46 protein-coding genes and 1 tRNA gene (2 of these 47 running past the window's edge) are annotated in these 57,671 nt (G+C 49.6%); 26 read left to right on the top strand and 21 right to left on the bottom strand.

Going from position 1 to position 57,671, the window contains the following annotated elements; genetic code table 11:
* Together BMX82_RS08280 and BMX82_RS08275 are read right to left on the bottom strand one after the other, a co-directional pair.
* Window positions 1–943, bottom strand: partial view of an ROK family protein gene (locus BMX82_RS08280; protein ID WP_036910429.1) — the 5' portion only. The gene continues 38 nt to the left of window position 1, outside the view; only the first 943 of its 981 coding nucleotides appear in the window; the start codon lies at window positions 941–943; the stop codon falls past the left edge of the window.
* Window positions 944–964: 21 nt separating this feature from the next.
* Window positions 965–1,969: an ROK family protein gene (locus BMX82_RS08275; protein WP_051949680.1), complete on the bottom strand. Its 1,005-nt coding sequence runs from the start codon at window positions 1,967–1,969 to the stop codon at window positions 965–967.
* Window positions 1,970–2,161: 192 nt separating this feature from the next.
* Here BMX82_RS08275 and lysS point away from each other — a divergent pair, with 192 nt between their 5' ends.
* The 4 genes from lysS (at window position 2,162) to BMX82_RS08255 (ending at window position 7,109) form a co-directional block, all read left to right on the top strand.
* Window positions 2,162–3,949 carry a lysine--tRNA ligase gene (gene lysS / locus BMX82_RS08270; protein ID WP_091767784.1) on the top strand — a complete coding sequence of 596 codons (1,788 nt, stop codon included), beginning with the start codon at window positions 2,162–2,164 and terminating at the stop codon, window positions 3,947–3,949.
* A 63-nt stretch (window positions 3,950–4,012) separates the two neighbouring features.
* The gene (locus BMX82_RS08265) at window positions 4,013–5,008 is read left to right on the top strand and encodes an NAD(P)H-dependent glycerol-3-phosphate dehydrogenase (protein ID WP_036910425.1); all 996 of its coding nucleotides are present in this window, start codon (window positions 4,013–4,015) and stop codon (window positions 5,006–5,008) included.
* Window positions 5,009–5,028: 20 nt separating this feature from the next.
* Window positions 5,029–6,384 (top strand): glucose-6-phosphate isomerase, encoded by a 1,356-nt coding sequence (locus BMX82_RS08260; RefSeq protein ID WP_091767781.1) that lies wholly within the window; start codon window positions 5,029–5,031, stop codon window positions 6,382–6,384.
* Window positions 6,385–6,386: 2 nt separating this feature from the next.
* Window positions 6,387–7,109: an HAD family hydrolase gene (locus BMX82_RS08255; RefSeq protein WP_091767777.1), complete on the top strand. Its 723-nt coding sequence runs from the start codon at window positions 6,387–6,389 to the stop codon at window positions 7,107–7,109.
* Here the strand turns inward: BMX82_RS08255 and BMX82_RS08250 are convergent.
* The gene (locus tag BMX82_RS08250) at window positions 7,106–7,666 is read right to left on the bottom strand and encodes a DUF4738 domain-containing protein (RefSeq protein ID WP_091767774.1); all 561 of its coding nucleotides are present in this window, start codon (window positions 7,664–7,666) and stop codon (window positions 7,106–7,108) included. The genes BMX82_RS08255 and BMX82_RS08250 overlap by 4 nt on opposite strands.
* 387 nt (window positions 7,667–8,053) lie before the next feature.
* On the opposite strand from BMX82_RS08250, the gene BMX82_RS08245 reads away from it, so the two are divergent.
* The 6 genes from BMX82_RS08245 (at window position 8,054) to BMX82_RS08230 (ending at window position 12,397) form a co-directional block, all read left to right on the top strand.
* Entirely contained in the window at window positions 8,054–8,611 is a 558-nt protein-coding gene (locus BMX82_RS08245; RefSeq protein ID WP_143058347.1) for a hypothetical protein, read from the top strand.
* A gap of 165 nt (window positions 8,612–8,776) precedes the next feature.
* A complete protein-coding gene (locus BMX82_RS08240; protein ID WP_091767768.1) occupies window positions 8,777–10,174 on the top strand; it encodes a VapE domain-containing protein in 1,398 nt (465 codons plus the stop codon).
* A 149-nt stretch (window positions 10,175–10,323) separates the two neighbouring features.
* Complete coding sequence (locus BMX82_RS12995) at window positions 10,324–10,500, top strand: hypothetical protein (RefSeq protein WP_177172057.1); 177 nt, start codon at window positions 10,324–10,326, stop codon at window positions 10,498–10,500.
* A gap of 156 nt (window positions 10,501–10,656) precedes the next feature.
* Window positions 10,657–11,121 carry an HU family DNA-binding protein gene (locus tag BMX82_RS08235; RefSeq protein WP_091767766.1) on the top strand — a complete coding sequence of 155 codons (465 nt, stop codon included), beginning with the start codon at window positions 10,657–10,659 and terminating at the stop codon, window positions 11,119–11,121.
* 575 nt (window positions 11,122–11,696) lie between these two features.
* Window positions 11,697–11,846: a hypothetical protein gene (locus tag BMX82_RS12990; protein ID WP_177172056.1), complete on the top strand. Its 150-nt coding sequence runs from the start codon at window positions 11,697–11,699 to the stop codon at window positions 11,844–11,846.
* A 122-nt stretch (window positions 11,847–11,968) separates the two neighbouring features.
* A complete protein-coding gene (locus tag BMX82_RS08230) occupies window positions 11,969–12,397 on the top strand; it encodes an N-acetylmuramoyl-L-alanine amidase (protein WP_091768576.1) in 429 nt (142 codons plus the stop codon).
* Here the strand turns inward: BMX82_RS08230 and BMX82_RS08225 are convergent.
* Entirely contained in the window at window positions 12,364–12,993 is a 630-nt protein-coding gene (locus tag BMX82_RS08225) for a hypothetical protein (RefSeq protein ID WP_177172055.1), read from the bottom strand. The genes BMX82_RS08230 and BMX82_RS08225 overlap by 34 nt on opposite strands.
* Window positions 12,994–13,133: 140 nt before the next feature.
* Between BMX82_RS08225 and BMX82_RS08220 the strand changes: the two genes are divergently transcribed.
* The 6 genes from BMX82_RS08220 to glmM all read left to right on the top strand — a co-directional run bounded on the left by BMX82_RS08220 (window position 13,134) and on the right by glmM (window position 24,376).
* Window positions 13,134–17,708 carry a translocation/assembly module TamB domain-containing protein gene (locus BMX82_RS08220; RefSeq protein ID WP_091767761.1) on the top strand — a complete coding sequence of 1,525 codons (4,575 nt, stop codon included), beginning with the start codon at window positions 13,134–13,136 and terminating at the stop codon, window positions 17,706–17,708.
* A gap of 13 nt (window positions 17,709–17,721) precedes the next feature.
* Window positions 17,722–20,151 carry a translocation and assembly module lipoprotein TamL gene (locus BMX82_RS08215; RefSeq protein ID WP_081911025.1) on the top strand — a complete coding sequence of 810 codons (2,430 nt, stop codon included), beginning with the start codon at window positions 17,722–17,724 and terminating at the stop codon, window positions 20,149–20,151.
* An 89-nt stretch (window positions 20,152–20,240) separates the two neighbouring features.
* On the top strand, window positions 20,241–21,182 hold the full coding sequence (locus tag BMX82_RS08210) for a glycosyltransferase family protein (RefSeq protein WP_036910415.1): 942 nt from the start codon (window positions 20,241–20,243) through the stop codon (window positions 21,180–21,182).
* Between the two features lie 18 nt (window positions 21,183–21,200).
* Complete coding sequence (locus tag BMX82_RS08205; RefSeq protein WP_091767758.1) at window positions 21,201–22,235, top strand: DHH family phosphoesterase; 1,035 nt, start codon at window positions 21,201–21,203, stop codon at window positions 22,233–22,235.
* Window positions 22,236–22,299: 64 nt separating this feature from the next.
* Window positions 22,300–22,944 (top strand): DUF4827 domain-containing protein, encoded by a 645-nt coding sequence (locus BMX82_RS08200; RefSeq protein ID WP_091767755.1) that lies wholly within the window; start codon window positions 22,300–22,302, stop codon window positions 22,942–22,944.
* 22 nt (window positions 22,945–22,966) lie between these two features.
* On the top strand, window positions 22,967–24,376 hold the full coding sequence (gene glmM / locus BMX82_RS08195; protein ID WP_036910408.1) for a phosphoglucosamine mutase: 1,410 nt from the start codon (window positions 22,967–22,969) through the stop codon (window positions 24,374–24,376).
* Window positions 24,377–24,437: 61 nt separating this feature from the next.
* Here the strand turns inward: glmM and BMX82_RS08190 are convergent, their stop codons facing one another.
* Both BMX82_RS08190 and BMX82_RS08185 read right to left on the bottom strand, forming a co-directional pair.
* On the bottom strand, window positions 24,438–24,881 hold the full coding sequence (locus BMX82_RS08190; RefSeq protein WP_091767752.1) for a zinc ribbon domain-containing protein: 444 nt from the start codon (window positions 24,879–24,881) through the stop codon (window positions 24,438–24,440).
* Window positions 24,882–24,995: 114 nt separating this feature from the next.
* A complete protein-coding gene (locus BMX82_RS08185; RefSeq protein WP_091767750.1) occupies window positions 24,996–26,600 on the bottom strand; it encodes an L-lactate permease in 1,605 nt (534 codons plus the stop codon).
* Between the two features lie 219 nt (window positions 26,601–26,819).
* On the opposite strand from BMX82_RS08185, the gene BMX82_RS08180 reads away from it, so the two are divergent.
* The 3 genes from BMX82_RS08180 (at window position 26,820) to BMX82_RS08170 (ending at window position 32,320) form a co-directional block, all read left to right on the top strand.
* Window positions 26,820–29,873, top strand: a complete 3,054-nt coding sequence (locus BMX82_RS08180; protein ID WP_091767747.1) for an FAD-binding and (Fe-S)-binding domain-containing protein — start codon at window positions 26,820–26,822, stop codon at window positions 29,871–29,873.
* A 131-nt stretch (window positions 29,874–30,004) separates the two neighbouring features.
* Window positions 30,005–30,589 (top strand): helix-turn-helix domain-containing protein, encoded by a 585-nt coding sequence (locus BMX82_RS08175; protein WP_036910399.1) that lies wholly within the window; start codon window positions 30,005–30,007, stop codon window positions 30,587–30,589.
* Between the two features lie 24 nt (window positions 30,590–30,613).
* Window positions 30,614–32,320 (top strand): AMP-binding protein, encoded by a 1,707-nt coding sequence (locus BMX82_RS08170; RefSeq protein WP_051949683.1) that lies wholly within the window; start codon window positions 30,614–30,616, stop codon window positions 32,318–32,320.
* Window positions 32,321–32,355: 35 nt separating this feature from the next.
* On the opposite strand, the gene BMX82_RS08165 is transcribed toward BMX82_RS08170, so the two are convergent.
* Entirely contained in the window at window positions 32,356–33,057 is a 702-nt protein-coding gene (locus BMX82_RS08165; protein ID WP_091767744.1) for a 4Fe-4S binding protein, read from the bottom strand.
* Window positions 33,058–33,294: 237 nt separating this feature from the next.
* Between BMX82_RS08165 and BMX82_RS08160 the strand changes: the two genes are divergently transcribed.
* A complete protein-coding gene (locus tag BMX82_RS08160) occupies window positions 33,295–33,915 on the top strand; it encodes a nitroreductase family protein (RefSeq protein ID WP_051949678.1) in 621 nt (206 codons plus the stop codon).
* A gap of 28 nt (window positions 33,916–33,943) precedes the next feature.
* Here BMX82_RS08160 and msrA read toward each other — a convergent pair whose 3' ends face one another.
* The 7 genes from msrA to BMX82_RS08125 form a co-directional block, all read right to left on the bottom strand.
* Window positions 33,944–34,459 carry a peptide-methionine (S)-S-oxide reductase MsrA gene (gene msrA / locus BMX82_RS08155; protein ID WP_036910398.1) on the bottom strand — a complete coding sequence of 172 codons (516 nt, stop codon included), beginning with the start codon at window positions 34,457–34,459 and terminating at the stop codon, window positions 33,944–33,946.
* A gap of 113 nt (window positions 34,460–34,572) precedes the next feature.
* Window positions 34,573–37,107, bottom strand: a complete 2,535-nt coding sequence (locus BMX82_RS08150) for a glycoside hydrolase family 31 protein (RefSeq protein ID WP_197051308.1) — start codon at window positions 37,105–37,107, stop codon at window positions 34,573–34,575.
* Window positions 37,108–37,115: 8 nt separating this feature from the next.
* Window positions 37,116–38,168 carry a family 43 glycosylhydrolase gene (locus BMX82_RS08145; RefSeq protein WP_036910396.1) on the bottom strand — a complete coding sequence of 351 codons (1,053 nt, stop codon included), beginning with the start codon at window positions 38,166–38,168 and terminating at the stop codon, window positions 37,116–37,118.
* 1 nt (window position 38,169) lies between these two features.
* A complete protein-coding gene (locus BMX82_RS08140) occupies window positions 38,170–40,017 on the bottom strand; it encodes a RagB/SusD family nutrient uptake outer membrane protein (RefSeq protein WP_036910394.1) in 1,848 nt (615 codons plus the stop codon).
* Between the two features lie 22 nt (window positions 40,018–40,039).
* The gene (locus BMX82_RS08135) at window positions 40,040–43,354 is read right to left on the bottom strand and encodes a SusC/RagA family TonB-linked outer membrane protein (protein ID WP_091767741.1); all 3,315 of its coding nucleotides are present in this window, start codon (window positions 43,352–43,354) and stop codon (window positions 40,040–40,042) included.
* A 27-nt stretch (window positions 43,355–43,381) separates the two neighbouring features.
* Window positions 43,382–45,391 carry a hypothetical protein gene (locus BMX82_RS08130; protein WP_091767738.1) on the bottom strand — a complete coding sequence of 670 codons (2,010 nt, stop codon included), beginning with the start codon at window positions 45,389–45,391 and terminating at the stop codon, window positions 43,382–43,384.
* Between the two features lie 25 nt (window positions 45,392–45,416).
* Window positions 45,417–46,421, bottom strand: coding sequence for a glycoside hydrolase family 43 protein (locus BMX82_RS08125; protein ID WP_091767735.1), 1,005 nt, complete (start codon window positions 46,419–46,421; stop codon window positions 45,417–45,419).
* Window positions 46,422–46,644: 223 nt separating this feature from the next.
* Between BMX82_RS08125 and BMX82_RS08120 the strand changes: the two genes are divergently transcribed.
* The gene (locus BMX82_RS08120; protein WP_177172054.1) at window positions 46,645–50,622 is read left to right on the top strand and encodes a two-component regulator propeller domain-containing protein; all 3,978 of its coding nucleotides are present in this window, start codon (window positions 46,645–46,647) and stop codon (window positions 50,620–50,622) included.
* A 34-nt stretch (window positions 50,623–50,656) separates the two neighbouring features.
* The gene (locus BMX82_RS08115; RefSeq protein WP_177172053.1) at window positions 50,657–51,193 is read left to right on the top strand and encodes an NADPH-dependent FMN reductase; all 537 of its coding nucleotides are present in this window, start codon (window positions 50,657–50,659) and stop codon (window positions 51,191–51,193) included.
* A gap of 22 nt (window positions 51,194–51,215) precedes the next feature.
* Here the strand turns inward: BMX82_RS08115 and BMX82_RS08110 are convergent, their stop codons facing one another.
* Genes BMX82_RS08110 through BMX82_RS08100 form a run of 3 tightly spaced genes read right to left on the bottom strand, consistent with a single transcriptional unit; the run spans window position 51,216 to window position 52,530 of the window.
* Window positions 51,216–51,713: a GNAT family acetyltransferase gene (locus BMX82_RS08110; protein WP_091767727.1), complete on the bottom strand. Its 498-nt coding sequence runs from the start codon at window positions 51,711–51,713 to the stop codon at window positions 51,216–51,218.
* A 2-nt stretch (window positions 51,714–51,715) separates the two neighbouring features.
* Window positions 51,716–52,279 (bottom strand): hypothetical protein, encoded by a 564-nt coding sequence (locus tag BMX82_RS08105; protein WP_091767724.1) that lies wholly within the window; start codon window positions 52,277–52,279, stop codon window positions 51,716–51,718.
* A gap of 5 nt (window positions 52,280–52,284) precedes the next feature.
* The gene (locus tag BMX82_RS08100; protein ID WP_036910381.1) at window positions 52,285–52,530 is read right to left on the bottom strand and encodes a hypothetical protein; all 246 of its coding nucleotides are present in this window, start codon (window positions 52,528–52,530) and stop codon (window positions 52,285–52,287) included.
* A 231-nt stretch (window positions 52,531–52,761) separates the two neighbouring features.
* On the opposite strand from BMX82_RS08100, the gene BMX82_RS08095 reads away from it, so the two are divergent.
* Window positions 52,762–53,490 (top strand): peptidylprolyl isomerase, encoded by a 729-nt coding sequence (locus BMX82_RS08095; protein ID WP_091767721.1) that lies wholly within the window; start codon window positions 52,762–52,764, stop codon window positions 53,488–53,490.
* Between the two features lie 15 nt (window positions 53,491–53,505).
* On the opposite strand, the gene BMX82_RS08090 is transcribed toward BMX82_RS08095, so the two are convergent.
* Window positions 53,506–54,000, bottom strand: coding sequence for a methyltransferase family protein (locus BMX82_RS08090; RefSeq protein ID WP_091767718.1), 495 nt, complete (start codon window positions 53,998–54,000; stop codon window positions 53,506–53,508).
* Between the two features lie 95 nt (window positions 54,001–54,095).
* Between BMX82_RS08090 and BMX82_RS08085 the strand changes: the two genes are divergently transcribed.
* A complete protein-coding gene (locus BMX82_RS08085) occupies window positions 54,096–54,494 on the top strand; it encodes an FKBP-type peptidyl-prolyl cis-trans isomerase (RefSeq protein ID WP_036910466.1) in 399 nt (132 codons plus the stop codon).
* Window positions 54,491–54,679 (top strand): fluoride efflux transporter FluC, encoded by a 189-nt coding sequence (locus BMX82_RS08080; RefSeq protein ID WP_091767716.1) that lies wholly within the window; start codon window positions 54,491–54,493, stop codon window positions 54,677–54,679. Before BMX82_RS08085 ends, BMX82_RS08080 begins: the two co-directional genes overlap by 4 nt.
* Before the next feature lie 385 nt (window positions 54,680–55,064).
* Here BMX82_RS08080 and BMX82_RS08070 read toward each other — a convergent pair whose 3' ends face one another.
* From BMX82_RS08070 to BMX82_RS08060, 3 genes are all read right to left on the bottom strand, one after another.
* A complete protein-coding gene (locus BMX82_RS08070; protein ID WP_036910371.1) occupies window positions 55,065–55,565 on the bottom strand; it encodes a hypothetical protein in 501 nt (166 codons plus the stop codon).
* A 23-nt stretch (window positions 55,566–55,588) separates the two neighbouring features.
* Window positions 55,589–56,152, bottom strand: coding sequence for a flavin reductase family protein (locus tag BMX82_RS08065; RefSeq protein WP_091767710.1), 564 nt, complete (start codon window positions 56,150–56,152; stop codon window positions 55,589–55,591).
* A gap of 226 nt (window positions 56,153–56,378) precedes the next feature.
* Window positions 56,379–56,463, bottom strand: a tRNA-Ser gene (locus tag BMX82_RS08060).
* A gap of 185 nt (window positions 56,464–56,648) precedes the next feature.
* Between BMX82_RS08060 and BMX82_RS08055 the strand changes: the two genes are divergently transcribed.
* Window positions 56,649–57,671, top strand: partial view of an endonuclease MutS2 gene (locus BMX82_RS08055; RefSeq protein ID WP_091767707.1) — the 5' end (the start) only. 1,536 nt of this gene lie beyond the right edge of the window; only the first 1,023 of its 2,559 coding nucleotides appear in the window; the start codon lies at window positions 56,649–56,651; the stop codon falls past the right edge of the window.

Here is a 57,671-nt window from a genome sequence, read left to right as displayed (position 1 = left end):
GGGCACTGGCACCGAGCACATCGCGTTCACGATCGTCGAGCTTCGACAGCAATATCTTTACCTTACCTTTCAGATTACCGAACACATGGTCTTCAAACGACTCGTAGGTAGGGTTAAGCAACCACTTACCGGCATGCGATATGCCACCCGTGAGGATGATAGCCTCAGGATCGACTATCGAGGCATAATTAGCAAGGCCGATACCCAGGTAGTAACCCGTTCGGCGGTAGGTCTCTATAGCCAGTTCGTCGCCCTTCTCGCAGAATTCACAAATGATACGTGGGGTGAGACGTGCCGCATCGCGCATCAGCGAGGGCTTATCCGACTCTTCCATAATCTCACGTGCCGTACGCACGATACCGGCAGCACCCACATATGCTTCGAGACACCCCTCATGACCGCAGCCACACTCACGGCCACGATCAGCAATACAGGTATGTCCGAACTCACCTGCATAACCCAGATGACCTCTGTGGTCATTGCCTTCAGAGAAGAAACAACTGCCGATACCTACGCCAAGGCTTATAACGACAAAGTTCGACATGCCGTGAGCACTACCGAAAGTATGTTCACCAAGGGCTGAGATATGAGCATCGTTTGCGAGTCCTACAGCCAAGCCTATTCTATCGCGAAGCATAACTGCCAAAGGAACGATACCTTTCCAAGGCAGATTGGCAGCATTCTCTATACAGCCGGAAACAGAGCTGGCGCTCGGACAGCTGACACCGATAGAACGGATGGTCTCGTAGCCGCCATTGTTCTCAACGAGCATCACGAGCTTGTCGCTAAGTGCTGTCACGAAGTTGTTGACATCAGGATAGTCTTCTGTCGAGAACGACTCTTCCGCCAATACGTTACCACGAATATCGACGATGGCATAAGTCGTTAGCTCATTACTGATATCAACTCCGACAACTCTGGTTTTAAGATTATATTCCTCCATAAAGTTTTGTTTGTATTGTTTTTATTTGAATAATGAATATTCCTTCACATCCCACGCCAAGGCACTGGCACCCAGTACATCGCGCTCACCCTCCTTCAATATCGACACGAGGATACGTGTCTTGTTTTTGATGTTACGGAACACATGTCTTTCAAACGAAGCGCGCATGGGCTTGAGCAGCCATTTGCCTGCCTGTACCATGTCACCCGTAAGGATGATAGCCTCGGGATTCAGCACCGAGGCATAGTTCGCGAGACCTAAGCCCAGCATATCACCTGTAAAGCGATAAGCCTCAATAGCCACCTTGTCCCCCTTGTCGCAGCACTGAGCGATAGACAGGACATTCATATCCGGCAATTCACTTAGCAGCGAGGGTTCCTTGCTCTCGGCGAGAAGCTCTTCAGCCGTTCTCACCAGTCCTGCCTTAGAGCAATAAGTCTCCAGACAACCTTTGTTGCCACAGCCACACTGACGACCATTCAGGACCACACAGGTATGTCCCACCTCGCCAGCGAAACCATCACAGCCCAGATGAGGCTGACCATTGGAATAGAAGCAACTGCCAAGACCGCCATGACTGAGAGATACGATTACGAAGTCTTTCATGCCGTGAGCACTGCCATACGACTTCTCGCTCAAAGCTGTGATATGCGCATCGTTGGCCACAGCGACTGCCAGTCCCAACCTGTCGCGCAACATGGCTCCCAAGGGGATAACGCCCTTCCATGGCAGATTGGCTGCATTTTCTATACAATTGGAAATCGCGCTGGCACTGGGCGCACTGACACCCACGGAGCGGACAGTCTCAATGCCACCGTTCTCCTCGACAAGCATGATAATCTTCTCACACAGCACTGTCGCGAAGTCATTGATGTCACCATAATCTCTCGTATCGAAATAATCTTGTGCTACGATATCCCCCCTGATGTCAACTACGGCAAAGGTTGTTCTCTCAAGGCGGATATCTACGCCCACAACGCGGGTCTTGATTTTGTCTACGGTATCTACCAGTGGGTTATTATCCATGTTGATTGTTTTTTAGAATATTTGCTGTCTATGACTCTTTCTGCTAACGGTTTTACGTTGCAAATATAATTTTTTTTTCCAAACCATACAAATCTTTGAGTTATTTTTTGCAAATATTTACCCTATCCTTGCTTTTTTCGGGATAAATTCGTAACTTTGCAGCCACAAAAGTAAGATATTCGAATATTTGAGATGAACATTCTAGAGTTAAGTGAACAAGAAATCGGCAGGCGCCAGAGCCTGCAGGAGCTGCGCAACATGGGTATTAACCCCTATCCTGCAGCAGAGTTTCCCGTAAATGCATGGAGCACAGATATTATTGAGAACTTCGAGGACCTGCCCGTCATTGGAAAAGACGAGGAAGGCAACGATGTGCGTGAGACGGCCACACCAGAGAACAGCCGTTTAGTGAGCATTGCCGGACGAATCATGAGCAAGAGCGTCATGGGCAAGGCCGCCTTCGCTAAGTTGCAGGACTCCAAAGGCCGTATTCAGGTGTACGTACAGCGTGACTCCATCTGTCCCAGCGAAAACAAAGACCTCTATAACATTGTCTTCAAGAAGCTCCTCGACCTGGGCGACTTCATTGGCGTGAAAGGTTATGTGTTCCGCACAAAGACAGGCGAGATCAGCGTTCACGTGATGGAGCTGACCGTGTTGAGCAAGAGCTTGAAGCCACTACCTGTGGTAAAGACCGATGCCGACGGTAAGGTATATGATGCATTCGACGATCCCGAGCTGCGCTATCGCCAGCGCTACGTCGACCTGGTGGTGAACGCGGGTGTGAAAGACACCTTCCTCAAGCGTGCCACCATCATCCGCACCATGCGCCGCATTCTCGACGATGCTGGCTATACAGAGGTTGACACCCCTATCCTGCAGAACATCGCCGGTGGTGCATCTGCCCGTCCGTTCATTACCCATTTCAACGCTCTGAATCAGGATATGTACATGCGTATTGCCACAGAGCTCTACCTGAAGCGCCTTATCGTGGGTGGCTTTGAGGGTGTGTATGAGATGGGTAAGAACTTCCGCAACGAGGGTATGGACAAGACCCACAACCCCGAGTTCACCTGCATGGAGCTTTATGTAAGCTATAAGGACCTGCTGTGGGGTATGACCTTCACAGAGAAGATGCTGGAGGAAATCTGCACAGCCGTAAACGGCAAGCCCGAGGTTGAGATCGACGGAAAGGTCATCTCGTTCCGCGCGCCTTTCCGCCGTCTGCCTATCCTCGATGCTATCAAGGAGAAGACCGGTTTCGACTGCGACGGCAAGAGCGAAGACGAGATTCGTGCGTTCTGCCTCTCTAAGGGTATGGATGTAGATGAGACCATGGGTAAGGGTAAACTGATCGACGAGCTCTTTGGCGAGTTCTGTGAGGGAACCTTCATCCAGCCGACCTTCATTACCGACTATCCCGTTGAGATGAGTCCTCTTACCAAGATGCACCGCTCTAAGCCCGGACTTACTGAGCGTTTCGAGCTGATGGTTAACGGTAAGGAGCTTGCCAACGCCTATTCTGAGCTCAACGATCCTATCGATCAGGAGGAGCGTTTCATCGAGCAGATGAAGCTCGCTGACAAGGGCGACGACGAGGCCATGATTATCGATCACGACTTCCTGCGCGCATTACAATATGGTATGCCTCCTACATTTGGTATCGGTATCGGTATCGATCGTCTGGTGATGCTGCTCACTGGTAAGTTTGCCATTGGCGAGGTGATGCTGTTCCCCCAGATGAAGCCCGAGAAGAAGATGCCACAGAGCAGTCCCGCCGAATGGGCAGAGATTGGTGTCACAGAAGAGTGGGTACCCGTACTCCGCAAGGCTGGTTTCAACCTGATCTCAAACATCAAGGACGAGAAGCCTCAGGGCCTGCAGCAGAAGATTGGCGACATTGTCAAGAAGTACAAGCTCGACATGCAGAAGCCCTCTGTCGACGAAGTCCGGCATTGGATAGAGAAAGCCAACGTATAAAGATTTGGCACGGATTCTCCTATAATAAGAGCCGTGTTCATCCGTGCCTGAAATATATTGCTTATGTACGATTGTGGTAAGATAGCGATTATTGGTGGAGGCAGCTGGGCAACAGCCATAGCCAAGATTGTGGTAGGACACACCCACCACATTGGCTGGTATATGCGCCGTGACGACCGCATCGAGGATTTCCGTCGTCTGGGACATAACCCCGCCTATCTGACAAGCGTTCATTTTAACACCGACGAGATTCACTTCGACAGCGACCTGAATCGTATCGTTTCCCAGTACGACACGCTTGTGTTCGTAACACCTTCGCCCTACCTGAAGAGCCATCTGAAGAAACTCAAGTCGCGCATCCGCGATAAATTTATCCTCACGGCCATCAAGGGCATTGTGCCAGATGAGAACCTCGTATGTTCGGAGTACTTCCATCAGGTCTACGACGTACCTTACGAGAATCTGGCCTGCATCGGCGGCCCTTCGCATGCCGAGGAGGTGGCACTTGAACGTTTATCCTACCTTACCGTAGGTTGTGCCGACCGCGACAAGGCCCAGGCCTTCTGCGATGTACTCTCAAGCGAGTATATCAAGACAAAGACCTCTTCCGACGTGGTGGGCATCGAGTACGCCTCTGTCCTGAAGAACGTCTATGCCATCGCCGCGGGCATCTGTAGCGGTTTGAAATATGGCGACAATTTCCAGGCGGTACTCATGGCCAACGCCGTCCAGGAGATGAACCGTTTCCTGACAGCGGTCTACCCCCAGGAGCGTAACATCTACGACAGTGTATATCTGGGCGACCTGCTGGTAACAGGTTATTCCAATTTCTCACGCAACCGCACGTTCGGTACGATGATTGGTAAGGGCTACAGCGTGAAGTCGGCACAGATAGAGATGGAGATGATTGCCGAAGGTTATTTCGGCACCAAGTGTATGAAGGAGATCAACCGTCACTGTCATGTCAACATGCCGATTCTCGATGCCGTATATAATATCCTATATGAGCGTATTGCTCCACAGATTGAGATAAAACTCCTAACAGATTCATTTAGATAAAGTATAACAAAACAACGATTATGAGCAACATCAAATTAGACATCACCAAGGCTGCCTGCTTCCTTGAGGCTGGCGCAGTAGAGGCTTTCGAGCCCAAAGTAAAGGCCGCCCGGCAGTCACTCGAGGACGGCACTTGTCCTGGTAACGATTTCCTTGGCTGGCTCCATCTGCCGTCAAGCATCACACCTCAGTTCCTCGACGAGCTGCAGGCATGCGCCGACGTACTTCGCCAGAACTGTGAGGTTGTGGTTGTAGCAGGTATCGGTGGTTCTTATCTTGGCGCACGTGCCGTGATCGAGGCTCTGGGCAATTCTTTTGCCTGGCTCGTTCAGGATAAGGCCAATCCTACCATCATGTTCGCAGGCAACAACATCGGCGAGGACTACCTTGCTGAGCTGACCGACTACCTGAAGGACAAGAAGTTTGGTGTTATCAATATCTCCAAGAGTGGTACAACCACCGAGACCGCCCTCACCTTCCGCCTGCTGAAGAAGCAGTGCGAGGCCCAGCGCGGCAAGGAAGAGGCGCGGAAAGTGATTGTAGCCATCACCGACGCCAAACGCGGCGCTGCCCGCACTTGTGCCGACAAGGAGGGTTACAAGAGCTTCATCATTCCCGACAACGTAGGTGGCCGTTTCTCTGTGCTCACCCCGGTAGGACTGCTTCCTATCGCCTGCGCAGGTTTCGACATCCGCGAGCTCGTTGCCGGTGCTCAGGACATGGAGAAGGCCTGTGGCAAGGACGTACCTTTCGCAGAGAACCCCGCAGCCCAGTATGCTGCCGTCCGCAACGGTCTCTACCAGAGTGGCAAGAAGATTGAGATCCTGGTCAATTACCAGCCTAAGCTCCACTTCATGAGCGAATGGTGGAAGCAGCTCTACGGCGAGTCTGAGGGTAAGGATAACAAGGGCATCTTCCCTGCCTCTGTCGACTTCACCACCGACCTCCACTCTATGGGTCAGTGGATCCAGGACGGCGAGCGCACCATCTTTGAGACTGTTGTCAGTGTCGAGGAGCCCGAGAAGAAGCTGCTCTTCCCCAACGACGAGGAGAACCTCGACGGTCTGAACTTCCTCGCAGGCAAGCGCGTCGACGAGGTGAACAAGATGGCCGAACTGGGCACACGTCTGGCCCACGTCGACGGCGGTGTTCCTAACATCCGCATCACCATGCCGCGCCTCAACGAGCGCTACCTCGGCCAGCTCATCTACTTCTTCGAGATTGCCTGTGGCATCAGCGGCAATGTGCTGGGTGTGAATCCGTTCAACCAGCCTGGTGTTGAAGCTTATAAGAAGAATATGTTTGCCCTCCTCGAGAAGCCTGGCTACGAAGCCGATTCCAAGGCCATCAAGGAGCGTCTGGCAAACGAGAAGTAAGCATGTACACGCTTGCGATTAGAAAATATCTGGAGGAACACGGTTTTGAGGCCCTAAGCCCCAAAGCCGTGCTCTTTGATATGGATGGTGTGCTCTACGACTCCATGCCCAATCACGCCATTGCCTGGCAGGAGTCGATGGCACGTTTCCACATCCACATGACGTCCGAAGACGCCTATGCCACAGAAGGCGCCCGCGGTGTCGACACCATCCGCATGATGGTCCGCCTGCAGCAGCATCGTGAGATCGACGAGGCAGAGGCTCAGCGCATGTACGATGTGAAGTCCGAGACTTTCCATTCCCTTCCCGAAGCCCCCATCATGCCGGGCATCCTCAGTCTGATGGCTCAGATCGACGCCTGTGGCATCCAGTGCGGCGTGGTGACAGGCAGTGGTCAGCGACCGCTCATCCAGCGCATCCTGCGCGACTTCGGCCGGTATGTCGACGAGGCTCATATCACCACAGCCTACGACGTCAGCCGTGGCAAGCCCGATCCCGACCCCTATCTTGTCGGTCTTGAGAAGGCTGGCGGTCTCAAGCCATGGGAGGCCATCGTCGTCGAGAATGCGCCTCTTGGCGTCCGTGCCGGCGTGGCAGCCCGCATCTTCACTGTTGGTGTAAACACCGGACCCCTGCCCAACGAGCAATTGCTGCAGGCAGGAGCCCATCTTCTTTTTCCAAGCATGACTGAATTCAGCGATGCCTGGAAAGGTTTCTCGTTTTAGTCGTCGTTGTCTTCCTCCTCGTTGCCGAAGGTATCGAGATCAGAATCCCGTCTGATGCCCACCTCACCGGTAGAGCTGAGCGTCACCACCAGCGGGATATACTCATCCGTCTGCGGATGACACACACTGGCGGCAAACACCAGATGGCCGCCATCCACCTTGTCGAACACGAATCCCTCTACGATACCCGTCTTGCGGTAGTCGTTGTCCAGACAGTTCTCGAAGGCAGCCTTGGTAAAACCACCCTGGTAGAACACGCTGCCGTCGCTGCGCAGCACACGCAGTGAGATGCGGTTGTCAACGAACTTCTGTCCGTCCTCATCCTTCACCATCTGCAGGCTGTCGTCGGCCGTTCTCAGTATCTCCACCTGGTAGTTCTTGCCGAGCCACTGTATATCCTTGGTCTGTTTGTAGTCCTGCATACGTACGGGCCCCTTAGGCGCCTTCACCTCCGCCTTGGGCACGATGATGTCCTCTGTCTTTTTCTTCTCGCTGCAGCCAGCCGTCACAAGCCCCGCCAGCGCCACGAATATCAATGCTTTATAATTTCCCATCATACAATATATTTGTGGCAAAGGTATACATTTATTTCCATCCGTGCAAGCAAAGTGGCAAAAAAGTGTGCGCCCTTCTACCAAAATAATAGGCTGATGATGCTTATGTTTCGAATTATTTTACTACCTTTGCACACATAATTCATACAGATATATCACTTATGGCAAAGAAGAGACTTCATAACCCCAATTTTAAAGGGGTCGAATTCGACCCCCTTTTGGCTGAAGCTGGTAGCAACTCGTTTACGATGAGTCCTACAAGATGGGTAGAACTAACATCAGCCATAGGAATTAAAATAGAACGGGATTACCTGGCAACCTGACTTCTTCGCGACAAACTAGAAAAACTACAATATTAATATAACTATGCAACACAAAGAAAAAAGAGATTTGCTCGCAATCCTAAGCCGTCTGTTTGAAAGACTGCCACAGACAGGCGGCGAGAGTAATGGCAGTCATATCAACGTCACCATCGTTGAATCCGGGGCACAGTACGTGCAACACATCGATACTCAGATCTTCGGAGACTCTAAGCCGCTGGAGACTGTGGAACTGCCATCACCGCAGGAAGTACCACCACCCACGACTTCTGCTGAAGAGCGCATACGCAACAGCATCGCAAGACTGATGGAAGAAGAATACAACAACGAGAAACTGTTCAACCTGCAAAGCCACTGGCAGGCGGTTTACCGTATTCTTGTGGACAAAGGGTTTTGCAAGGACTCGAATTTCGATGCCTTCGATGCGTTCATCCGTAACGTCATGCCAGAACACGTGAACAAACCTTACACAAAAGCCTCGGTGAAGCAAATAAGTCAGACAGATTTCTCCAGACCTTTCAAGGACTGGTCGTTTGATACGCAGACATCGAAAACCCGGAAACCATACGACAGGATGAGAACGATAGCCCTGCGGTTTATCGAGATCCTGGAGAAGAACAGCCTGTAAAAGTGATCAAGAGTTGCCATTGGCAACTCTTGATTAACGGAAATCCTTTACTCATGTCTTTACCCAACCCGCGATTCTTAACCCAATCCTTAACCCGGCGGTTAAAAGCATCACTATACGGATAAAAATCCGTATCTTCGCACCATCATAAAAACTTTAACTATTATGGCAAAGAAAGAGAACAAGTCTCGCCCGGACAAGAAGGACGCTTCGCATGCGAAGAACTGGCGCGAGACAACGGCATCGGTGGAGGATATCCAGCACTATCTGAACGACCACGTGATGCTGAGGTACAACATCATCACACGGCGCGTGGAGTGCCATCTGCTCGAGCGCAGCCCGTGGGAGTCGTACGACGGCAGCGAGGAGAGCGCCATGCAGCTGCTGATGTCCATGACCGAGGAGAGGGGCGACCCGCGAGGACCGACGCCGATACTGTGGCGACCCATCACCGACCGCATCGTGAACTCGCTGTGGAAAGACCTGGCGCGCGAGAAGACGGTACGCATCCAGGACATCTACCACGTGCTGGAGTCGGACTTCGTGCCCGAGTACCACCCCTTCCGATACTACCTGGAGCGACTGCCGCCGTGGGACGGCAACAACCATATCCTCTCGATGTCGGCCAGCGTCATGGTGAAGGGCGGCGTCGACGAGCAGCTGCGCTTCTACGAGTACCTCAGGAAATGGCTCGTAGGGATGGTGGCGGGATGGATAGACGACACGGTGGTGAACAACGTCATCCTCGTGCTGATAGGCGAGCAGGGCTCTTACAAGACCACGTGGTTCAACTACCTGCTGCCGCCCGAGCTGAAACACTACTTCTACACCAAGACCAATTCGGGGCGCATGGGGCGCGACGACCTGCTGACGCTGGCACAGTACGCTCTCGTGTGCTGCGAGGAGCTCGACACCATGCGGCCCTCGGAACTCAACCAGCTGAAGGCCGCCGTCACCATGCCGTCGATCGACGAGCGGGCCGCCTACGCCCACTTCCACGAGCACAGACCCCATATCGCCTCGTTCTGCGGTACGGGCAATAACGTGCAGTTCCTCAGCGACGCCACGGGCAACCGCCGCTGGCTGCCCTTCGAGGTGGAGAGCATCACCTCGCCCCGAGACAGCCCCTTCGACTACCCTGCCATCTACGCCGAGGCCTACGCCCTCTACCGCCAGGGCTTCCGCTACTGGTTCTCACAGCAGGAGATCAGGGCGCTGGGCTATCATAACGAGACTTTCGAAGCGCCACAGATGGAGCGCGAGCTGATCAGTAAGTTCTTCCGTCCGCCGAAAGACCATGAGCCCGCCGAGTTCTACAGCGCCACCGAGATCTTCCAGACCATCAGCGGTAACCTGACTCAGAAGCTCAATGCCAACAAGATGGGACGCGTGATGACGGATCTGGGCTTCAAACGCGTGCGTTCACACGGAGAGCGCGGCTATCTCGTCGTGGCCTACAGCGCCGAGGAGATCAAAGCCCGCAAGCATATCCTGGCCTATGACGCAAGGCATACGGACGAGGCGTCCGATGACGCTTCTGACGAAAATGACATAACATCCTGAAGAAGTCTCGCGTACCGCGCACACGGTACGCGAGAAGTATGTAAACCAACACGTCAGATGCGTCAAACCGTCAAGAGCATAAAGGCTCCATTCACCATGTTTCACACCGTGAAACCAACCGAATCCAACGTTTATTCCCTATGAAATCAATGACAAGACAACAACTGGCCCAGTGCGCGGGCATCTCTGCCAAGACTCTCAAGAACTGGATGAAGCCCTTCGAACAGGAGCTCATGGCCATGGGCATGCCGCAAGGCAAGGGACTGCTTCCCCCTAATGTCGTGCGCTGGCTCGCGGAGAAATACTGCATCGACATCGAAGGATGAATCGGAAAAAATGGTCCTCAATGGCCGACAATCACCCAGAATCGCCCGGAAACGGAAAACACCACTTGAGGATGGCGTAACTTTGCATTGTCAATGAAACGCATTGACGGGGGCAAGGCCCTCAGGTTTCTAAACTTCTTAAATCATTAAAACAACATGCCTGTATTCATCAAAGTAACGAAAAACAACAACCCGCTCAGCGCGGCCTATGGTAAGCACTACGGTCGCGTGTCGAGCACCAGCACCATGACCTACAGTGAGCTGTGTAAGCACATGTCGGAACACAACTCGGTGTATGGCGAGGATGTCTGTCTGGGCGTGGCCACGAAACTCCAGAAGTGTATCCTCGAGCAGCTGCTGGAGGGCAAGAAGGTACAGTTCGGCGAACTGGGCACGTTCTATCTCTCAGTGAGCAGCGACGGCACCGCCACCGAGGAGGACTTCAACCTCGGTCAGGACATCAAGGGACTGTTCCTGTGTTTCGCGCCCAGTCGCACCGACGTGAACAACCTCTCGTCGAAGATGCTGAAGAAAAAGGCTTCATTCATGCTGGCGAAGGAACTGGTTGAATCAAAGTCGAAGAAAAAGACTTCTGATTCTCCTGAGTCTTCAGGAGACTAAAAGGGTTTTTGCAGGGTGGAACCCTGCCATCATCCCGCCTCTTGTTCATTTTCTTTCGTCACCGAAAGAAAACGGAACCAAAAGAAAGGTGCGAAAACGTCCTGGCTCAGAGGCCGGCTGTCCGATTTTCCAAATCACTCAATGAACTCGCTTCGCTCAAACAGCATTTCGTATTTCGTTGCTCAGATTGCTCCGCAATCAGAGACTCAATAACGATTCAGAAAATCTTACATCCTCTAAAGACCTCTTCGTGCGGAATGTTTTCGAGTGAGCATTGCGAGCGAGAAAACATGGAGCGCGAAGTGCGGTTACAGCTCTGCTGCTTGGCTTGTCCAAGAATGTTTTCGAAGAAACATGAAGCACGAGTGCGGCGCTCGGCTTTGCCGCTTGCTACCGAAGGGACGCAAGACTCGGCTATGCCGCTTCGCTTGCGAAGAATGTTTTCGAAGAAACATGTAGCACGAAGTGCGGTTACAGCTCTGCCGCTTGGCTTGTCGAAACATCCATGGCGACGACGAGCGTTTAGCGTAGTCGGCTAAACCACGCCAGACCTTTGATGGTCTGAGCGTACCTTAATGAAAGAACGACAGGAGGAGCGGTTAAGTCCTTTTCCAACGATTGGAAAAGGGTTTGGAAAAAGGTTCGAAGCCCCTTCTTATGAAGAAGGGGTTGGGGATGATGGAAAACTGCAGGGTTTTACCCTGCATAAAAAGAAGAATGTTTAATTTTAAAATTTCAGCTTTATGATGAAATTGAAAAAAATGCAGATTGGGAAGATCCTGAAATTCATCGGATCGATGATTGCCCTGGTGATAACAACCTTTTTCGCACAGTCGTGCATCAAATGATGAGAACCATCACTCTGATTGTGATTCACTGCTCGGCAGTGAGACCTGACCAGACTTCTTCGGCCGCTCAGATCGACACATGGCACCGCCAGCGGGGTTTCCACCTCGGCATCGGCTACCACTACGTGGTCCGTCGTAACGGACAGGTTGAGCCCGGTCGTCCGGAATACATGGTGGGTGCACACTGCCAGAACCACAACAGCCACTCCATCGGCGTGTGCTACGAGGGCGGACTCGACGCCAGAGGTCAGCCCGCCGACACCCGCACGGAGGAGCAGAAAGTAGCACTGCGCAGGTTGCTTAAAGACCTGCGCGGGCGCTACCCCCGGGCGCTCATCGTGGGGCATCACGACCTGAACCCGCAAAAGGCCTGTCCGTGTATCAGGAACGTGGTTCAGGAATATGCCTCTACGTCGGCGGAGAACTGAACGGGCTGGAGGTAGAGGGTGCCGTTGAGCTGAGTCTCGGCGGCACTCATGTCTGCCGACGAACAGCTATAGGAAAGGGTCTCAGAAAACTCGGTGTAACCCTTATAGAGCTGATCGTCCTTGACTCTTACCGTACAGGTGACAAAGGCCTGCACACTGAAACGGTTCTTAAAACGGATATCAAGGGGAGCGGTCAGGATGTCGTTCGTCTGGGTAGAGAGACCTGAAGGGAGGCTACTCCATCGACGAGCGCTCTGGGGCTCTGCCACCTCAGGAGCGACGACGGGCATGAGTTCCTCGACGGTATCGTCGCTCACCACCCTTAGGAGAACGCTCTTCACCGTCACCTTGACCGCCGCGGGGTCGACAGGTATTGTGGGAACGGTACTCTGGATGTTACACCCTACTCGTACGCGACACGTCAGATAGCCTGCGGCATCTGCCTGTCGTGAAGTCTGCTGCCCGCCGTTTTGCGTAGCCACCGTGTACGTCTCTGTTCTCTCTAAGATGTCGCTCCCGTCTGTGGAGCAACTGACGATTGTCAAGGTCATGGCTGCAGCCGCAACCATAGTCTTTATCAGACTATCAGATTTCATCATGGTTATGTTTATTGGTTTATGAATCTTAATCGACTGCAAAGGTAATATAAAAAAGCCTTCTTACCAAAACTTTAATTAATATTTTGACGGGGTTTCGGAGAATTGTTGTAAATTTGCACCGTCATTATATTTTGACGATGAAAAGAATACTCAAGTGGATCGGGATTGCGGTGATGACGCCCGTCCTGCTGTTTATCATACTCGCCGTGTTGCTTTACCTGCCACCCGTTCAGAACTGGGCGGTGAAGAAAGTGGCTGCCATCGCCTCGGAGAAGACGGGCATGGAGATCACGATAGAGCATGTTAACCTGGAGTTCCCGCTTGACTTAGGTATCGAGGGCCTCCGCGCCCTGCATACGCGTCCGGCTTTGCCGTCCGGCTCGTCAGGCAGCGACTCTCTTCCTGACGTAAAAGACACGATTGCCGACATCAGAAAGCTGGTGGTCGACGTGAAGCTGCGCCCCCTGTTCCGCCATCAGGTGATCATCGATGAGCTGTCACTGCAACAGGCCAAGATCAACACCAACGGCTTCATCAGCGACCTGCGCATCAAAGGTGAGATGCAGGAGCTCTGGCTGAGTTCGAAGGGTATCGACCTGAAAAAGGAGACGGCCATGGTGAACGGTGCGAGGATGAGAGACGGATGGCTGGACATCAACCTGACAGACACGGCTGCCGTAGACACCACCGCCTCGACAGCCCAATGGGTGATCAGGGCCGACAGTATCTCGCTGAGTAATACCAGACTCACCATCAACATGCCCGACGACTCTCTCCACATGGCCACCCACTTCGGTGAGGCCGTGGCAAGGGACGTGAGCATCGACATCGCACAGAAGACCTATCAGGTGGGCGATATCGACTGGCAAAACGGTTCTATTACCTATAATAACAGTTGGGCACAGAAGATTACCCGTCTGAAAGGCGGCGTGAAGATCGACTCTACCAGCGTAAGCCTGCCCAACCTGATTCTGAAAACGCCCGACTCTGACATTGAGGGAGAGCTGGCGATGGACTTCAACGCCTTCGACGAGCAGCACCCCGGACTGATGAAGATGCGACTGAACGCACAGGTTGGCAAGCAAGACCTGCTTCAATTCCTGGGTGAGATGCCTCGGAAGTTCACGGAGCGCTTTCCCGACCGCCCGCTGAGCATCAAGGGTTCTATCAACGGCAACATGAAGCAGATGGAGTTCACCGGACTGAACATCTGTCTGCCCACAGCCCTGCAACTGACAGCCGACGGCAGTGCAGAGAACATTGCCGACCCGAAGAACCTCAAAGCCGACATCAGACTCAAGGCTAAGGCCGAAGACCTGAACTTCGTCACGGCCCTCGTCGACCCGAAACTACAGAGAAACTACCGCATACCCTATGGACTGACGCTCGACGGCAGCATCAAGGCCGACGGTACGACATACGGTGCCGACCTGACCATGCGCGACGGTAACGGCACCGTCAGACTGAAAGGCGATGCCGCCATCCCACGCAATGCCAAGGGCGACATGCTTCCTAACGGCATGACCTATGATGCCGACATCAAGGTGAACGGGCTGAACCTGCACCACTTCATGCCAAAAGACTCTATCTACACCATCACTGCCGATGTCAAGGCCAAGGGATACGGCACCGACTTCCTCTCGGGCAAGAGCCGACTGACTGCCCGTGCCAGACTCCATCAGCTGCGCTACGGCAGCTGGAACCTCAGGAACATGAGTGCCACCGCCAATCTGCATAACGGGCGCGGACAGGCGGAGCTGACAGGCGACAACGAGCTGTTCTGCGGTACGATAGGCATCGACGCGCTGCTGAACAGCAAGAAGATCGAGGCCACCATCAGCGCCGACCTGGCAAGAGCCGACCTGTACAGGATGCGAATCATGGACAAGCCGCTGACCATCGGTCTCTGCGGCGACATGGACATCAGCTCGGACATGAGACTGACCCACCATGTGAGCGGTCTCTTTACCGATCTGTATTTCCAGGATGACAAGGACACCTATCACCCCGAGAAGGTGGGACTGCTCATCAACACACGGCCCGACACGACTTACGTCAGAGCACAGAGCGGCGACCTGATCGTGAAGCTCGACGCCAGCGGCGACTATGAGCGGCTGCTGCGACAACTGACGACCCTCGGCGACTCGGCCATGGCGCAGTTTGAGAACAAGGTGATCGACCAGCCTGCCATCAAACGGCTGCTACCCACCATGAGACTGCACCTGGAGAGCAAGCGCGACAATCCCGTGGCCAACCTGCTGAAGAGCAGTTGGAACATCGACTTCAAGGAGCTGCTGCTCGACGTGGACACCTCGCCGCTCACAGGTATCAACGGAACCAGTCACCTCTATTCGCTCAACTACGACAGCACACGCATAGACACCATACGGCTGAACCTGACACAGAAGGGCGACCGGCTGAGCTATCAGGGACAGATACGCAACAACAAGCGGAACCCGCAGTTCGTGTTCAACGCCCTCGTCGACGGTCATATACATGAACACGGCGCCTTGGCAGGGGTGCGCTATTACGACGACAAGGACAAGCTGGGCGTGAGACTGGGGGCTACGGCAGAGATGGAGAACGGCGGCATACGCTTTAAGCTCATGCCCGACCGTCCGACGCTGGGATATAAGGAGTTCAACCTGAACAAGGACAATTACATATTTCTAGGAAACGACAAGAAGATACAGGCCAAGGTCGACCTGATATCCGACGACAGGACGGGTATCAAGCTCTATACCGAGAACCAGGACTCAACCATGCTACAGGACCTGACGCTGAGCATCCACCAGCTCGACCTGGGCGAAGTGACTTCGGTCATCCCCTACCTGCCCCGCATCACCGGACTGCTGGACGGCGACTATCATATCCTCCTGGACCAGCAGGAGCGCATCTCCGTGGCATCAGACATGGCAGTGAGACAGATGACATACGAGGGCTCGCCCATCGGCAATATCAGCACCGAACTGGTTTATCTGATAAAAGAAGGCGACAGTGAGCACCCGTCGGCCGACATCCATGCCGTAGAAGCCCGACTGATGCTCGACGACGAAGAGTTCGGCCTGTTCAGCGGCACCTACCAGAGCGAGGGCGATGGGTATATCGACGCCCGACTCGACATGACACGCTTCCCGCTGTCGCTGGCCAACGGTTTCATTCCCGACCAGATCATCGGTTTTGAGGGCTACGCCGAAGGAAGCCTCAACATCAGAGGCTCGCTCTCGAATAACGACATCGACGGCGAAATATATGTGGACTCGGCTTATCTGGTGAGTATCCCCTACGGCGTGAAGATGCGCATGGACAACGACCCGATACGTATCACTGACTCGAAACTGCTGATCGAGAACTTCGGACTCTATGCCTACAACGACGAGCCGCTGAACCTGATGGGCGAGGTTGACTTCAGTCATCCCGACCACATCACCACCGACCTGAGAATGAGGGCACGCAACCTGTTGCTGATCAATGCCCGACAGGAGCCCAAATCGATAGCCTGGGGCAAGGCCTTCGTCAACTTCATGGCGCGTATGCAGGGCCCGCTCGAGGAACTGAAGATGAGAGGACGACTCGATGTGCTCGGCTCGACGGACCTGACCTATCTGCTACTCGACTCGCCCCTTTCGCAGGACAACAGACTCGACGAGCTGGTGAAGTTTACCGACTTCAACGACTCCACACAAACCGTCGTCAACCGTCCTACCCCATCGGGACTGGATATCGACATGAACATCAACGTGGCACATGGCGCCCATATCATCTGTAACCTGAACATCGACCAGACCAACTACGTGGACCTGACGGGTGGCGGCGACCTGCGCATGAGATATAATACCGAAGGCATCAACCTCACCGGTCGCTACACGCTGGCCAGCGGTGAGATGAAATACTCGCTGCCCGTGATTCCGCTGAAGACCTTCACCGTGAAGGACGGCAGCTATGTTGAGTTTACCGGCGACCCCATGAACCCGAAGCTGAACATTACGGCGACAGAACACACGAAGGCTACCGTGAACGACGAGACGGGAGCCACCAGAAGCGTGGCCTTCGACTGCGGCGTTGAGATTACCAAGACGCTCAACGACATGGGACTGCAGTTCATCATCTCGGCACCTGAGGATAACCTCATCAACAGCGAGCTGAGCGCCATGTCGGTAGAGGAACGGGGCAAGATTGCCGTGGCCATGCTTACCACGGGCATGTATCTGAACGGCGGCACATCGGGCAACTTCTCGATGAACTCGGCCCTGAGTGCCTTCCTGCAGAGCGAGATCAACAGTATAGCGGGCTCGGCCCTGAAGACCATCGACATCAGCTTCGGCGTGGAGAACTCCGTGACAAGCTCGGGACAGGAGACTACCGACTATTCGTTCCAGTTCTCCAAGCGATTCCTCGACAACCGTCTGAAGATACAGATCGGCGGTCTGCTGGCCACGGGCAGCAATGAGCAGACGGGACAGAAACAGTCGTTCTTCGACAACGTGATGATGGAATACCGTCTGAACCAGGAAGGAACACAGAACCTGAAACTGTTCTACAAGCAGAACGTATACGACTGGCTTGAAGGCTACACCAGCGAATACGGCGCAGGTTTCGTATGGCGCAGGAAACTCGACAGTCTCCGCGACCTCTTCCGCCCGAAGAAGCAGACGCCCCTACCGATCCCTATGCGACAAACAACGACTGACAGTGTAAAGGTGGAAAAGTAAAAAGGAAAGAAATATGAAAAAGAACAGTTGTCATAACACATGGAAACAGGTAAAGGCAGGAATCCTTTTACCTTCTTACCTCCTTACCTTCTTACTTTTCCTTTCCTCCTGTTCGATGACAAAGAACATTCCAGAGGGCGAGCAACTCTTCACAGGACTGACCAAGATGGCATACGATGACGAACAGAAAGGCGGTCCCTATGCAGAACACCTGGAGCTGATGAAGGAGGAGCTGGAAGCTGCGCTCGCCACGGAGCCCAACGGTTCACTCTTCGGCAGCAGCTACTACACCGTGCCCTGGTCGTGGCATCTGTGGGTATACAACAAATACGCCGGTAAGGATTCGGGCTTTGCGCGATGGATGGTCAAGAGCTTCGGAAAGCCTCCCGTGCTGATGAGTCAGGTGAACCCGGCCCTGAGAGCATCGGTAGCCCAGTCGGTTCTTCGCAACAACGGTTTCTTCAGAGGCTACGTGAACTATGAGACCGTACAACAGAAGAACCCGAAGAAATGCAAGATAGGCTACACCATACACCTCGACTCGCTCTTCACCCTCGACTCGGTAAGTCACAGGAACTTCCCTGAGGCCATGAACCAGCTGATCGACTCTACCCGCGAGGAGAGCCTTATCAAGAGCGGCGAGCCCTTCAGCGTGGCTAACCTCGACGGAGAACGGAGCCGCATCAACACCCTCATGCGTAACAACGGCTATTATTTCTACACCCCGAACTACGCCTCATACCTGGCCGACACGTTTGCCGTAGACAACAAGGTACAGCTGCGCCTGCAACTGGCCGACGGGCTCCCGGCAGAAGCCCTTCGCAAATGGTATATCGGACATATCGACGTGCAGTTCCGTAAGTCGATGAGAGACCAGCTCACCGACTCCATCCAGCGGCGACACCTGACAATCCACTACAGCGGCAAGCACTCGCCCATCCGCCCTAGTGTGGTATTGAGAAACCTGCGTTTACGGCCGCGTCAGGAGTTCAACTACGACAAATACATCGAGTCGGCCAATAAGATCAATGCCACGGGCGTGTTCAGCAGTACCGATTTCCGTTTTACGCCACGCCCCGATACCGACACGCTCGACCTGAGGCTGAGCTGTGTGTTCGACAAACCCTACGACTTCTATATCGAAGCCAACGCCATCGGGCGCACCAACGGGCGCTATGGCCCTGAGGCGAAGGTCGGTTTCACCAAGCGCAACCTTTTCAGAGGTGCCGAGAAACTCGACGTCAACCTGCACGGCGCCTATCAGTGGCAGGAAAGCGGCGGCAGTAATACAAGCACTTATGAATATGGTGCCGACGCCTCGATTGAGTTCCCGCGCATCATTGCCCCGTTCTATAACAGCGACCGCCGACGCAGAAGTCGGGACGGGCGTCCCCGCCAACGCAGGTTCTACGTGCCGCCGACCACCTATGCCAAGGTGTCGACCGACGTCATGAGAAGACCAGACTTCTACAAGATGCACGTGGTGAGCGGTGAGTGGACCTATCGCTGGCAAACGTCAGAGAGGAGCCGTCACGAGTTCTCGCCACTCACGGTGAAGTACCAGTTCAAGAACAGCACCACAGCCATGTACGACTCTATCATCGGTGAGAACATGTATCTGGCAGCTGCCATGGACGACTACTTCATCCCGAAGATGCGCTACACCTATACCTACACCAGTCCGCGCACCCGCTGGGAGACCACCGTGGAAGAGGCGGGCAATCTGGTGTCGCTCGTCGATGCCGCCTGCGGCAAGTCGATTAACGAAAAAGGGAAGAGGCTCTTCAAAGCCGCTTACTCACAGTTCCTGCGACTGGAGACCGACCTGACCAAGACCTGGTCGGTAGGTATGTCGTCGAAGCTGGTGGGACATGTCAATGCCGGCATCATCTGGAGTTACGGCAACAGCGACGACGCACCTTTCAGTGAGATGTTCTATGCAGGAGGTGCAAACAGCATCCGCGCCTTCAGCGTGAGAGACATCGGTCCGGGACGCTTCAACGATTTCGACATGAGAGACAGGCAGTTTAACTACATATTCCGCAATGGAGAGACGAAACTGATAGCCAACCTGGAATACCGCATGCCACTGTTCGGCAACCTGCACGGAGCCGTGTTCCTCGATGCCGGTAACGTGTGGAACCTGAAAGGCAGCGGCATCACCGATGACGACATAAAAGGCATGGAACCGGAAGACGCCCTGACCATGATGATTATCAAGGAATGGGGCGACCAGTCGAAGTTTGAGGCCAGGCACTTCCTCAACGACCTGGCACTGGGCACCGGTATCGGCCTGCGCTACGACCTCGGTTTCCTCGTGGTCCGTGTCGACTGGGGATATGCCCTCCACTGTCCGCAAGACACAGGTAAGAGCGGCTACTTCAATGCCCCGCGCTTCAGACATGCCCAGACGCTGAACTTCGCCATCGGCTATCCGTTCTAATTGTTAAGGCGCGTTAATACGCCGCTTAATCAAAAACTTTTTAGTACCTTTGCACTCTGTTTATTCAAACTCTAATATAAATTTAACTTATGAAACCAACTCTATTTCTGCTTGCAGCAGGTATGGGAAGCCGCTACGGCGGTCTGAAACAGCTCGACGGTCTGGGACCTAACGGCGAAACCATCATGGACTACAGTATCTACGACGCCATCCAGGCTGGCTTTGGCAAGATCGTATGGGTAATCCGCAAGGACTTTGAGGAGCAGTTCCGCACACAGATTCTGGCCAAGTACGAAGGTCAGGTTCCCTGCGAGCTCTGTTTCCAGGCTCTCGACGCCCTGCCCGAGGGATTCAGCGTTCCCGAGGGTCGTCAGAAGCCTTGGGGCACCAACCACGCCGTACTGATGGGTAAGGACGTGATCAAGGAGCCTTTCTGTGTCATCAACTGTGACGACTTCTATAACCGCGACGCCTTCATGGTTATCGGCAAGTACCTCAGCAACCTGCCAGAGGGTGCCCGCAACCAGTATGCCATGGTAGGTTTCCGCGTAGGCAACACACTGTCGGAAAACGGCACCGTGGCCCGTGGTATCTGTTCAAAGAACGACAAAGGCCATCTGACCACCGTTGTCGAGCGTACGGAGATCGTGCGTTGTGCAGCCGACGGTTCTAACGCAGGCGCAGCCTCTGAGCCCATCCGCTATAAGGATGAGGACGGCAAGTGGGTTGAAGTAGCCGACAACACACCCGTGTCAATGAACATGTGGGGTTTCACCCCCGACTACTTCGAATACTCTGAGGCATACTTCAAGGAGTTCCTCAGCGATCCGAAGAATATGGAGAATCTGAAGGCTGAGTTCTTCATTCCCCTGATGGTTAATAAGCTCATCAATGAAGGTACCGCTACCGTCGAGGTTCTCGACACCACCTCAAAGTGGTTTGGCGTGACCTATGCCGCTGACCGCGATGCTACCGTAGCCCGTATCCAGCAGCTCGTAGATGAGGGCGTTTATCCTAATAAGCTTTTTTAAAGTAAAAAAGACAAGAAAGTGAATATCGACATCTTGACACAAGAGCAGCTGGTCCAATTGGACCAGCTGATTTCTACATCACAAAACATCATTATCACCTGCCACAAGAGTCCCGACGGCGACGCCATAGGGTCCTCGTTAGGCTGGGCAGAGTACCTGCGCTCACGTGGCAAGGAGCCTACCGTCATCGTGCCCGACCAGTATCCCGACTTCCTGTTGTGGATGCCCAATACGGAGAAGATCGTGCGCTACGACAAGCACCGTGAGAAATGTGACATGCTCTTCAAGATTGCCGACCTCATTTTCTGTCTCGACTATAACACCCCCAGCCGTGTCGACGAGATGGAGCAGGCCCTTGTATCGTCGCCTGCCCAGCGGGTACTGATCGACCACCACCTTGACCCTGACGTGCCTGCCGTGCTGAGCATCTCCCAGCCCGAGGCCTGCAGCACCTGCGAACTGGTGTTCCGGATCGTCTGGCAGATGGGCGGCTTCGAACAGCTCGATAAGCATTATGCCATTCCCATCTATTGCGGTATGATGACCGACACTGGCGGGTTCCTTTACAACAGCAGCCGCTCGGAGATCTATTTCATCATCGGTGAGCTGCTGACCAAGCATATCAACAAAGACAAGATCTACCGCAACGTCTACCACAACTATTCTGAGAGCCGCATCCGTCTCATGGGCTATGTCATGTATCAGAAACTGGTCTACAAGCCCGAATACCATGCGGCCTACTATACCCTGACAAGAGAAGAGCTGAAGAAGTTCAACTATATCAAGGGCGACGCCGAGGGACTGGTAAACATCCCCCAGCAGATCAAAGGACTGAAGCTGTCTGTCTCGCTGCGCGAAGATACCGACAAGCCCAACCTTGTATGGGTGAGCCTGCGCTCTGTCGACGACTTCCCATGCAACCAGATGGCAGAGCAGTTCTTCAATGGCGGCGGTCACCTGAACGCCTCTGGCGGACGTCTGAACTGCAGCATCGACGAAGCTGTGGAAATCGTCGAGAATGCCCTCAAAGCCTACGAAAACAAGTTAAAGTAGGCAAATATTGACGCTGTTTGAAATATTTTTCGTATATTTGCACCGCAATTCATAGTATAAGAAGATGAAGAAACTGTTATTCATATTGATAGCCTTCTCTGCCGTTCTCGCCAGTTGTAACGACTACGAGACCTACGGCGACAAGAAAGAAAAGGAGCGCAATGCCGTTGCCAAGTTCATTGCCGACTCATCTATCGTAGTCATCTCTGAAGACGCGTTCAATCAGCAGGGGCATACCACCAATCTCAGCCGCAACGAGTTCGTCAAGCTCGACAAGACCGGTGTCTATATGCAGATTGTGCGCGAGGGTTGCGGCACGAAACTTGAAGACGGTGAGAACACCAATCTGGTGTGCCGTTTCGAAGAGTTTGACATCATGAACGACACGTTAAGTCTCTGTAATAACAGAAACAACCTCACCTACTACGGGAAGAACCTGACAGCTATTCCCGACATTATGAAGATCTCACGCACCAGCGGTTCCTATACCGCCAGCTTCACCAGCGGTATGATGTATTCCATCTACGGCGCTACCGTTCCCGCCGGCTGGCTCGTGGCCCTGCCCTATATCAAGGTCGGGCGTCCGCAGAGTGCCGACGAGGAGTATGCCAAGATAAGGCTCATCGTTCCTCATTCTCAGGGGCATGCCAACGCTTCGAGCAATGTAATACCCTATTATTACGTCATTACATTCCAGCGCGAATCATAAATCACAAATTATATTCATCAACATGACATTGATCAAATCCATTTCCGGCATCCGCGGTACTATCGGCGGACAGACTGGTGACACGCTGAATCCATTAGATATCGTTAAGTTTACCACCGCCTACGCTCAGTTTATCGGCGGCCAGAGAAATAAAGGAGGTGACGTCAGTGGCCGTAAGCCACTGATCGTAGTGGGTCGCGATGGCCGCATCTCAGGCCTGATGGTTCGCAACGTTGTTGTCGGCACATTGATGGGCATGGGCTACGATGTGATTGACATCGGCTATGCTACCACCCCGACTACCGAACTGGCAGTACGCATGTCAGGTGCCGACGGCGGCATCATCATCACAGCCTCACATAATCCCCGCCAGTGGAACGCCCTGAAGCTGCTTAATAGCGAAGGTGAGTTTCTCACAGCAGCCGATGGCGCCGAGGTACTCCGCATGGCTGAGGAAGAGAACTTCAACTACGCAGAAGTCGACAAGTTGGGCTCTTGCACCATCGATGACACCTTCAACCAGCGTCATATTGACGCAGTGCTTCAGCTGAAGCTGGTTGATGTCGAAGCCATCAAGGCGCGTAAGTTCCGTGTCTGCGCAGACACCATCAATTCCGTCGGTGGCATCATCCTGCCCGAGTTGTTCAAGCAGCTGGGCGTAGCGTTCGAGATCCTGAACGGCGAATGCACTGGCGACTTCGCCCACAACCCGGAGCCACTGGAGAAGAACCTCCAGGGCATTATGGACAAGATGAAGAAGGGCGGCTTCGACCTTGGTATCGTTGTAGACCCCGACGTAGACCGTCTGGCCTTTATATGTGAAGACGGCACCATGTTCGGAGAGGAATATACACTTGTAAGCGTGGCCGACTATGTACTCAGCCACACCAAAGGGAACACCGTGTCAAACCTCTCTTCGACCCGTGCCCTGCGCGACGTTACCGAGAAGCATGGCGGACAATACACCGCTGCTGCTGTAGGCGAAGTGAACGTGACCACGAAGATGAAAGAAGTAGGCGCTGTGATTGGCGGCGAAGGCAATGGCGGTGTCATCTATCCTGAGAGCCACTATGGTCGCGACGCCCTGGTAGGTATCGCCCTGTTCCTCTCGTCACTGGCTCAGAAGGGCTGCACCGTATCTGAGTTGCGCGCCACCTTCCCCAACTACCAGATTGCCAAGAACCGTATCGACCTCACCCCTGAGACCGATGTCGACGCTATTCTTGTAAAGGTGAAGGAGATGTTTGCAAAAGACAACTCTGCTCAGGTGAACGATATCGACGGTGTGAAGATCGACTTCCCCGACCGTTGGGTACATCTGCGCAAGTCGAACACTGAACCGATTATCCGTGTCTACAGCGAGGCCCAGAGCATGGAGAAGGCCGACGACCTCGGCAAACAGCTCATGCAAGTGGTCTACGATATGCAATAAATCACATAGTTGAAAACAAAAGGCGAGCCAAACGGCCCGCCTTTATAATCATACGACTATACTATCGCCAATGCTTGAGCATCGACAGATGGGAGTCGTAAAGTTTACGACGTTCTGCCACAGACTCATTATTGGGGTTGGGCATGTGACTTACGAGGAAGTCGAGCAAGGAATCTTTGTCCTTGTATGTGAAACTACCATCAGCATAACACCATTTACAATAGTCCTCGTTGAAACTACCATCCACCTCACGGCTAATCACTGCGTCGTCCGACAACGGCATTCCACAACATTGGCAGTACAGAGTCTGGGGTGAGCCGAGTAGCGTATTGATTGATATGCCAAACTCTCTTGATAATGTCTTCAACTGTTCTGTGTCTGGCAGAGTCTCCCCATTCTCCCATCTACTTACGGCTTGACGGCTTACATAAATCCGTTCAGCTAACTGCTCTTGCGTCAGGTTGTTTTTCTCTCGAATGCTTCTTATTACATCTTTTGTCTCCATATGAAAGTTTATATTGATTTGACGGTGCAAAGGTAGCACAAAAAACAATACCAGTCAAGAAACAGGAAGTTGCTTATTCTTAATTCATGTTAAGGTAGTCCATAAGACCGCAACTCAGATAACATGCAGGCCGAGGAAGACCATGAGGCCGTTCATCAGAATCCAGAAGATGGCGAAAGGCATGGTCTTACGCATGATATCACCATCCTGGCCCTCCATGTCACAGGCTGCCGTGGCGATGGCTATCGACTGGGGCGAGAGCAGTTTACCGCCCTCAGAACCGGCACAGTTGGCGGCAGCCAGCCAGTTGGTCTCGTTACCTGTCACACCAAAGAACGTACCCTGGTTAACCAATCCGAGGTCGCTGGCTGCGGTGGCCTGGAGCTTACCAAACAGGATGTTGGCATTGGTGGCACTGCCCGTAACGAAGGTACCGATAGAACCGATGAGAGGAGCAAAGAACGGGAAAGCAGCTCCTGTGAGCAACACAAGGCCCTTGGCAATATCATTTGTCATACCCGTATTATTCATCAGCATGGCCATAGCCACCAAACAGCAGATGGTGACAACCGTCTTCTGAAGATTAAGCGTGGTCTTGGCCAGCAGCTTCATCAGACTGCCAAAGCTCATGCCCTGAATCAAGCCTCCAATCACGGCACCGAGGAATATCATCAATCCCGCATTAGACAACCAGCCGAACTTAAAGGTGTTGCCAATAACAGGCAGGTCGAACTTAGAGACGAGGGTGCTTCCAAGCAGTTCGTTGACGGGAGGCACGATCTTCGAAGATATCAGGATGAAGAAAATGATAAGACCGTAGACACTCCAAGCCTTAAGCGTCTTGCCAACGCCAAACTTCTTCTTATCAACCTTCACCTCGTCGGCAGGATTCTCTTCGCGGATGAACAGCTTGTTATAGATAAGCATGGCGATGATAGCTGCTACAGAGCCAAGAATGGCGGGAGTCTCAGGACCAATCCAATGGGCACAGCAGAACTGCACCACAATAGAGAAGGCACCGACAAACAGGGCTATGGAGAGATTCTTCAGCACCTTAGTCCGATCGGTCATCATGAGGATGAGGAACGGAGTGATGAAGAACATCAGCGACAGCTGTAATATAATAAAGGTGGCCACCTCGCAGAGTTCCTCAGGCGTAGCGACGCCACTAGCAGCTACCTGATTGGCCAATGTGGTGGCAGGAAGACCTACGGCACCGAAGCCAACGGCAACGGTATTGGCAACCAGACAGATGACAGCCGAGAACATCGGCCTGAAGCCAAGGCCTATCAGGATGGCTGCAGGAATGGCAACCGCAGTGCCGAAACCTGCCATACCCTCAAGCACACCACCAAGACCCCAAGTCAGAAGCAGAACCAGCAGACCTTTGTCGGAGGTCATCTGGATGAACTGCGCCTTGATGGTCTCTATCTCCTTGGTCTCGCAAAGGATGTTGTAGCTGAAGATGGCACAGATGATGATCAGAATAATGGGAAAACAAGCCTTAAGAAGCCCCTCAACCACCGACCACAGGGTGATGCCATAGACAGAGAGACCAGCATACTTCTCAGGCATGATGCCCATGGCCGGAACAGCAAACAGGGCCAGAAGAATCGTTACAACAAGCGTGACAATAGCACTCTTGTAACCAGACACCTTGAAGCCCATCATGAGGACAATGAGCAACAGAATAGGAATAACAGATACTAATGCTGTCATAGGTCTTTAGTAATTTGATTGTTATTATTATATAGAATTGTTTCGAAGTTGTTGGATTTCTGCGGACAAATATACGATAATTATCCGACATTCAGGGATTCTTTTAGTGAAAAAAACGAAAATGAAGAGAATCTTTTCATCTTTCACTTCTCATTTTACGCTTCTTTTTGTATATTTGCCCCATAGTAATACACAACTAACAAATACCTATAACGGCCTATGATCAGTCAGTTTTTATCAGACCTCAGAGGATTTATGCCTTCTGACCGTATTTACACCGATGAACTCCGCACATTGGCATGGGGCACCGATGCCAGTTTCTATCGTCAGATTCCGAAAGTCGTGATTCGCAGCGACGGTGAGGAGGAGATTGCCAAGATCGTAAAGACATGTAAGAAACATAACCTACCCTACACCTTCCGTGCAGCAGGCACCTCGCTATCAGGACAGAGCTGTACCGACTCGGTACTCATCGTAGCAGGCAAACACTGGGAAGGTTTCTCTCTTTCGCCAGACGGTGAAAGCATAAGACTTCAGCCTGGCATCGTAGGTGCCAAGGTGAACGAGATACTGAAGCCCTATGGACGTGTGTTTCCACCCGACCCCGCTTCGATAGGAAGTGCGATGGTGGGCGGCATCGTCATCAACAATGCCTCGGGGATGAACTGCGGCGTACACGCCAACAGCGACCGTATGCTTCTCTCCGCAAGAGTCATCCTGACGGATGGTACTATTCTGGATACCGGTGATGCCCAGAGTCGCGAAGCCTTCCGTCAGAGTCATCCTGACTTCCTGAAGAAGATTGAAGACCTCCGCGATAAGGTGCGCGCAGATAAGGAGCTGGCCGATCGCATCAGTAAGAAATACAGTATTAAGAATGTGACAGGTCTTAACCTCCGTCCGCTGATTGCCTATGACGATCCTTTCGACATCATCGCACACTCAATGGTAGGCAGTGAAGGAACGCTGGCTTTCCTCTCTGAAGTAACGATGAAGACACTCTCCGACTATAAGTACAAGGCCTCAGCCATGGTGTACTTCCTTACAATGAAGGAGAGTTGCGAGGCTGTGGTGGCCATGAAGAAGCTGAAAGCAGGCGACGAAGACGTGAAGATGAGCGCAGAACAGCTGATGGTGAAAAGTGCTGAGATGCTCGACTACATGTCGCTGAGTTCGGTGGATGACCCCGTGTTCCTGCAATATAAGAAAGATGTGGATGCCGGTAAGATAGAGGGTGTGGAACCTGGTGACTATCACAACTTGACAGCTATCCTTACTGAGACAAAGGGTATCACCCACGAACAGCTCCTGGAGAAGATCGGGAAAATCAAGGAGTGTCTGGGGCAGTTCAGGCTTTACATACCTGCTGACTTCACTGAGGACCCCGCCATATACGGAAAGTACTGGGCCATCCGTTCAGGAATCTTCCCCAGCGTGGGAGGCACACGTCCAGTAGGCACATCATGTCTGATTGAGGATGTGGCATTCCCCATTGAAAGTCTGCCTGAGGCAACGGTGAAGCTTCAGAAACTGATAGCCGATCACGGCTACAACGACGCATGTATTTACGGACATGCCTTTGAGGGGAACTACCACTTCATTCTGAACCAGAGCTTTGCTGACGAGCACGAGGTGGCCCGCTATGCCGAGATGATGCGCGACGTGGCCAAGTTGGTCGTGGAGGGATACGACGGTTCGCTGAAGGCCGAACATGGCACTGGGCGCAACATGGCACCGTTTGTGAGATATGAGTGGGGCGAGAAAGCCTATGAGGTCATGAAGGAACTGAAAGCCATCTTCGATCCTGAAGGACTGCTGAACCAAGGAGTGATATTCAACGATGATCCCGACTGTTTTATCAAATGCCTGAAGCCGCTGCCTGTGCTCGACTACGATTTCGACAAGGTGCCTGATGGCGGACATTACCTGATGGACCCGAAGCTGTCAACATCAAAGGAGACCATCGAACAGGTGAAACGCGCCAACAAGTGTATAGAATGCGGATTCTGCGAAGTGAACTGTATGTCGTGCGGACTTACCCTGTCGTCGAGGATGCGCATCGCCGTACAGCGTGAGATCCGCGAACTGGAAGCTACAGGACGCGATCCACAGAGAGCCGCCACCTTACGCAAGCAATACAAGTATTATGGCGACCAGACATGCGCTACGGACGGGCTCTGCTCAACCTCGTGTCCAATGAAGATCAATACAGGAGAACTGACCCACCTGATCCGTCAGATGGATATGCTAAACAACCCTGTAGGTTATCAGATAGGAGAGTTTGCAGCCAATCACATGGCGGGCATCAAGAGCGGTCTCCGCGTGGTGCTCGACGTGGCTCATGCCGCCCATGTCACATTAGGGCCTACGCTCATGACCACTATCTGTCGGACGATGAACAAGATGGGACTGCCCCTGTGGACCACGGCCATGCCCCGCAAGAAGCGCCAGCCTAAGAAATCAGACCTTACGCAGTTCATCATCGAGAAGTCTGTGCCTCAGCATGAGAAGGAGCACTCCGATTTGAAGGTCGTCTACTTCCCCAGTTGCATCAACCAGACAATGGGACTCGCAAAGGAGGCTCCCGTAAAGCATGCGCTCGTCGACGAGGTGATTCAGCTGATGGCTAAGGCAGGCTACGAGGTGATATTCCCAGAAGGTATGGAACGTATGTGTTGCGGACAAATCTGGGAGAGTAAGGGTATGCTCGACATTGCCGACCGCAAGAGCGCCGAGTTGGAAGCCGCTCTATGGAAGGCCTCCGAGCATGGGAAATACCCAGTCCTCTGCGCCCAAAGTCCATGTTTACACCGCATGAGAAAAGTGATGATGAAGGCTGCGAATGAGCGAGAGCAGGCTCGAGCGAAGCTCAAGCTCTACGAACCTGCCGAGTTTATCATGACATACCTGGTTGACCGCCTCGATTTCCATCCTATCGACAAGCCTGTAGCCCTGCACCTGACATGCTCGACACGGCAGATGGGTGTCGACAAGGATATGGTAGCCTTGGCTAAGCTCTGTTCTTCCAACGTCTTTCTGCCCGAGGGAGTGGGCTGTTGCGGCTTTGCCGGTGACAGAGGATTCACCTTCCCGGAGATGAACAGCTATGCTTTGAGAAAGTTGCGTCCGCAGATTGAGAAGAACAAGATAGAGGTAGGCTATTCGAACAGTCGTACGTGTGAGATCGGTCTCGAAACAAATACCGGCATCCCCTACATGAGCATCATCTATCTGGTGAATCAATGTACAACGCCCAAAAAGTCCGAAACATAACAAATCGTCACTTTTTTGTCTGATTTTGTGTTAATCTGATAACAATTAGGGCGAAAAATTTGGTTATTCGCTCTTTTTGCACTATCTTTGCGGCCAAATTTAGGCAGTTAGTAATATTTTTATAATAAAAGATGTCAAACAATAACTCATTCGTTGGTTCGAAAATCAAGGGACTTCGTGAATCAAAGAATCTCTCTATCGAGGAGATTGCAGAGCGTAGTGGTCTGACGACAGACCAGATTAATACAATCGAGAACGGCCAGACCATGCCTTCGCTGGGGCCGCTGATCAAGATTGCAAGAGCTCTGGGTGTCAGACTAGGAACATTTATGGACGATAACGATGCCCTAGGCCCTGTGGTTTGTCGTGCTGAGGATCGCGAGAAAGACAGCAGCATCAGTTTCTCTAATGGTGCAACCGATGCCCGCAAGCACATGGAGTATCACCCACTGGCACAGCAGAAGGCCGGACGCCACATGGAACCGTTCGTTATCGACATCAACCCCGAAAACAGTCCGGAGTTTCAGCTCTCAGCCCATGAAGGCGAGGAATTTATATACGTGATGCAGGGCGAGGTAGAGATTGTCTACGGCAAAGACACATACAACCTGAAAGAAGGCGACTCTATCTTCTACGACTCTATCGTAAAGCACCATGTGCACGGTGCCCCAGGCAAGAGCGCAAAAATCTTAGCAGTAGTATATATTCCTTTCTAAAGTATGAGCAACGTAAGATTAGACATGGCGGGCAGACCATTGCCCGATAGAACATACCCGGCAGAGACGGGATCGGAGGGATATAAACTATGGGAAAGGACACTCGGAGAGTGGCTTGAGTACTGGGCAGAGACCACACCTGATAAGGAATATATCGTTTACTCTGATCGCGACCTCAGATTTACATGGTCGAAATTCAACGAACGTGTGGACAATCTGGCCAAGGGTCTGATCAGCATTGGTGTGAAGAAGGGTTCGAACGTAGGCATCTGGGCAACGAATGTGCCCGACTGGTTAACTTTTCTCTATGCTACCGCAAAGATCGGCGCCGTACTGGTAACGGTGAACACCAACTACAAGCAGAATGAGTTGGAGTATCTGTGTAAGGACTCTGACATGGAGGTGCTCTGTATCACCGATGGCACATGGGACTGTAACTATGTTGACATGACCTACACCATGCTGCCCGAGCTGAAGACTTGCGAGCGCGGACACCTGAACAGCGAGCGATTCCCCTACCTTAAGAACGTAGTATATATAGGTATGGAGAAGTATCGCGGTATGTACAACACCGCCGAGCTGCTGCTGTTGGGTCAGAACATCGAAGACGAGACGCTGAACGAAATGAAGAAACAGGTGAGCTGCTACGATGTGTGCAACATGCAGTACACCAGCGGCACCACGGGATTCCCCAAGGGTGTGATGCTTACCCACTTCGGTATCGCCAACGACGGCTACTTCACTGGCGAGAACATGGGCTTTACACAGGACGACAAACTTTGCGTCTGTGTGCCTCTGTTCCACTGCTTCGGTGTGGTGCTGGCAACAATGAACTGTCTGACACACGGATGTACCGAGGTGATGGTTGAGAAGTTCGACCCACTGGTAGTGCTGGCCTCTATCCACAAAGAGCGTTGTACCGCCGTTTATGGTGTACCCACGATGTTTATCGCAGAGCTTAACCATCCCATGTTTAATATGTTCGACCTGACAAGTCTGCGTACAGGTATCATGGCAGGCAGTCTGTGTCCTATTGAACTGATGAAACAGGTATCAGAGAAGATGTATCTTACCATTACCAGTGTGTATGGCCTTACGGAGTCGTCGCCCGGCATGACGCAGACCTGTCTGAACGACACCTTCGAGCAGCGTTGTACCACCGTTGGTCGCGACTTCCCGTTTGTAGACGTGAAAGTGCTTGACCCGGAAACAGGCGAGGAGTGTCCCGTGGGCGTACAGGGTGAGATGTGCTGTAAGGGCTTCAATGTGATGAAGGGTTACTACAAGAACCCAACAGCTACAGCCGAGGTCATCGACAAGAACGGCTATCTGCACTCGGGCGACCTGGGTGTAAAGGACGAACAGGGATTCTACAAGATTACCGGACGTATCAAGGACATGATTATCCGTGGTGGTGAGAATATCTATCCACGCGAAATAGAGGAATTCCTTTATCACATGCCTGGCATCCGTGATGTACAGGTGGCAGCTGTGCCATCGAAGAAATACGGTGAGGCCGTTGGTGCCTTCATCATTCTGGAAGAAGGTGTCAAGATGGAACCCGAGGACGTACAGGAGTTCTGCCGTGGCAAGATTGCCCGCTACAAGATTCCCAAGTACGTGTTCTTCATCGATCAGTTCCCTCTCACAGGTTCTGGCAAAATTCAGAAGTTCAAGCTCAAGGAAATGAGTCTCGAACTCTGTAAGAAGCAAGGAATAGAAGTGATATAATCATAAAAAAGGAAGCCGTTTAAAGCTTCCTTTTTTTAATGTCTGAGTGTCATGATCTTCGATGGACAAGCCAGAGTACACTTGCCACATTTGATGCAATCGGGATGCAAGTAGCCGACAGCCTCACCACGACTGTCGTAAGGTGTGAGTTGCATGGGGCATACACGAGCACAGCTCTTACACTTCATCTGGCATGCACTCGAAACGTGGATGTTCGTGAACGCCTGAGGCAATGGCGCATTTTTGGGGGCCACCCAACTGGAGATGGTTCCCATAGGACAAAACGAGCACCAAGTGCGTGGCGCATAAATGAACGAAAGTATTACGCCCACGATGGTGGTCATGACAATAATGGTCCAGAACACACGACCGATATCTCCCCAAAGCACCCATCCGCCTTCACTCCAACGAGCTTGACTCAGCTGTATGCCAAACATGGTAAAGATGAATATCACCATGAACAGTCGGAAACCAAACGTACGCACAAACTTAGGTATTTCGCGATGAGGCGAATACTTTGAAAGCAGTCTGTCGTACATATTGCCACGCGGACACACGTGTCCACACCACCAGCGGCCTTTCCAGATGCTGGTCAGTACAGGCCCTATCATACAGATAAGTGCCAGAAGTCCTATCACGGGAAAGAACCAGCCTAGGATGATATATGCGATGATAATCCAATAAAGCGGAATCCCCGGACTTTCAAAATGACGGTGAAAACGTTTCTTATTTGCCATAATCTCATCTTTTATATCGTTTGCGATGCAAAGGTAAGAATAATAATTTATATCGCAAGCGATTTACCTAAAACTTTAAGAGACTTTAACTATATATCGTTTGCGATATTATAAGATTATTGCCCCTTAGTATTTCACAAAACTTATTAAAACATTTAGCCAAATGATGATTATTAGCAGAAATATCACTATATTTGTTCCCACAATCACAAAACATTTAATTTCACATTAATTATCATGAATAAGAAACTAGCTTTCGGTGCCTTTGTCGCACTGTTAACCATGGCAGGATGTTCTGGTAAGACAGAGTCGGCCCCAACAACATCACCGTCGTTCGACGAAGTATTAACATCAAGAAGAAGTGTCCGTAGTTACGATGCCACCAAGAAAATATCGGAGGCAGAAGTACGCGAACTTCTCACCGCAACTCAGGAGGCCCCTTCGTGGGCAAACCAGCAGCCAACAAAGTATTATGTGGCTATTGGCAAAGAGAAACTGGCAGCAGCCATGGAAATGATAGGAGGTAATAAAGAGCGTGTGGCGGAAGCCCCCGTACTGATTGTCTCTACCTTTGAGCGTGGCAAGTCGGGCTTCTTTCAGGGTCATCAGACTAATGAAGTCGGTGACGGTTGGGGAGCATACGATAATGGTCTGAGCAACTGTTATCTGATATTGAAAGCAAGGGCCATGGGCTTCGACACACTCATTATGGGTATGCGCGACGCAGATAAACTAAGAGAGTTGTTCAGTATTCCAGAAAACGAAACCATTATGGCTGTTATCGCTTTGGGATACAGAGCTGGAGAGCCCAACCGTCCAGAGAGAAGGGACCTGGATGATATCGTGAAATTCTTCTGAATATTCAGAAAGCATGAAGAAATAATCTTCATGCTTTCTTTTCTTTTGCATTCTTTGCGAATTCAAACAGCGACAAGGGCAGATGGCAGTAGCCTGTAGGATTCTTGTCGAGATAATCCTGATGATATTCTTCTGCTGTATAGAAATTCTTCAAAGGCAACTTCTCAACAACAAATGTCTGCTGATAATTTCTCTGCTCTTCATCATACACTTTATTAATAATATCAAGGTCAGTTGCTTCTGTGTAGTAAATACCCGTACGATATCGGGTACCCTCATCATGCCCTTGTTTGTTCAAACTCGTAGGATCAATAGCCTTGAAGAACATCTGCAATAGGAATTCAAGGCTTATCACATCGGGGTTATACTTCACGTGCACCGTCTCAGCAAACCCTGTCTGATCGGTATACACTTCTTTATACGTAGGATTCTCAGTATGTCCGTTGGCAAATCCAACCTCAGTTTCTACTACGCCCTCAATCTGTTTGAAGTAATGTTCAGTACCCCAGAAACAGCCTCCAGCAAGGTAAATGTCTTTTGTCATATTAATAATCTTAATTTAATCCGACGCAAAATTAAGAATAACCAATGAAATATTGCCATCTTTACCCCAACAATTACGATACTTTATGATTTGAATAGAAAAAGAGCAACCCATCAAGGTTGCTCTTCTCTATTTAACAGGCGCATGGCACGCTTGTAGTTTTCACTATCTCCCATCTGTTCGATGAGTACCTGATCAACACGTTTAATCCTTTCATTATAAGCATTGAACGTTTCCTCCTGTTTCTCGGGGTGGTAAGTCAGCCGCAATGGTGTAGCCTCAAGATAACCGAAGTCCTCAGTATAAACCATACCAGCTTCGTGCTGCTTATAGTCCCTCACCATCGTTTGAATGTGGCGGAAGTCTGCCTTGACGCCATCCACCAAGACATAGTCGGCAGGCATCTCAATATCGACTGTAACACCAGAGGCACAGTCGACCATACCCAGGTCGATTGTGGTTTCGAGATTCATACCATCATAGGTAAATGGCAACTCCTTACCTTGACAACTTATGCTGACTGGTGCCTTCTGACAAGGCAGCGCCATATAGTATTGACGTTGAACAGGCATATCCTTGTATTGTCCCTTACGTGGGCCAATTGTGACACTCAGCTTGTTCCCTTCACGAGTATACGAAAGAGGCGTTGTAGCATATTCCGTCACATAGTTTTTATCCTCGCCATTGTCTTCATAGAGTTTAAAGAAGCCGTTTTCCCCACCAGGGAACACACGTACCGTTACAGCTTGATTAGTGCCTGACAGATTCTTAAGCTTACCAAAATATGGAATAATGCTTCCAGCCTTGATATAGACAGGGTATTCATCCATCGTAAAGCGACGTTCGTAGATTCTGCCGCCTTGTAGCATCTTACCCGTCTCGTACTCCAACCACTCTCCTGCTGGCAACCAGACCTTCACTGTTGCATAGCCGTCATTGGGGTTCACCTCGTCAGTGACAGGAGCTATCAACATATGATCGCCAAACATATACTCTTCTTTGAACTCATAAGACTCCCGAACCTCCGGATAATCATAATATAATGGACGGCAGAGCGAAAGTCCTTCTTCGTAGGTCTTACGCGCCATTGTATATATATAAGGTACGAGTGCATAACGACCATTGATAACATTAGCCAGACGCTGCTGAGTGTCTTGTCCGAATGCCCAAGGTTCCTTGTTCAGACTTGGGTCTTTGGTACTATGTGAACGGATGATGGGCAGATACTGTCCCATCTGCATAGCACGCGTATAGAGTTGAGGTTCCACGGGCGATCCCCACTGTTTGCTCTGATGTCCGCCAATATCATGACTCCAGTAGCCGTATAGCACATTCGATGCTGTAGAGTTGAAATACGGCAGGAACTTCAAGCTCTCCCAAGTGATGAACGAGTCGCCAGAAAAGCCAACCTGATAACGGTGATTACCCAATCCGCCCCAACGATGATATAACATCGGACGTTTATTACCATTACGTTCCATATCCGTGAACCAAATATAATTGCACCAGAACACATTATCAAGGTCTTTTACAGCACGGTCTTTCTCCCACTGCTGCCAGTCGAGCCACCAGAAGTCAACACCCTCATCCATATAGTTATGGAGATACGTATCGAAAATGGCCTTCACATATTGCTTGTCAGAGCCAAGCCATTCATGGGCCTTACCATCGTCCTTGCCCAGGCGCTGCATAAACTCCTTATACTTCTTCTCATAAGGGCGTACACCGTCTGCCGGATGCAGATTCATTGTAGCTTTCACACCTTGTTCATCAAGGTACTTCAAGAATGCCTTATAGTCAGGGAATAGACGTTCGTTCCAGTCCCATCCCGTCCATCCCCCGCCAGCCTCAGGGCTGATGGGATGCCAGTCCATATCAATGACCAGCACATCTAATGGAAGATCCAGACGCTGGAAGTTACCAATTAAATCACGGAAATCCTGATCACTATAGCTCCAATAACGGCTCCACCAGTAACCGAATGTGTAACGTGGCGGCAGAGGAACCTTACCAGCAAACTTCGTGTAAGAATTAAGCGCACCTTTGTAATCGTGTCCGTATGCCATGAAATACCAGTCCTGGGCCCCTTCGGCACTCTTGCGCTCTGTCACCCAATCCCAATCCTTAGCTCCATCGAAAAGCAGGCTCTTACTATCATCGATGAGCGTCCAGCCATCGGTTGCCAACAGGCCATCCTCGATAGGCATCTCATGCTTTGGAGTACTATATTGATACTCTGAGCCATCATAGCCGTCAAGCGTGCGATATGTTCCTTTCAGGTTACCCGTCTGTTTCATGCCTGGTTTCCAAACGAAAGACTTTGAGATAGTCTTGGCACTACTAATCGTCAGGTTTTCCTTGCTAAAAGGACCTGTCCCCTTCTTGTAAACCAACTTCAACTTAGAGGTGTTGATTACAACCTGTTTTGTATTATTCTTGATGTTGTAATTCACTTTGGGATACTCACGTATCACGGCCATGAAACTCTTGTTATCAACAAACTTGCCATCTGGCGCATATTCCAGACGAAGCGTACCTTCATCAATTAAAGTAAAACGAACATTGGCATCCTGATACACAACATTTGCCAAAGTCTGCAAACTGCACAACAGCAGCAGTACACCGCAAAAGACCTTCCTGATATTCATTCTCATAATTACTTCTGATTAAACAACGGACAGCGACTCTCGACAGAAGACTGACCACCAGAAACCAAGGGCCACCCATCGTACCACTCTACACGATCCATCAACACCTGACGCCCAGCATCTGGATCTTTACGCATATAACCATGATAAATCATCCAATCCTGACCTTCATCGTCGGTTATGAACTCGGCGTTATGACCAGGGCCTGCCACATTGTTACTGCCATGCAGCAGCACATCGAAGTTGCCATCAAGCATACGTTTGCCGTCCTTTGTAACGTACGGGCCAAACAGATTCTCTGAACGTCCGTAGATAACCTGATAGGTACTGTTGTTACCCTCGCAGCAAGAACCGTTTGAACCAAAGAGATAATAATAACCATCACGACGATGGATATATGTAGCTTCCATCTGGTTGCCAGCTATCTGCACAGGCTTGGCACCGGGTTTAAGCGTGAGGCCATCGGCACTCAGTTCTATACCATAGATACCATGGAACGAGCCCCAGAACAGATACTTCTTACCACCATCCTCGATATAGAAGGGATCGATACAGTTCTGTATGCCGATATCTTCGCTGATAAACAGCGCTCCATGATCAGTGTAAGGTCCCTGTGGCTGGGTGGCAGAGGCAACACCAAGTCCGCAAGTCCACTCACCACCCCATGTCGATTTAGAGTAATAGAGCATATATTTACCATCAACATAGTTGATATCGGGTGCCCAGATACCACCACCAGGGTTCCACTTGGGGCGACTCTCATCAGTAAAAGCCGTACCTACATACTGCCATTTAAGCAAATCGGTTGAACGATAGATGGGCAGGTTGCGGACATCCTCGGTAGCAAAGAGATAGAACACACCATCGGGCGACTTTACTATAGAAGGATCTGGCAACGACACAGGAATAATGGGGTTTTGATATTTCTTCACTATAGGTGTGGGGGTAATATCACGAGACTGCCCACCGTCCGAAGACGGTGAGCATCCCAAAACAGGCATTATACTAACAATTATACTAACTATAGAAAACATGTAACTTCTTTTTTTTATTACTAACATATTACCAACCAGGATTTTGTGTGAGATTAGGATTACGCTCCAATTCGCCCTGTGGCACAGCAAACAGCTTCACGTGCTCACCAATGTAGTTATTGGTGTAGCGCTTGGTACCCCATATCTCAGTCATACCATTAGCACCATTAAGCTGTGAAGGCTCGCTAACCAATGTGCGGTTGGTGCCCAACTTACGATCGAGCCATGTATCCCAACGCAGCTGCTTCCAATAGAGCTGACCTTCGCCACAAAGTTCCCAGCCATACTCGTTACGGATACGCTCACGCATATTATCCTGACCGGTTACCTTGGTGTACTCGTTGCTATTGAGTAAAGCCAGTCCGGGGATACGGGCACGAACCATGTTGATGTACTTAACAGCCTCATCGGTCTTTCCCTGCTCGTTCAAAGCCTCAGCTAATGAAATCAGCGCACCAGCATAACGGAAGATTGGTGTATCGATATCACTGTTCAAGCCATTCTTGGTTTCGCGACCCTCGGGCACAAACTTACGCCACAGGTAGTAGAAACGGTCGTTGGTATCGGTACGCAGATCGTAAGGAGCGGCATTATCCGAACCAATGTAAGGCCAGCGCAGGGTGTAATCCCAGCAGTCGGCAGTTGAACCACCTTTATAAGTAGAGTATGGAGTGATGAAGTTCATCAACATACGTGGGTCGCGGTTCTGATAGATAGCCAGGATGCGAGCCTCGTTGCCATCCTTATCATACTGACTCATGTCGGCACCATAGGTTACCATCTGCTGGTAGCCAGCCTTCAACTTATCGCTGGCAGCATTAGGATCAAGACCATCGCGGAGGAAGTAAACCGAACGGGCCTTGGGATCCATCTTTGAGTAACCGGGGAACACCTCGTCCATATTGAATGGCTTACCATCGGCATATTCGTATGAGTCAACAAAGTAAGGATTAGGAATCAGGTTATTCCAGCAACCAAAGCCATCGGCGGTATAAGTATTACGATTACCGTGTGTACGACCTAACAGCGAGCCCATACCCTCCTCATCGGTATACTGATACTGGAAGATATACTCATCGTTGCGCTCATTGGCAGCCTTGAACATATTCTTATAGTCGGGGAACAGCTGGAAGCCCATGGTAGTGATGGCAGTGAAATCAGCAGCAGCTTTATCCCAGTCCTTTAACCACATGTAAACCTGACCACGCAGATAGTAGGCACAAGCCTTGGTTACACGACCGTAGTTTTTATCAGAGGTAGCATATTTATTAGGCAGACTGGGCTCGTTGATAGCCTCAGAGCAATCCTTGATAATCTGCTGCCATACCTCATCGGCAGTGTTACGGGGCTTGGTGTCCTCACCATACTCTACGGGTTCGGTGTAGATGGGCACACCACGCCACAGCACGTTAGCACGATAGTAAGCCCAGGCACGCAGGAACTTGCACTCAGCAATATCGCGTGCACGCTCGCTGGCCGACATAGCCTCGCATCTATCCAGATTATTTATCACGTTGCTGGTACGATAGATTTCCTCGTACAGACGCTTCCACCAGTCGTTGAATCCCCAGTAAGTAGCATTACAACGGCCACGGGCCCAGTCGTAGCCACCCCAGTTAGCATCCAGATCGCAAACATCGGTGGCAGCATCAAAGTTCTGCCAGTCGGGGCACTCGCCCTGCTGCTCCCAGTAAAAACGTTCGTAGGCACCATTCACCACGGCATCAGCCATGTTATAGGTACTCCATACCAAGTCGGTACCTACACGGTCGGAAGGTTGAGTATCCAAGAAGTCGGCATTACAAGCCGTGAGTGCGACACTCGAGGCAGCCAGTATAAGACTGCGGCACATTTTATTGATTATTTTCTTTTCCATATTGGTTATTCATTGTTGATGGTTAAAATGTTACATTCAGTCCGAATGAGAGCTGGCGCATAGTAGCATAACCCTCACCAGAGCGCATTTCAGGATCAAGTCCGGGGAAGCTAGTGATAGTCCACAGGTTCTCGCCCGAGAAGTAAACACGCAGGTTCTCGGCATAGATCTTTCTGCTGATGTTCTTTGGCAATGTGTAACCGATAGTCAGGTTACGCAGCTTCAGGTAATCACAGCTATAGAGATGGAATGTATTGTCAAGCGCATCACTCATACTTGGATTCTCGAGCGACATACGCGGATTCTTCGAAGTGATGTTGGTACGAGGATCGTTGGGGTTGTTAGGATCATAGTAGTAGTGATCATCGGCAATCCACTGTGGGATGCTCAAACCAAACACTACGTTAGATGAGTTCTGGCCAATCTCACGCCAGTAGGTTGAGAAACCTGTGGCACCACCCCAGTTCATCGAGAGGTCGATGCCCTTCCACTCTGCGTGCATCTGCATACCGAAGGTGAACTTAGGCACGTTCGACTCGCCCATGAACTTCTGGTCATGACTGCCACCATATACTTTATCGCCATTAGTATCGGCGTAGATATACTCACCATACCAGATTGCATTCTGAGTTACAGCGTGCTGTGGCTCAAACGAGTAGCCGGCAGCAATCATATCCTGTACCCACTTCAGATCCTCGGGAGTACGAATCATACCATCGCGTGGACCACCATTAGGGTTAACCACACCGTTGGCATCGTAATAAGTACCTGTACCACTATAGATAGGATATACATAGAACTCGTTCATCATGTGTCCTTCAACCAGGCGCTGTGTGCCACCCGACGAAACCTCACCAAGGTTAGAGTAGTACACGTTAGGATTGGGATTGTTAGGATCGGCACCCCATCCTTGGATGATGCCACCCTTATAATCAGTTACAAGGTTCTTGTTGAACGAACCATTGACAGCTACGCCATAGGTTACGTCGCCAATCTTATCCTCCCAACGGAAAGTTGCTTCAAAACCGCGGTTGCTTACACCGGCCAGATTCTGTAGAGGAGCCACCTTATCACCGAAGATAAGTCCGATTGATGGACGGTAGAGGATACCTGAGGTCTGCTTGTCGTAGTAGTCGATGACACCCGACAGACGACCACCAAGGGTACTGAAGTCGAGACCAACGTTGAAAGTCTTTGTTGTCTCCCATGTTACGTTCATATTAGGCAGATTCTTCAGATAGAAACGCGGTACCTTTTTGCCACCCATGGTGGTATAGCCTGTCTCGTACCACGACTGATAAGCATAATTATCAACCGATGAATTACCCAACTTACCATAAGAGGCACGCAGTTTCAGATTGTCGAACACATTGAGGAATGAGTTCTTTGCAAAGTTTTCTTCACTGATGCGCCATCCTGCCGATGCTGAGGGGAAGAAGCCCCAACGGTTGTCGGGTGAGAAGCGTGATGAACCGTCGTAACGGAAGTTAGCCTCCAACAGGTAACGTGAATCGTAAGCATAGTTCAGTCGGCCGAACCATGAACGATAGGTATAACCGGTAAAGTTACCACGTGTGTATTCCTCCGACGTCAGGGTGTTCAGATCGGTCAGTGTGGCATCAATCATACCCATCTTCTTCACATCGGTATTACCATCGCTGTTCTTACCTTCCTCGAAACCTACCAGTGCACCAACATCGTGCTTCTGGGCAAAAGTATGTGCCCAGTTCAGGGTGTTGGTAATCTTCCAGTTATAGTAGTGATGATAGTACATATAGCTTGAGAGCGCCTCGAGTGCAGCAGGCGATGCTACTACCTCGTTACGGCTGAAGCTATAACTCTCGTTCTGACCGTCGGTATACTTATGACGGGTATTGAAATAGTCGTAACCAAAGGTTGTCTTGAAGGTAAAGTCCTTCAGGAACTTAACCTGAGCATAGGTTGTGGTGTAAGCGTGGGTCGTCTTATAATAGCTGTCACCATCGCCATTCAGCAACTGCATGGGGTTGTGGGCAGCACCATCCTCAACCGAAGTCTCGATTCCGCCGAACTTACCATCGTAGTAAGGATAGATACCTGGAACGGTCTTCAGAAACTCCCAGCTCGACAGGGCATCTACATTATTACGGTCGCGGTCGCTGTGTGTACCCCATACCTGAGCACCCAGCTGTAACCAGTTTGTTACATCCGAAATCAACTTCAGGTTGATAGAGTACTTTTGCTCGCCAGAGCGAACAATCATACCAGGATTATCGAGATAGGTTAATCCAAGGTTATAACGTGTGCGGGTATCCTTACCCGACAGAGAGATGGCATGCTCCTGCATCACCTTGGTCTGGTAAATCTCATCATACCAGTCGGTGTTTGGATAAGCCACGTAGTTGGGATAGCCCGACTCGGCAATGCCATTGGGATTAGCCTCAGCCTGACGCCACTGATCAATCACGCTTTGTGGATATTTTCCTGCAGTACCGATATTCTCACTGGCCTCGTTCACCATCTCCATATAGTCGGCATAGTTCGACATAAAGCGAACCAGCTTTGAGGGTTTATTAATTGACAAACGACCAGTATAGGTAACACTGACTTTGCCTTCGGTTCCGCTCTTAGTGGTTACAAGAATAACGCCATTAGCACCGCGATTTCCATAGATAGCACACGAGGCAGCATCCTTCAAAACAGAGATGCTCTCAATATCCATCGGATTAACATCCGAGAGACTCATCTCCATACCATCTACCAATACCAATGGACTGGCGTCGTTCATGGTTCCTACACCACGAATATTAACGGAGAAGTTCTCAGCACCAGGCTTACCAGAGCCTTGCAGAATATCAAGACCTGCAGCCATACCCTGAAGAGCTTGGGCAACAGTAGTTACAGGACGTGATTTTGTTTCTTTAGCCAAGTCAACAGAAACCACCGAACCTGTAAGGTTGACCTTTTTCTGAGTGCCATAACCAACAACCACGATTTCGTTAAGTTCGTTTTTATCCTCTTTCATCGCGATTGTCATGTTGTTGGCTGCTCGGCTGGTAACATCCACATAACCAATATAAGTGAATGTAATCTGAGCATCAGACTTACTGAGAGTCAGACTAAACCGACCATCCATGTCTGTAACTGCAGCATTCTTTGTACCGAGTTCCTTGACTGTGACGCCAATCAACGGCTCACCACTTTCATCAACGACGCGACCACTGACAGCCCTCTCCTGCTGGGTGACAGAAGCGACGTTGGAATGAACCGACATAGCCAGTTTACGTTCGGCTAAGGTTGGCGAAGCTGTCATCAAGAGAGCCGCGCCTGCCAACGAGACAATTAATCTTTTTTCCATTTTGATTTTTAGGTTTAATGTTTGAAGTTATTTTATTAGAAAGTCATCTGTTCGGGTTGGTGAATACATCTCCCAAAGTGAGGCTATTGTCCAACCTGGTGCAAAGAGGTTGTTATAGAACCCCTTGCCGTTCATACCATAATCCCATGTGGTGTGCTGCACCACCTCTGGATAGAAACCGGGGACGGCGATACCACAAAGGCGCTCGGGTGTAGGCATCAACTGTGAGAGTGAGTTAAATATCACGTCGTGCATCTGCAGGAAACGCTGGTTACCCTTCTGCTGTCCAAGCCAATTCACGATGTGTGGCAACTCGAATACAAACACATCAATATGGTTGTTCTCTACCGATACGTTACTCCAGCCACGGGTTTTCAAACCTAAGTCGCCTAACATCTGACCCTGTGCAAAGGGCACATCCCACATGTAATACCACGACAGGGCAAAGTAAGCAGCCTTTTCGCACAGATCGATATAGCGCTGACGCTCCTTGCCTTTGGTTACAGCTGCCAGGTAATAGGTAGCAGTAACGGCAGCAATGGCGGCCTCTTTATCCTCGCAGTTTGCATCGAGGGTTGATGAGAAGTAATCGCTCTTTGAGATGATATTCTGCTCTAGATAGTCAACGGTGCGGCGGGCAGCCTCCAGATACTGTTTCTTACCGAAGTAGCGATAACCCATCACCAAGGCTGAGGTAGATGATGGTGTGCTACCACCAGTACCATCCACATCGGTTCCATCGTCGTGATACTTACGGGCAAAGCTGCCATCGGCCTTCTGCAGTTTCAGAAAACCATCCAGGATACCTTTGATACGAGCCTCCCACTGAGGATGGCGACGACCATGCGCTTTCTCGTACTTAAGATACAACAGAATGGCATAAACGCCCTCTGACTGCTGACGGATAGAATGAACCACCTTATCATCGGTTGGGAAACCGCGGGTAAAGTTCACGTTATCATAGAAGTAACCTGCACTAGTAAGACCATGTTGCAGATAACTCTCAAGAATCTCATTACCCATGGTTACGAGATCCTGCTCGCCATGAAGTTCGCCATATTCGATGGCATTGAAAGCATTGAGCAGCACACGACCACAGAAACCAACCTGTGCCTCGGGGAAAGGCTTGCAATCGCTGGTAAGCAGGGTGTGTCCCGAGTTGTACTTCAAGGGATAGTTGCTCACATACGACTGGCGGAAATAGTTGGTCAGACCCTTCTTCATCTCCTCAGGCGTAAAGAGTGGCTTCAGGGGCTGTGGCTTCAGGTTGTCGAAGCAACGCTGCCACATCAGCGTAACGTGCTCGCCAAAGCTCTTAGCTTCGGTCTGACTGATGCGCCACTGGATAGTCTTGGTCTCGCCTTTTTCGATTTTGGCGAAAGCAAATACAGGGGCAGCGAGAGTAAGCTTACGGATGTAGCGTTTAGGCGTCTCAATATAAGGATAGCCGAAAGTAAGTTTGGCCTCAGCCTGTTCACAATCCAAACCTAAATAACCTAACGAAGTTTCACCACTCAGGATAATCTCGCCAGCCTGATGGGTGGTCATACACTCCTGCGGACGGTCAAGCGTACGCATCACTGCTACCGACTTTCCGTTAGCCTCATCATACACACTGGTCATGGGCGACGACAGACGATCCTCACGGAAATTCCAGCTCTTCGAAGTGTGGAAAGCAGGTGCCTCCTTAGGCGAACGCAGGTTGCGATGATACCAGAAACCTGGCAGATAGAACTCACTATCAGCCGACTTGATGCCTGTAGCAAGCTGAGCACCGAAGTTGTAATACGTTGTGGCATCGGCCTTGATGGTTACCGTGTAAAGCTGGTCGGCCCCATCGGTTGAGAGCTGTGCGCTGATGTGCAGAGGCAGCGCCTCGCTCTTAGCGGCTTTCAACTGGTTACCATCGGCATACAGGCTGATAACCTTTGCCTCATTGCCTGGCTGTTTGATACTGATCTGCGTCTGGATATTAATAGCAGATGCACTCATAGTCAAAGCAGCCAAGGCTGTTGTTATGAATTTTCTTTTGTACATATGAATAGGGTTGATTTATAAATTCTTACTTCTTATACAGATAATAGAAACTACCTGCTTTAACGGTAAATGTACCTGCGTCTTGAATCATTTCAACCAAGGCAGTCTTCCTCGGGCTCACCTCGGTCAGACTATTATGGGTATGAAACACATAATTCCAATGACCTTGTGCATCCTTGAACATATCGCCATGACCTGTCCCATAACGGCCAATATTTGCTCGATTAATAACAGGATAGTCTGATTTTATCCATGGTCCGTAAGGCGACGATGCGGTAGCAATGCCTACGGCATAGTCGATATTACGGAAATCATTGGCCGAGTAGAACATATAATAAGTATCACCTATATGAAGAACAGTCGGGCCCTCTGTCACCCCCCATGTGACATGTTGTGTGTTTTCCCATTCTTCAGTAGCACTGATACACTCTGTAGCAGTCTCTTCCCTGACATTCATCAAATCATCAGTCATCTCTGCAACAAAGATACGATTTCCATTTTGTAGCCGTACATGATAGAGGTATGCCTTACCATCAGAGTCTATAAACACATATGGATCGATAGCCTTGCATGGCATTTCAATCATTTTTTTCACGTTCTGGGAAAATGGTCCCTGCGGTGAAGAAGCCATTGCAACGGCAATCTGTTCATTAGCAGTATAGAACATATAATAGGTATCATTACGCTTCATCACTTGAGGGGCCCAAAAGCCCATAGTACCAAACGATGTTTCACCAGTAAGGCAGAATCCACCATTCCGACCAACAGGTCCCTCCCAAGTTTTCAAGTCATTCGAATGATAGACAAGAAAACCTTTGTCTGATTGACTTCCAGTACCATACAAATAATAGGTGCTATCGGTATCCATGAAAATAGTCGGGTCGGCCTCTGTTAAGATATTCTGTTCTTGAGATGGCGGTTCGACTTCTACTGGCAATAGGTTATTGCATGTTTCATTCGTACTGCATGATGGCAAAACTGAAATAGCGGCCATCATGGCTGTCAATTCTAACTTTCTTCTCTGATACATTTAATTATATTGGCTTTAGCGTTTTTTCTGCTGCAAAAGTAGTAAAAAAGCAAATTGGCAGCGGGTAATTTTGTTTTTGAAATCTGTATTATTGTTCAAAATACAGAAATCATGAACAAAAATCAAGATTCTCTCGAAATTATTCATTATATTTGCACTCAGAAAACAAATCTGAAAGCAAATGAGACATCTAACGGTTATCTTAACATGGCTCATAATAAGTATGGCAATACAAGCTGCCGATTTCAAGTTCCAACACCTTAATACCTCTTATGGACTACCCAACCAGCAAGTAGAGGCTATCGTGCAGGATCAGGATGGTTATATATGGATAGGTACGCGTAACGGATTGGCAAAATTTGACGGATATAATGTTGAGACTTATTATCATGTGGAGGGGCAATACAACTCGCTCGTCCACAATTTTGTGCATGGACTCTTTGTTGATTCGAAACACCGACTATGGGTTAGTACCGAAAATGGCGTGAGCAGATACAGACCTGAGACAGATGATTTCCATAGTTATTACAACGTAAGAGGATACTGCACCAGTTTTGTAGAGACAAACGACGGTCGCGTCATGACTGGATATGGTCAACTATTTGCGTACGATGAACATGTCGACTCGTTTCTGGTGATTCCTTCGCTTAATGCCGGAACAATTGCTTCGCTGTCAAAGGATAAGACTGGAAACATCTATGTATCGGCCAGCCAGATGATATTCTCACTGGATGCCAGCCTTACCAGAATACAACCACTTGATGTTACTATCAATGGCGGACTGCCTGTAAGTCATACTGCCATACTGCCGTTGTTAGTTGATTCCAAACAGCGGCTATGGATAGGATGTAACGATGGTAGCGTTATTTGCAAAGATTTGAAAGCTCATACTCAGCAGCATTATGCTTCCAACAAACTCACAGGCGGCATTGTCAGAGTGATTGTCGAGGATAAACAGCACCGTATATGGTTTGGAACTGAGAATGGTATTTTGACGATGAATCCTGATGGCAGTACCATCCTCACACAGAAAGGCTATGATAGCGACGGGCTCTCTGACAATGCGGTATACAGCATCCTTTCCGACAGGCAGAATAACATCTGGATTGGCTCTTATTTCGGCGGCGTCGACTACCTGTTGAGTCAGAAACCCCAGTTCAAGCAATTCCAACCAAGCGCTGCAAAGGGTGAACTGAAAGCACGCATACCGCGAATGATTACCGAGTCATCACCTGGTGTGTTTTGGATTGCAACAGAAGATCAGGGTATAAACATCTACAATTCTATATCTGGTCAGTTCACGTCGTTTAATGACATTCCCAGTCTTGATAAGAACACACATAGCATCTATTATGACAGAACTGCAAATGAGGTTTGGATCGGAACCAGATTCAAAGGACTCTTCAAGTACAATCTACTGACTCATAAGACCGCACAATACTTCTGCACCAAAGGTTTAACCTCTGAGGGAATCTTCTATCTCACCCGCGACAAAAACGGACGATTATGGGTGGCTACCATGGAAGGACTGAGATATTATGACGATAAGACAGACACCTTCCGCACATTGGGACACGACATTCTTGACGGTACCTTTATATACTCCCTGTTTGTCGACCGACACAACCAACTATGGGCATGCACTGTGGCCGACGGACTCTTCTGTATCAGCAACGATAAGATAACGAACTATACCCGACAAAGCGGCTGCGGACTGAATGACAATTATATCATTACAGCTCTTGAGGACTCTAGAGGACGCTTATGGATTGGAACAAATAATCATGGACTATTCTGGCTCGACAGTAAAAGCGGTAAGGTTCACCAGGCTGGAACGTGGATGCCACTGCAGGCAACGATATGTAGCATCGTTGAAGACAAGTCAGGTTGCCTTTGGATAGGAACCGATCGTGGACTCTTTTGCCACCGTCTTTCTGATGAGCACACACGACGCTTCTCGGCTGGCACCGAATTACCTGTTAATCAGTTCAATTTCACTTCTTCATACCTGGCATCTGACGGACATATTATCATGGGAACATTTGATGGCCTCATTTCATTTCACCCCATGAAGATGCACACTGAAGCAAGAAATCTGCAGGTACACTTCAGGAAACTCATTGTAAACAACCAACAGGTAATGCCCCTCAGCCAAGTCATCGACTCTCCCCTGAGCACTCAGATTGACTATGCTGACCATATCACACTCACCTATGAAGAATCACACTCTTTCCATATTGAATACGGAGTCATCAGGCCCGAGAGTGTACAGGGCGTACAATATCAGATTCGTGTAGACGGCATTGACAACACATGGCGCAATGTAGGCTCAGAGCGCAGTTTCTTCGGATATCTGCTCAGCCCTGGTACCTATGTCCTGCATGTTAGGGCAAACACAAGCGACAGCGATTGGGATATGTGTCCGGAGCGCACTTTGAAAATTATCATCAAGGCTCCCTTTTACCGCTCAACCCTCGCCTACATCATCTATCTGCTATGTCTCGCTGGCCTGGTTGTTGGAGGACTTCTTTTCTACAACATGCGCATGAAGGAACAGGCCAAGATACGCTACGCAACGATGGAGAAGACAAAGGTAGAGGAAATCGACAAAGCGAAATCAAGTTTCTTTACAATGGTTTCACATGAGTTAAAGACACCTCTCGCGCTCATCATGGCTCCACTAAAAAGCATCCGTTCCAACCAACTGGATAAAGAAGTGAGTGAATCGCTCAACATGGCTATACGCAACTGTTCAAAGATGGAACACCTGATAAACCAGCTTGTAACGTTCAATAAAATCGAGTCTGACAATTTTCCTTTCTATGTTCAGCAAGGCAATCCTGTGGAGTTTGTTGCAATGATGGCCGATAATTTCAATGAGGCTATCGCATCAAAGGGACAGAACCTGATAACCAACTGTATGGACAATGGCGAGGAGGGGTGGTTCTCTCCCTCATATATTGAGCATATTCTCAATAATCTCATGTCAAACGCCATGAAGTTTACGGGGCATGGAGGAACCATCACTATTAATGCCGAGATAATCCAATTGCCAGAATCTTCGGACCTTTACCTTAAGATGCAAGTTTCTGATACAGGCATTGGCATCATCAAGGAAGAGCAGGAGAATATCTTCAGTCGTTATTATCAGACCAAACGCGGTTACAACACGAATAGCAGCGGATGGGGCATAGGTCTGGCACTCGTACGCCGTTTGGCTGAGATACATAAGGGATCCGTGTCTGTTGAGAGTGAATTAGGCAGAGGGAGCACATTCACCATATTACTTAACATCTCAGGCAATGCATTCTCTGAAAAAGCCAAAATCTCGTCCGACAACGAGTTGGTGTCTGTCAAGAATTACCTCAGCAATTTGGATATGAATACAGAAGCTATCTCCGACAACGCCATATCAAAGGCCAAGGTTGCCGTAGAAGCTACAAGACACAAGCACACCTTGCTTGTCGTAGAAGATAATGACGACATGCTTAAATTCCTCGAACAGCTATTTACCACCCAATACAATGTAGTGACAGCATCTGACGGACAGCAGGCTTGGGACATTGCCATCAGTCGCCATGATATTGATTTGGTTGTGTCAGATGTTATGATGCCCAACATGACAGGAGCGGAACTCTGTAACATGATGAAAAGCAACATGGGTACATCCCACATCCCTATCATTCTACTTACCGCAAAAAGCGATCCCGAGGATATCAAGGATGGTTACCGCAACGGTGCCGATATCTATATTTCCAAGCCTTTCGATCCTGAAGCACTATGCCTGCAAATCGAGAATCTGCTACGCCTTATACAGAATCGTCAGAAGAGAATCTTCGATGGAGGTGAGGAAGCAGTGAAGGACAATGAGAGCCTGACACAGATTGACAAAGACTTTATACAGCATCTAATAGAACTCGTAGATGAAAACATCGGCAATGCAAACTTCTCGGTAACAGACATCACCATACAGTTAGGCATGAGCAGAAGTCTTCTGCACACAAAGATGAAAAGCCTGATGAACATCTCGGCAGGAGACTACATTCGCCACAAGCGTATCCAAAAAGCCTGCCAGATGATTGCTGAGGGACACAATGTGTCAGAAACGGCTTACAGTTGTGGATTCTCTGACCCCAACTACTTCTCAAAAGTATTCAAAAAAATGGTTGGCACTGCACCCTCCGATTATCTAAAAGGATAAAAATAATTTTTACAACAATTAAAGACATTTAATTATGAAGAAAGTGCTATTTGTTATCGGCTCATTGCGAAAACAGAGTTTTAATCGCCAAGTAAGTGAGTACGTAAAAGTTCTTCTCAGAGACAAGGCTGAAGTCACAGAACTGGATTATACCAGTCTACCATTTATCAATCAAGACATTGAGTTTCCAACGTCTGATATTCTGGCACGTATACGTCAAGAGGTGCTTGCCACTGATATTCTCTGGGTATTCTCACCAGAATATAATTTCAGCTATCCTGCAGTAATAAAGAACCTCTTCGACTGGTTATCACGTCCCATGACGACAGAGCGTGACAGTGCCATAGCCATCCGTGGGAAGAAGGTCGCGCTTACAGGCATTGGCGGTCGTAACCAGACAAAAAACTGTCGAGAAAAACTTACTAGTCTGCTTGAATTTATAGGCGCAGAAGTCATGCCGAATCAAGTAGGATTGATGGTTAATGCCGAGGCTTGGGCAAATAATATAGTTATTCTCACTGACGAACAGAAGACTCTGTTGAAACAACAAGTAGAAGACATACTTGGATAGTCTTAACGACTCTGCCTGACTATCAGAAGCCACTGACAATCTTCTGATATGCCAGTCGTTCGTCACCTGACAACAGATGAATGATGCCACAATAGACGAAGCCGTGCTTCTGTATGTTGTGCTGCATAATCTTGTTGTCACGATGGGTGTCTATGCGGATATTCGTATCATGCATGAAACAGAAGTCCATAATACTACTGAACACTCCATGAACATCAGGATAACTGGCTATACGATGAACGACATGGTATGGCAGCGATTCTTCGAACCAATTTCCTTCATAAATCTTATTATAAGTAGGTTCTGGAGAGGGAAGGAAAGCGAAATAGCCAACCACCACATCATCGTCTTCAATAACAAAAGCACCATTCTTCTCCATATCATTCATAATGACAGTCTCCGACGGATAGCCATCTCCCCACTGGTGCATATTACCAGATTGTCGCATAATCTTCTTTGCAGCTTCCATGACTTTCAATATCTCAGTCATGTCACCCGCTCTTGCCTCTCTGATAACCATATTTACATATTTGTCATATGATATCCCATCCGCTTCAACTGCATGGCAGCTCCCATCAGATAAAGCTGATGCAAACAAGCCACATAAGCATAGAAGGCATCTTTTGTGCCTGGTTCCAAACGTTGACGCATCAGAGCATTATAGACGCGTGAGGCACACTCACCCACCATCTTTTCCAAGACTGTGTAGTCATTGCCTTGAAGCAGTAAGACATCTTCACGGATATATTCATCCATACTGTCATATCCCCGCTTGTCGCGCATATAGGTATAGAGATCGTCAATTTTTGAGTAGATTTCCCATTCCGTGTCCCACATTTTGGCTAGAGCCATACCAATATACATCATCCAACCAAGCGAGGCTGAGGGATAGTCCTGAAACTCACGGATACCGTCAGGAATATAGGCCTTAGCAATCTCTTCCCATTTCTCTTCCACATCGGGACACTCTGGCAGACGTTCATCCACCTCATTCATACTCAACAGAAACTGATGCAGGTCTTTACGCAATTCTTGCTCTAGCAAGCATTTTCCATCGCTGCCGAGCGGTTCTTTAAAAATCTCCATATTCGTTATAGCATCTTCTCAAGTATCTCTACAGCCCTGGTAATATCCTCCTGAAAACATTTGTGATCACGGAGGAAGCAAACCTTGCCACCACTGATGGCATCATACAGTTCCCGACTCATGTCATCTGCATAGCTAGCAATAGCCATCTCTATGTCATCTCTCTGCCAATCAAGCGTTGAATGAACATAGATTCGCTGTTTCTGATGCAGGAAACTATAAGCGGTCTCGATACTATCCTTTGTTATCATTTTAAGAATCTGACTGGCAAAGGTACTCATTTTCGCTCAACTATTCATAATTTTGCTTTCATAATTAACAAAAGTTGAGCCTTTAACAATGGCAATAAGATAACGCTCCATGCTACAAACGACTTCTCGCCAGAAGAAACAAGGGCATAGTGTTTCTTAAAAAATGAATTGCTATATTAATTCGTGTAAATTAACGCGATTCGCAGCAGAAAAAGTTGTAACTTTGCAGCCATGAAAGTTAAGATACAGACAATGTTTGGCGACATTATTGTTCGCCTGTATGACGAGACTCCCATCCATCGTGACAATTTTATAAAATTGGCAAAGGAGGGATATTATGATGGTACGTTGTTCCATCGAGTAATCAAAGACTTCATGATTCAGGGCGGTGATCCAGACTCTAAAGGGGCTCCTGCTGGGAAAATGCTGGGCGTGGGTGGTCCAGACTACACACTGGAAGCTGAGATAAAACCTGACCTGCTACATAAGCGCGGGGCTCTGGCCGCTGCACGACAGGGTGACGAGGTGAACCCCGAACGTCGTAGCAGTGGCTCACAATTTTATATTGTATGGGGACAGGTTTATAATGAGGGTCAGCTCCGCCAATTCTCCAAACAACTAAGAATGCAGAAAATACAAGATGCCTTTAACGCCCTTGCCTCTGAGCATCGTACTGAGATTATGCAAATGCGTCGCGAAAGGAATCGTGTAGGACTCCAGGAGCTTCAAGACAGACTAGCTGTAGAGGCTGAGAACAAGGTGGGCAAGGAAGGACTGACAGACAAACAGCTGAAACAATATTCGACCATTGGCGGAACGCCCCATCTAGACGGTCAATATACCGTCTTTGGAGAAGTCGAAGAAGGTCTTGAGATTGTAGAGATGATACAAGCCACAGCCACGGGACGCACTGACAGGCCAGTAGATGACATAGAAATGAAAATGACCGTTATTGAATAATAACAGCAAAGTTATTCATGGTCTGAACACATATCTCCCTACTCGTTTCTTATAATCAAGATATTCCTGCCCGAAGTCCTTCTCCAACCGCTGTTCTTCACTACGAACTTGAAGCGTTAGCAAAATAACCTCTGCCAAAACAATAAGCAGCGGCAACAGCGACCAAAGCCAGACGAGAACCCCCACATCATAGATATAGATACCTACAAGCATTGGATTACGACACAGACGATACGGTCCGTCCGTCATCAGATTCTTCGTTCGCGGAGCCACCTCATGACCATAGGCATCGAAAGGATTACCTTTACCGACAACACGCATATAGACTATGCTATAAATGCTCAGAGCCAGTCCGCAGACGACAAGTAACACGGAAACAACACACAATAATGCGGAATCAGGAACATATGGCCATGCTCGTCCAGACACTAACCACATCAAAGCAGGAATGCCGATTACAAAGACAAGCAATCCCAGCAGGTAGCCAAATAAATGTGACTTGTTCATCATTAATTCTTTATAATCTCAGTATTTCACTTGCAAAGATACTTATTATTCCTATTATTTTCGTATTTTTGCAGCGAGAATTAGGATAGTTTATGATTATGGCAAAGCGAGAATACATACAGGCCAACAAGGATTGGTTGGAGATGAAAGCTAAGGAAGAAGGTGTGGAAGCACTTCCAAAAGGAATTTACTACAAAGTTCTGAGAGAGGGCAATCAAAATAGCGCAAAGCCAACAGCTCGAAGCATTATAACAGCCCATTATACAGGCAGGACTATCGACGGTAAGCAGTTTGACAGCAGTCGTGGCGGAGTGCCTTTAGCATGTCGTCTCTGCGACCTCATTGAGGGGTGGATCATCGCCATCCAACAAATGCACATCGGAGATAAATGGGAGCTCTACATCCCAGCCGAAATGGGCTATGGTAAATTCTCCCAGCCTGGCATTCCCGCAGGCTCAACACTTATTTTTGAAATAGAGCTAATAGCTATCGCATGAAAGATTTACTTTTAGTTTGCATCGGAAGTTTCTGTGGCGGTTTCACCACGTTCTCAACGTTCATGAACGAGAATTTCCTTTTAGAACGCGATGGTGCTATTATCTCTGCGATTCTATATACATTGGCAAGTTTTGCTCTCGGTCTCATAGCCGTCATACTGGGATATCAAATTGTGAAGCTATGACCCTTCAAGAACTTATCTTATCCGTAGATTCAGAACAATACAGCAGTTCACCGCTCTTTAAGATTCTACAGCAGACTAAACCTGAGTATGGCACTAACAGACGTATTAAGGTTAGGTCTGTAAATGGTGATATTACCATTACGAATACTCACATTGGCTCATTGGGCGACATTCTAACTTACCCCATCGATGTGGATCAAGATTTAAATATATCAAAGGTACAACTCTTGGATTCCATTCTCCTCGAGCTTTCATCTAGAGGCTTCAACGACGTAGAGGCATCTGAATTCTGGGACGACATGACAAACCTTCAAAAAGCGAAGATAATCAGATAATATTCCCAAAACAGGAATAACGACAGGCGGGCACTTCTGGCCTGATACAGTTACCCTATCCTTTTTCCAAATATCTCGCAGACTAAGAATTTCTCATTACCATCGCTGATTCTTACGTTTTCCCAATGAAAACTGTCTTCTGTTATGTCAGAGAAAATCCAGAAGGCATTCTCCTCAGACAGCACTTTACCAACGAGTTTGTCACCCTGCTTGGTGAAGCATAGTCTTTTCATCGAATGATCGCAAGTATAAACAACGTCATAACACCGATCAACCTTGTTGAACATTCTAAACGAAGAGCCGTATTCTCCATCGGGCTGCGGCTCGTTTTCTTTGGTGGCACGCGACGGGAAAATAAATATATCCTGTACGCCTGTGCCCTCTAGGATTCTGCGGAAAAACCACTCTCCCTTGACGTGTCGTTTAAATCCCTTCTCGGGTTCGTCATAATAATCACAGGCCCAGTCTCCTATTAGCGGTGCAAACCAATCGTATTCAGCTGGTATTCTATCAGTCTTCTCGCTCAGTAATGCCTCAATGAAATTATCCATAATAATATAACATTAAGAATGCCTTATTTCAACTTTTGACCATCTGAAAAGGCCTTACCAACGGTCTTACCAAGCTGAATATATGTGTGATGTATCGGATTGAAGGTTATCAGATTCATCTTCTCCACATCGGGTTTTCCATCCTCAGCCAAGAACCTCTCGTCACAGAGGATATTCACGATTTCAGCAACGAGATAATAGCCTGTCTCGCTTTCATCGATCTTCTGTTTTACGCGACATTCAAGCGTCATCGGGAACTCCTTGAATACGGGAGCATTCACGTTGGGAGCCTTTTCTGCTATCCAGCCAGTTTTCTCCATCTTATTTGGAGTTTTTCTACCACTGACAATACCCACATAGTCAGAAGCAACTATCGTCTCAGCAGTAGCAAAGGCAACTGTGAACTCTGGATTAACAGCCAGATTATCGGTTGTCTGGTGAGAGCCAAGCGAGATAATGATTTCGTGCATATCCCACTGACCGCCCCAGGCAGCATTCATGGCGTTGGGCCTACCATCCTTGTCATAAGTACCGATAATCAGCACAGGTTGTGGCAACAGCCACGCAGTAGATTTGAAACTCTTCATAATCCTATTTGTATTTTGTCACGGGCAAAGATACAAATTATTCCTCAATTATTCATATTTTCGTATTCACAATTACAATACTTTATGATTTGGCGTTAATCGGAATTTTACTCCAAGGAAAGTATGACTTTACAAGGTTTAAAGTCGGAGTTTACTCCCCATCTGATGATTGTCCGCTTCCCGAACATAAAAAAAGAGTCCAACGATTAACTCATTGAACTCTTTGCGGAGAGAGAGGGATTCGAACCCCCGGTACCTCTCGGTACGGTAGTTTTCAAGACTACTGTAATCGACCACTCTACCATCTCTCCAGTGCTCTGATTGTCTCGAAAGCGGGTGCAAAGGTACATGTTTTTTTCGGAACAAACAAATTTTTCGGCAACTTTTTGCATCTCCAGCTTAAAATTCGCACCTTTGAGCATGGTTAGAAGGCACTCTCGCTCGGATTTTCCCGAATAAATTTGGATAATCGCTCGCTTATTCGTACCTTTGCAGCGTGATTTACCCTAGCAATTTTGAGCACAAGCTCGGTTTCGATGAGATAAGAAGGCTGCTGAAAGAGCGTTGCCTGAGCACCTTAGGCAAGGAGAAAGTTGACGAGATGGCTTTCTCTACTGATTGTGATGCCATCAACGAATGGCAGACACAGGTAAGAGAATTCCGCAGGCTGAAGGAAGAAAAAGACGATCTCCCCATGCAGTATTTCTTCGATGTAAGGGCTGCTGTGACCAGAATACGTATGGAGGGTACTCACTTGGAGGAAGACGAGGTATGGGACTTGCGTCGCTCACTGGGCACTATCGTCAGCATGGTGAACTATCTGGAACAGGGAGCAGAAGAGTCGGCTAGCGGAGAGATGAGATACCCCTACCCTGCCTTGCACAGACTGACAGAGGGCGTAATGACCTTCCCCGCAATGATACGCAGGATAGACTCCATACTCGACAAATTCGGGAAAATCAAGGATTCGGCCTCGATGACGCTGGCAAGCATACGTCATGAGTTGGAAAAGACTCAGGGTAGCATCTCGCGTACATTATATAGTATATTACACAGTGCCCAGAAAGACGGATTGGTCGACAAGGATGCCGCCCCCACCATGCGCGACGGCAGACTGGTAATTCCTGTGGCTCCATCGATTAAACGCAGAATAAGCGGTATCGTACACGACGAATCGGCTACTGGAAAGACGGTATTCATTGAGCCAACAGAGGTGGTTGAGGCTAATAACAAGGTGCGCCAGATGGAAGCTGAGGAAAGAAGGGAGGTAATCAGAATCCTGACCGTATTTACCGATGAGGTACGCCCTCATGTGAAAGATATCCTTGACTCATACCAGTTTCTGGCTCTGATAGACCTGATACAAGCCAAGGCCGAGTGGGCACGACTGACAAAGGCCTTTGAGCCAATGGTAGAGAACAAGCCCCACATAGACTGGATCCGCGCCATACATCCACTCTTGCAGCTTTCGCTCGAAAAACAGGGGAAACAAGTGGTTCCGCTCGACATCACCCTGACA

Origin of the sequence: Prevotella sp. khp7 (assembly GCF_900109055.1) — a bacterium.
Classification (GTDB): Bacteria; Bacteroidota; Bacteroidia; order Bacteroidales; family Bacteroidaceae; genus Prevotella.
Note: the sequence above shows the minus strand (reverse complement) of the source record. Positions and strands in the feature narration are given on the sequence as shown.

Bases quoted from the DNA above. Each gene is read 5' to 3' on its own strand.
- BMX82_RS08275 (WP_051949680.1), bottom strand. From the start codon at position 1,969: ATGGATAATAACCCACTGGTAGATACCGTAGACAAAATCAAGACCCGC.
- lysS (WP_091767784.1), top strand. From the start codon at position 2,162: ATGAACATTCTAGAGTTAAGTGAACAAGAAATCGGCAGGCGCCAGAGC.
- BMX82_RS08265 (WP_036910425.1), top strand. From the start codon at position 4,013: ATGTACGATTGTGGTAAGATAGCGATTATTGGTGGAGGCAGCTGGGCA.
- BMX82_RS08260 (WP_091767781.1), top strand. From the start codon at position 5,029: ATGAGCAACATCAAATTAGACATCACCAAGGCTGCCTGCTTCCTTGAG.
- BMX82_RS08255 (WP_091767777.1), top strand. From the start codon at position 6,387: ATGTACACGCTTGCGATTAGAAAATATCTGGAGGAACACGGTTTTGAG.
- BMX82_RS08250 (WP_091767774.1), bottom strand. From the start codon at position 7,666: ATGATGGGAAATTATAAAGCATTGATATTCGTGGCGCTGGCGGGGCTT.
- BMX82_RS08240 (WP_091767768.1), top strand. From the start codon at position 8,777: ATGGCAAAGAAAGAGAACAAGTCTCGCCCGGACAAGAAGGACGCTTCG.
- BMX82_RS12995 (WP_177172057.1), top strand. From the start codon at position 10,324: ATGACAAGACAACAACTGGCCCAGTGCGCGGGCATCTCTGCCAAGACT.
- BMX82_RS08235 (WP_091767766.1), top strand. From the start codon at position 10,657: ATGCCTGTATTCATCAAAGTAACGAAAAACAACAACCCGCTCAGCGCG.
- BMX82_RS12990 (WP_177172056.1), top strand. From the start codon at position 11,697: ATGAAAGAACGACAGGAGGAGCGGTTAAGTCCTTTTCCAACGATTGGA.
- BMX82_RS08230 (WP_091768576.1), top strand. From the start codon at position 11,969: ATGAGAACCATCACTCTGATTGTGATTCACTGCTCGGCAGTGAGACCT.
- BMX82_RS08225 (WP_177172055.1), bottom strand. From the start codon at position 12,993: ATGAAATCTGATAGTCTGATAAAGACTATGGTTGCGGCTGCAGCCATG.
- BMX82_RS08220 (WP_091767761.1), top strand. From the start codon at position 13,134: ATGAAAAGAATACTCAAGTGGATCGGGATTGCGGTGATGACGCCCGTC.
- BMX82_RS08215 (WP_081911025.1), top strand. From the start codon at position 17,722: ATGAAAAAGAACAGTTGTCATAACACATGGAAACAGGTAAAGGCAGGA.
- BMX82_RS08210 (WP_036910415.1), top strand. From the start codon at position 20,241: ATGAAACCAACTCTATTTCTGCTTGCAGCAGGTATGGGAAGCCGCTAC.
- BMX82_RS08200 (WP_091767755.1), top strand. From the start codon at position 22,300: ATGAAGAAACTGTTATTCATATTGATAGCCTTCTCTGCCGTTCTCGCC.
- glmM (WP_036910408.1), top strand. From the start codon at position 22,967: ATGACATTGATCAAATCCATTTCCGGCATCCGCGGTACTATCGGCGGA.
- BMX82_RS08190 (WP_091767752.1), bottom strand. From the start codon at position 24,881: ATGGAGACAAAAGATGTAATAAGAAGCATTCGAGAGAAAAACAACCTG.
- BMX82_RS08185 (WP_091767750.1), bottom strand. From the start codon at position 26,600: ATGACAGCATTAGTATCTGTTATTCCTATTCTGTTGCTCATTGTCCTC.
- BMX82_RS08180 (WP_091767747.1), top strand. From the start codon at position 26,820: ATGATCAGTCAGTTTTTATCAGACCTCAGAGGATTTATGCCTTCTGAC.
- BMX82_RS08175 (WP_036910399.1), top strand. From the start codon at position 30,005: ATGTCAAACAATAACTCATTCGTTGGTTCGAAAATCAAGGGACTTCGT.
- BMX82_RS08170 (WP_051949683.1), top strand. From the start codon at position 30,614: ATGGCGGGCAGACCATTGCCCGATAGAACATACCCGGCAGAGACGGGA.
- BMX82_RS08165 (WP_091767744.1), bottom strand. From the start codon at position 33,057: ATGGCAAATAAGAAACGTTTTCACCGTCATTTTGAAAGTCCGGGGATT.
- BMX82_RS08160 (WP_051949678.1), top strand. From the start codon at position 33,295: ATGAATAAGAAACTAGCTTTCGGTGCCTTTGTCGCACTGTTAACCATG.
- msrA (WP_036910398.1), bottom strand. From the start codon at position 34,459: ATGACAAAAGACATTTACCTTGCTGGAGGCTGTTTCTGGGGTACTGAA.
- BMX82_RS08150 (WP_197051308.1), bottom strand. From the start codon at position 37,107: ATGAATATCAGGAAGGTCTTTTGCGGTGTACTGCTGCTGTTGTGCAGT.
- BMX82_RS08145 (WP_036910396.1), bottom strand. From the start codon at position 38,168: ATGTTAGTAATAAAAAAAAGAAGTTACATGTTTTCTATAGTTAGTATA.
- BMX82_RS08140 (WP_036910394.1), bottom strand. From the start codon at position 40,017: ATGGAAAAGAAAATAATCAATAAAATGTGCCGCAGTCTTATACTGGCT.
- BMX82_RS08135 (WP_091767741.1), bottom strand. From the start codon at position 43,354: ATGGAAAAAAGATTAATTGTCTCGTTGGCAGGCGCGGCTCTCTTGATG.
- BMX82_RS08130 (WP_091767738.1), bottom strand. From the start codon at position 45,391: ATGTACAAAAGAAAATTCATAACAACAGCCTTGGCTGCTTTGACTATG.
- BMX82_RS08125 (WP_091767735.1), bottom strand. From the start codon at position 46,421: ATGTATCAGAGAAGAAAGTTAGAATTGACAGCCATGATGGCCGCTATT.
- BMX82_RS08120 (WP_177172054.1), top strand. From the start codon at position 46,645: ATGGCAATACAAGCTGCCGATTTCAAGTTCCAACACCTTAATACCTCT.
- BMX82_RS08115 (WP_177172053.1), top strand. From the start codon at position 50,657: ATGAAGAAAGTGCTATTTGTTATCGGCTCATTGCGAAAACAGAGTTTT.
- BMX82_RS08110 (WP_091767727.1), bottom strand. From the start codon at position 51,713: ATGGTTATCAGAGAGGCAAGAGCGGGTGACATGACTGAGATATTGAAA.
- BMX82_RS08105 (WP_091767724.1), bottom strand. From the start codon at position 52,279: ATGGAGATTTTTAAAGAACCGCTCGGCAGCGATGGAAAATGCTTGCTA.
- BMX82_RS08100 (WP_036910381.1), bottom strand. From the start codon at position 52,530: ATGATAACAAAGGATAGTATCGAGACCGCTTATAGTTTCCTGCATCAG.
- BMX82_RS08095 (WP_091767721.1), top strand. From the start codon at position 52,762: ATGAAAGTTAAGATACAGACAATGTTTGGCGACATTATTGTTCGCCTG.
- BMX82_RS08090 (WP_091767718.1), bottom strand. From the start codon at position 54,000: ATGATGAACAAGTCACATTTATTTGGCTACCTGCTGGGATTGCTTGTC.
- BMX82_RS08085 (WP_036910466.1), top strand. From the start codon at position 54,096: ATGGCAAAGCGAGAATACATACAGGCCAACAAGGATTGGTTGGAGATG.
- BMX82_RS08080 (WP_091767716.1), top strand. From the start codon at position 54,491: ATGAAAGATTTACTTTTAGTTTGCATCGGAAGTTTCTGTGGCGGTTTC.
- BMX82_RS08070 (WP_036910371.1), bottom strand. From the start codon at position 55,565: ATGGATAATTTCATTGAGGCATTACTGAGCGAGAAGACTGATAGAATA.
- BMX82_RS08065 (WP_091767710.1), bottom strand. From the start codon at position 56,152: ATGAAGAGTTTCAAATCTACTGCGTGGCTGTTGCCACAACCTGTGCTG.